The sequence below is a fragment of the Paludibacterium sp. genome, from assembly GCF_019232825.1.
Taxonomy (GTDB): Bacteria; Pseudomonadota; Gammaproteobacteria; order Burkholderiales; family Chromobacteriaceae; genus Paludibacterium.
In genome coordinates, this window is record NZ_JAFAND010000088.1 from 1 (window position 1) to 55,780 (window position 55,780).

Consider the following 55,780-nt stretch of genomic DNA (forward strand, 5'->3'; position numbering starts at 1 on the left):
CTTAGACGCGGGTGCATAACGCGCGTAGCTGATGCAGGCTTTCGTCCAAAATCAGTAATTGCAGCGCTTGCTCGGCCAGCGCCGATGCGCCCTGCTGGTAGGACGACGCAAAGGCATCCACCGCAGCGGCATCGAGCAAGCCATCCGTATTCAGCGACAAACGCTGCCCCAGTCCGGTAAAGCGTGTGGCCAAGCTCGTTTTTAGCCAGCCGTCGAGCGGCGGATTGAAGCCGCGCTTCTTGCGCTGAAAGAAATCCGCCGGCACGGCCGGATGCATCGCGCGCCGGAAAATCAATTTGGCCGGGCGGGTATAACGTTCGCTTGCCGCCACCGACAGCAGCTTCTGATACAAGCGATGATCCAATAGCGGTGGGCGCCCTTCCAACCCATGCGCCATGGTGCACAAATCGGACTTCTGCAGAATGTAATCGGGCAGATAATTGGCGAAATCGATCGCCAATAGCGCCTGTAATGCATCATTCTCGCCAACGCTGGAACGTGGCATCGGGTCCGGCGCGCGCCAGTAGCACAGGCGAGCCAGTGGACGCCCCCCCTGCAAAAAGCGGCGTTGGCCAGGCGTCAGCCCGGAAAACCGCAGCGAATAGGCCTCGCGCCAATCCATGGCAAGCTCTGTGGCGAGTTTTCCCGCGCCCTTGGACGCCAACTGTGACACGATCGGTAACGGCAAACGACAATGCCGCCGCCAACGGGTGCGCAAGTGTTTGTTCATCCGTTTATAGCCCGCCAGCAGCTCATCGCCGCCGTCACCGACCAGTACCACTTTCACATGCTTGGTGACTTCTCGCGCCAAATACCAGGTCGGAAAGCTCGACGGGTCAGCAAACGGCTGATCCAGATCGGCCACGATGCGCGCAAAATCGGCGGCCAGATCCGCAGGCATCGGCACAGCAACGTTCTCCAGCCCCAGCCGGTGCGCCGTATCGGCCGCATCGCGCGATTCATCCAGCCCGGATCCGGGAAACGCGGCGGTAAAGGTGGTAAAGCGCGTCAGCGATTGCGTAGCCAAACGGCTGGCGATCACGGTCGAATCAATCCCGCCCGACAGCAGCACGCCCAACGGCCGATCCGCCACGGTGCGCATGGCGACCGCCTGATCGAGCTCGGGCAGCCAATCACCCGCTTCCACCTCGGGCTGCCAATAGCGCCGCTTGCTAAGCGCGCGCGTTTTCAGGTCGTAGGTCAGGCAATGGCCGTTTTCCAGGCGCTGAATGTCGGTGAAGATCGTACGGGGAGAAGGGATGTAGCGATGCGCCAAATAGGCATCGATGGCTTCCGCCGAGAACGTCCGCCGGTCGGCCGGCAAAAACGGCAGCACGGCGCGCACCAAGGAGCCGAAAGCGAACTGGCCGTCGATGTGCGTATACACCAGCGGCTTCTCGCCCATGCGATCCCGCGCCAGATGCACCTGTCCATGGCGCAAATCGAGAATGGCAAAGGCGAACATGCCGCGCAGGCGCGCCAGCAGCTCATCCAGGCCCCAAGCCAGGTAGGCGTTGAGGATAAATTCGGTATCGGAATGCGTTCGAAAAACCGCGCCGTTCGCCTCCAACGCCACCTTGTCCGCCTCCCAGTCATAGACCTCGCCGTTGTAGCAGATCCAGACTTGGCGATCGCTGCTCGCCATCGGCTGATTGGCGATCGGGCGCGGATCGATGATTGACAGGCGCGCATGCAACAGCGCGTGACAGGCCGGTCCGGCAGGCACTTCGTTGAACGCGTTGTCGAGCAGCAACCGGCTAGCGGCATCCGGACCGCGGCGGGATAGCTCGGCCAGCATGGCGTCCGCCCCGGCCGGCGCAACGGGGACGTCGGAGAAGAAACCGGCAATTCCACACATAATCGATGACTCTCTCAATGCCCAGGCAAGCCGGGCGGGGGGTTAACCGAGACGGGCGCCCCAGTACTACCGCGGTAACGCCTGGTCTCGCTTCGTGGCGGCGTTGGCGCAATGCCGCGCATTGCGCGGTGATTGCGCCCTACGACCCCGGATGTGCGCTCGCGTAGGGCGCACTCGCCGAAGGCAGTGCGCCACAGACACTGCTGTCGTACTAGCTACTCTCACGGCCGCCGGTTAGGCGTTGGGTAAGAAAGCCAGGAGTTGCGCAGTGTTCCGCGCGACCGAGAACCGGCGGCGAACATCTTCGCTCCCTGCCTGTGCCATGCGTTGCATGCGAGAGGGATCGCTCAGCGCCTGATCGAGCGCGCGCACCCAAGCATTCACATCACCAGGCTCAACCAATACGCCCGTTTCTCCATCCGTGACCGTTTCCGGAATGCCGCCGGTACGACTGGCCACGACCGGCACCGCCAGCGCCAGCGCCTCGATTTGCGACATGCCCAATGGCTCGAACAGAGACGGCATCACCACCAGTGTCGCATGACGGTACAAACCATGAACCGGCATAACATTGCCGGCCATGAGCACACTCGACGCCAAGCCAAGCGCACGTATTGTCGCCTCGATCTCCGGGCGCGCAATGCCCTCGCCCGCCATCAAATAACGCAGCGTGGGATATTTCGTTCTGAGCTGAGCCAGCGCGCTCAACAGGGTCTGGTGGCCCTTCTCTCCCCGCAACATGGCCGCGTGCAGCAGGACCGGGCCGTCCGCTGCCGCAAGCCAAGCAGCCACCGATTCGGGCATGGCCGCCTCGGCCTGCGCGTCGATGAGGTCAAAATCGATGCCGGGATAGACGACGTGGATCCGCGCCGCCTGCACCGCCGGGTCGCGCAGCAGCTCGTCCTTGATGAACTGGCTCGGCACCATCGTGGCGTCGAACAGCCGGTTGTAACTGAACGCCTTCTGACTACCGGTCAAGTAGGTGCGCGAACGCAGAATGAACGGGCGCTGCGCCACCAAGCGCGCGGCGACGGCCGCGTTGTTGCTGTCGTGGCCGCTATGGCAGATCAGCAGACGTGCGCGCGTGCGAGCCAACAGGCCGCGCAAGCGCATAATCGACGGTGGGTGCAGGCTGTTGCGGAACGCCACGGGGAAAGTTTCCAGTCCCTGGCGTTTCGCCAACGCCTCGACCCGCCCCCCCGGCCGGCACGCCAACGTGCAATCGACGCCCGCCTCGCCCAATAGGCGCATCTGCTGCATCAACTGCAGTTCCTGCCCACCGACGTTGGGGGAGGATTCGGTAAACACCACATGCCTGGCCATTTTCGCCTCTCGTCATGCGGGCCGAACGTCACGCCCGGCTGCGATTTCCGCCAATAGCCCGGCGGAAATGAATAGGAACAGATACAGCATATGATCGCGCTGAATGCTTTCGATCATCATCCGGCCAATGAACCCGCAGCTCACCAGCACCAGGATCAAACCCAGCAGTTCGTCCCGCAAGGCAAAGGCTCGATAGCCAATCACGATCAATGCCCAGCAAAACGCAAACCAAAGCAAAATCGCCGGCACACCCAATCCCACACCCAGATCGATGAAACCGCTGTGGCTGTGCGATAGGATACGGATCACGTAGCCCTCATGCTGCAGAGCCCTGCCAAATGCGCCACGTCCATAACCAAAGCCTATAGGGCGCTCCGCCATCAGATTTAACCCACGATGAAACCAAGCTAAGCGTTTATAGGCGGAATCATCCGCCTGGCGGCCATCGGCCAACATCGGCAAAGTGCCATAATCGAACCAAGCGGTCGAGTTCTGGTAGTTCCAGCCGGCTTCCAGCGATCCGATCAGCACTTGGTTGCGCGTGTCCTTTTTCACCGCATAGGCACCCAGTCCGCCCAATGCTAGCGGCACCAACAAAGCCACGGCGACTATCCGCTTCACGCCGAGCCGTTTGCGCTCAAACAGCAAATAGACGAAGGTCAGGGACAGCGACAGGTAAATGAGACCGATCATGCCGTTGCGCGCGCCGGCACGCACACTGACGAACACGATCAGCACGGCAATAAGCGCGAGCAACCACGCCGGCAAGCGGCTGTGCGGCAAGTGCCGCGAACGGGAGAAGAACAGGGCAACAAAAACGAACGCCAGCACCAGATTCATGATGAAGGTGAATTCGAGGTGCGTAGCCGTGGAGAAGGTCACCATGAAGGGCCAAGCACCGGTCAAGTGCCACTGCCATGCCTCGAGCACCAGCTCAGTCAATGCAAGCAGCGTCCCGCCAACGATGACCCGATCAAGGATCGACAGCCCGCCACGCCGGCGGAACACGCCCCAGCCAATGACGAACCACAGCCCACCCGTCATCAATTGCGCTTTCCACTCACTCCATGCGTAATCCGGCCAGTAGGCCAGCAACCAGCAATGCACCGCGGCATAGCCGATAAAAACCGCCAACAACAGCGATGGCCAGCGCGATTCCCGCCACAACAGCGGCAGGCTATCGCGACGGCTGACGACCACAATCAACAGCAAGGCCAGCATCAACGCATAACGCAGCGCGATCGTGCCCGGAATGTTGGCCATCACCAAAAACACCACCGAAAGCACGACGCCAAGCCGCTCGTCCCAGCGGCCTCCCAGTACATCCGTCAACGACATCCGATCATCCTTGAAAAGTCATACTTTATCAGCCGACAAAGCTTGTAATACCGCCGACAGCACCGTCTCCACCGGCACATTCGCCATCGGTTCCGCCCGCAGCGCCGCGGAAGCGTTGGCCGGCAGCGGGCGCCGAATCACCGTATGAAGCGCAGGGTCTTGGTACGGTCCGGTTTCCGCCGGGTCGGCCGTCACAAATAAACTCACCGTTGGCACCTGCTGCGCAATCGCCAAATGCAGCGGGCCGGTATCGCCGGTCACCAGCAAATTCAAGCTGGCCACCAGCTCGAATGCCTGCTGCACCGACGTTTGCCCTACCATTGAAATCACCCGGGAATGCCAATGTGTCGGCAGCAAGGCAAAAAACTGCTCTGCCAGCGCCAGCTCGCTTGCCATACCCGTCAATACGATCTGACATGCCGGCCGGACCTGCAGAAGCGCTTCGGCCAAGGCAACGAAGTGGGACACCGGCCAACTTCGCTCCGGTTTGGACGCGCCGAGCTGAAAACCGATGCGCTCGACGCCCGCCACGCGGAAATGCTGTGGATCGATAGCGCAAGGGACGCGCATGGCCACTTGGCTATCATCACAGCCGAGCGCTTTGAGCAACGTCAGCTTGCGTTGTATGACATGGCCGCGAAAAGCGTTGTCGGACGCTGCCGCCAGCCACTGGCGCATCGGCGGCCCATCGGGCTGAGGAATATCATCCCGCACGATCCAACGGCATCCCGCCAGCACGGCGCACAAGATGTCGAACGGCACGCGCGAGTGCAAAATCACGGCCAAATCCGGCTTCATCGGCCGTAGATCGCGCAGGAAGCCGCGCATGCGCACAAAGCGGCCGTCCCAGCACAGCACCTGGTCGACATCGTCGTAACGCTGTACCAGATCGACATATTTCTGGTGCACGACCAAAATCAGCCGCGCCTGTGGGAAACGCAGGCGCAACTGGCGGATCGCTGGCGTATTGAACATCAAGTCGCCCAACGCCGTGGTGGAAAAAACGACGATCGTTTTAGGTGCCGGATCAGCGGGCAACAGGGTTTGCGGACGCCCTGTCAGCAGGCGATACATCCGGATCAGGCCATTGGCGATGGCCAGTTTGGTCTTTGTTTGCGCCATGACGGTTTTTTACGTTGAGAACTGTGCGTCGATGCCGAGCGAGCTAGGCATCGTCCCCTTCGGCGGCGGCGGTGTTTGCCGCTGCGGCGCCGGGCTCGTGGAATTGCATTTTATGCAGTTTTGCGTACAAGCCATCATTTTTAATTAATTCAGCATGTGTACCCACTTCCATGATGCACCCTTGGTGCATCACCACGATCCGGTCCGCGTTCTCGATCGTCGATAGGCGGTGGGCAATGACGATCGTGGTGCGATCGCGCATCAGCCGCTCCAGCGCGCTTTGCACCAAACGCTCCGACTGGTTGTCGAGCGCGGAAGTGGCCTCATCAAGAATCAGAATCGGCGCGTTTTTCAGCAACGCGCGCGCAATGGCCAGACGCTGGCGCTGTCCACCCGACAAGAGCGTGCCGTTCTCGCCGATCAGGCAATCGAAGCCGCCCGGCAATGCCTCGATGAACTCCAGCGCATTGGCCTGGCGCGCCGCTTCGACAACCTGCTCGCGCGTCGCCGCGCCAAAGCTGCCGTATGCAATGTTGGCCGCCACCGTATCGTTGAACAGCACCACATCCTGGCTCACCATGGCCAGATGCTGACGTAGATTGGCCAACTTCAGATCGTTCAAATCGACGCCATCGAGCGTGATGCGCCCCGCGGTCGGGACATAGAACCGTGGCAGCAAGCTGACCAGCGTGGTCTTGCCGCTGCCGGACGAACCGACGAGCGCCACGGTCTCGCCCGCGCGAATACGCAGGTCGAAATGTTGGATCGCTTCTCTGTCCGTGTTCATATAGCGGAAGCTGACCTGTTCGAACGCCAGCTCGCCACGCACCTGATCGAGTGTGCGCGTGCCGCCATCCGGCTCGGCCGGTTCATCCAGAAATTGAAACACGCTCTCCGCCGCGGCCAGACCGCGCTGCAACGATTGGGCGATATTGGTAATACGCTTGATCGGCGCGAACATCGCCGACATACCGGTGATCAGCGCCACGAAGGTACCGGCGGACAGCTGATTGTGCTGGCCCCGCAGCAGCGCGAAATGCACGATGCCGGCAAGCGCCACCGAAATGATCCATTGCGTGGTGCTGGTATTGAGCGCCGAAGCCGCGCTTTGCTTGACCGCGTTGCGGCGAATGTCCTGTGCCGCGTTCGAGAAGCGCGCCGATTCATACGCCTGACCGCCATAAACCTTCACCACGCGCTGGCAGTCCACACTTTCGCCCAGCACCTGGGTCAACTGCCCCATTTGATGTTGATTGAGACGCGTCAGCTTGCGCAGCCGCTTGCTGATCAAGCTGATGCAAATCCCTACCGCCGGGAACACCACGAAGCTCACCAGCGTCATGCGCCAATCGTAATAAAGCAGCATGCCCAGTAGGCCGAGCACGGTGCAGCCGTCCTTGACGCTGACCGTCAACACATTGAAGCCGGCGTCGGTAATTTGCGTGACGTCGTAAGTCACGCGCGACACCAGCCGGCCGGATTGATTGTTGTCGTAATAGGAGACCGGCATGGCCAAGAGCTTGTCGAACACCTCTTGGCGCATGCGCTGCACCAAGTGGCCGGTCAGCCAGCTGGTGGAGTACTCGTTGCCATAGCTGCAGATGCCGCGCAGCAGGAACAACAGCACAATCATCGGCGGAATCGAACGCAACGCGTCCGGGTTTTTGGAAATGAAGCCCTCGTCGATCAACGGCTTCATCAAGTGCACAAAGGCCGGCTCGGTCGCGGCGGACACGGCCATGAAGATCAACGAAAGCGAAAAGACTTTCCAATAGTGGCGCAAGTAGGTCAACAAGCGCCGATATAGAACCAGGGTATTGGTGGAAGGGGTTTGACTCATGCCATCTCGTTTCATCGTCATGCGTGCGGCCCACGTTGGGGCAGCGACTGCAGCAGGCGGTGGTAATTGGCCAGCAACGTGTCGGCCATGACCGACAACCGCATCGGCTCGGCGGTTCGCCGTGCCGACAGGGACAGCGCGTCCCAGCGCGCGCGCGCCGCGAGCCAAGCGCCCACGGCCTCCGACCACGCCGGCGGCGATAGCGCATCGGCCACCCAGCCGTTTTCGCCAGGAGTGATCAACTCCGCCGCGCCGCAGGTGGTGCTGGTCAATACCGGCAGACCACAGGCCAGCGCCTCAATGCAGACGTTGCCGAACGGCTCGTACAAGGTCGGTAGCAAAAAGCCGTCGGCCATGCCGTAAAACGGCTTCACGTCCTGCTGAGGACCGCAAAAACGCACGCGCCGGGCCAACCCGAGCGATTCGGCCAACCGCTGGTAGCGGGCCAAATGCTTGTCCGCGCCGACAACCACCAGATAGATTTGGGCGTGCGCCTCGATCGCTTTCAGCGCGCGCGCCACGCCCTTGCGCTCAAAGCCGGAACCGACAAACAGCAATAACGGCGCGTCGTCCGGAATATCCCATGCCGCGCGCATCGCGGCACGGTGCCGCTCCCGCAACGACGGGTGAAAGGCCTCGGTATCGACGCCGTTATAAATCACGGCCAATCGTTCATCCGGCAGACCGAACGTCTGCTGGATCTCCCGCTTGATCATTTGCGAGATGCAAATCACCAGTTTCAGGCGCGGGTCAAGGAACATCCGCCGCTCGGCACGGCAGACATAATGGTGATAAGGATTCAGCCACAACGACAGCCGGCGCCAGAAGCCCATTGTCTGTCGCCGCAACGCCAGCCAGCGCGCGTGCACGCCATCGCCGGCCCGATAGACGTCGCAGCCGGGAATGCGCTCGTGCGACTGCACCAAATCGAAGCCTTCCGCGAGCCAAACGCGCCGCGCCGCGCGGGCGAATCCCCAGTCGCGCCAGACATTGCCGAAATAGAACGGCGCCACGGTAACGGCACGGATGCCTTCAATCGGCTCCCACCGGCGCGCCAAAAGCGACACATCGAGGCTGCCGGCGTCGCGCAACACATCCAGCGCACGGCTGACGAAGCGCTCGGCGCCGCCGGCGGGATTGTAGCGCTGGCGCACGATAGCCAGGCGAATCCGTTCTCCCTTTGCCTCGGGAGCGGGAAAGGCATGCAATTCAGTATGATCGGACAATTGACGTTCAACCGACGGTGTCGGCATTCAGCTGCTGTAGAAGATCGGCAATTCTATCAGGGTCTTCAGTGCGAAGCATGCGGCTCGTTATCGACGCGATGCGATCGAGATGAGTATTGAGCACCTGCTGTTTGACCGCCAGCACGTTGGCCGGGTGCATCGAGAACTTGCGCAGCCCCATGCCGAGCAACAGCCGCGTCAAGCGGGGATCCCCCGCCATCTCGCCACACACCGACACCGGCACGCCGCCGCGCGTCCCCACCTTGATGGTATGCAGGATCAGTTGCAGAACCGCCGGGTGCACCGGATCGTACAGATGGCTGACGGCATCGTCGTTGCGGTCGATCGCCAGCGTGTACTGAATCAGGTCATTGGTGCCGACCGACAAAAAGTCGATATGCTTGAGGAAGCTGCCGACCACCAGCGCGGCGGAAGGAATTTCGATCATGGCGCCGAATTCGACCGCATCGGAATAAGGTTGACCTTCATCGCGCAATTCTTCGCGCGCATAGTCGACCAGCGCCAACGCCTGGCGCAACTCCTGCAGGGAGTTGAGCATCGGAAACATCACGCGCAGCTTGCCGTGCACGGACGCGCGCAGCAAGGCGCGCAACTGCACGCGGAACATCAACGGCTCGGCCAGGCATAGACGAATGCCCGTCAGTCCCAGCGCCGGGTTTTCCGCCACGCCATGGTTAAGCCAGCGCGGGCTCTTGTCGGCCCCCAGATCCATGGTGCGGATGGTCACCGGCAAATCTTTCATCTGCTCCAACACCGACCGGTAAGCTTCGTACTGCTCGTCTTCCGACGGCAGGCTATCGCGGCCGAGAAACAAAAACTCGCTACGGAACAATCCCACGCCGGCAGCGCCGCAGCTTCTGACATCCTCGATATCCTGCGGGCCTTCGATATTGGCCAGAATATCGATCGGCGTGCCGTCCTCGGTCTGAGCGGTGGCCTTGCGGATCGACGACAGCTTGCGCCGGGCGTCGCGCCAAGCGCGCAAACGCCGCCGATATTGCGCCAGCACGATATCGTCCGGGTTGATGATGACCACCCCCTGCTGGCCGTCGACGATGACCAACTCGTCTTCACGGATCAGCTCACGGGAATGATGCAAGGCGATGACCGACGGTAGATCCAGGCTGCGGCCGAGGATAGCGGTATGGGAGGTGGCGCCGCCGACATCGGTGATGAACGCGGCGAACTCGGATTCCTTGAAATAGACCATATCGGCCGGGGACAGGTCGTGCGCCACCAAAATGGCGTCCTCGACCAAATCATCCGCGTCCGGCAATTCGGCGTCGTGGCCGTCGAGGTTCTTGAAAATGCGTTCGATCACCTGCAGCACGTCGTGTTTGCGCTCGCGCAGGTAATCCTCTTCAATCGCCTCGAATTGCGCGATCAACATATCGCTTTGCAGCTTGAGCGCCCACTCCGCATTGCATTTCTGGGCCACGATGATTTCGCGCGGCTCACGCGAGATGGTGACATCCCCCAACAGCATGATATGCAGAGAAAGGAACGCACCCAGTTCGGCCGGCGCGTTCTCCGGGATCGTGCCCCAGAGCATTTCCAGCTCTTTGCGGGTCGTGCGGATCGCTTCGTCGAAACGGGCGATTTCCGCGGGAAGTTCGTCCTCTTCCAGAGAATAATGGGCAACATCGTCCATGCTGCGTGATATCAGGTGGGCCCGGCCTATCGCCACGCCGCCGCCAATCGCCACACCGTGCAGGATGATGCTCATTAACCCACCCCTCCCGTGAAACCCTGCTGTTGTTATTCCGACTCGTCGAACCGGTTGTTGATCAGCGCTACCAGAGCCGCGAGCGCGGTCTCCTCGTCGCTGCCGCTCACTTCGAGTTCTACCAGGCTGCCCTTGGCCGCCGCTAGCATCATCACCCCCATGATGCTTTTACCGTTCACGCGCCGGTTGTTGCGAGAAATGAAAATTTCGCTCTGAAAACGGCTCGCCAGCTGAGTGAACTTGCTGGACGCGCGCGCGTGCAGGCCGAGTTTATTGATGATTTCAACCTCGGATTTAACCATTCCCCTCCCCCGGGATAATGTAAACCACACCTTCCAAGCCACCGGTCACCGCTTTGCTCACGACCACGTCGAGCGGCTGCTGGCTGTAACTCAAGGCTCGGACCAGCATCGGTAGATTGACGCCGGCGACAGCCTCGACTTTGCCTGCGAGGATCAACCGGCTGGCGATATTCGACGGCGTGCCGCCCAACATATCCGATAGCACCAACACGCCGGCCCCTTCGTCCAGCTCGCGCACCAACGCCTGGGCGGCGGCCAGCTTGACGTCGGGGTCTTCCGACTTGTCGATGGACAGCGCCTTCAGATTGTCCCAGGCTCGACCTAGGATGTGATAAGCGTCTTCGGCCAGCACTTCGCCGAGATTGCCATGAGTGACCAGTAAAATACCAACCATAGTATGTTAATAACCGATAAATACGCTTAGCCCGCCAAACCGCGCTCAGCCGGGTTTTTGGACACTTTCGCCGATTGTAGCAGGCTCACCGGCCCCACGGGGGGCGAACCACCCCAGTTTTGCCGCCAATTGCACCACTTCTCCAACAATCATCAAGGAAGGCGAGCGAATTTCCAATTCGGCGATCCGCCCAGGCAAATCAGCCAGCGTCGACACCAGTACCCGCTGGTCGATTAGGGTCGCCCGCTCCACCATCGCCACAGGGCAGTCCGCCGACCGCCCGTGACGGATAAAGGCTTCGCACAGCGCGGGCGTCGTGGCCACCCCCATATACACCACCACCGTCTGCCCAGGACGGCACAGCATCGGCCAATCCAGATTGATACTGCCATCCTGGCGGTGCCCGGTGACGAACGTCACCGATTGCGCATAATCGCGGTGCGTCAAGGGAATGCCAGCATAGGCGGCGGCGCCGCTGGCGGCGGTGATGCCAGGCACCACTTCGAAGGGAATGCCGTGTTGCGCCAAGGTTTCGATCTCTTCGCCGCCGCGGCCGAAGATAAACGGATCGCCCCCCTTGAGCCGCAGCACCCGTTTGCCCTCCGAGGCCAGGCGCACCATCAATTGGTTGATCTCCTCCTGGCGCAACGTATGATTAGCCCGCGTCTTGCCGACGAAAATGCGCTCGGCATCGCGCCGTACCCAATCGAGCAGCGCCGGCGCGACCAATTTGTCGTAGAGCACCACGTCGGCTTGCTGCATCAAATGCAGTGCGCGGAAAGTCAGCAAATCGGGATTTCCCGGCCCGGCGCCCACCAAATAGACAGCGCCGCGAGGAATCCCGTCGGAGGCGGCCAGCCGATCCGACAATAGGGCCTCGGCACGGTCCAGATTACCGGCCACCAGATCCTGGACGATGGGCCCGGCCAACACGGACTCCCAAAACGCGCGCCGCGCATCGCTATTGGCGATCCGCGCGGCCACCCGCTCGCGCATGACCCGCGCGAAATCCGCCACGCGCCCCCAACCGGCGGGGATCAGACTTTCCAAGCGCTCGCGCAGCATACGCGCCAACACCGGCGCGCCGCCGCCAGTCGACAAGGCGATCACCAACGGTGAACGGTCGACGATCGATGGGGTGATATAGCTAGACGCCTGAGGATCGTCGACCACATTGACCCAAATGCCGGCGGCCTCGGCGGCATCCGCCACTTGCTGGTCGACATCCGCAAGCCCCGTCGCTGCGACCGCCAAGCGCATGCCAACCAGATGATGCGGGGCAAAACGCTCGGCGACGTGACGCAACGCGCCTTGCTCCGCCAACGCCGCCAGACCGGCTCCCAATGTCGGCGCCAGCACGGTCAACGTGGCGCCGGCCTGCAATAGCAGCCGCGCTTTGCGCAAAGCGATCTCGCCGCCGCCGACCAGTAGGCAGGGCCGCGTGCTGAGCTTCAAAAAAATCGGAAAATAGTCCATGGAGCCAAGACGGAGCGACAAAATAATGGCGTTACTTTAAATGTTGCACAAATACGACGCACGATCTTTTTTTCTGCGGAGAGTAATACATGCGCATTTCGTAAAGTGTCATGATATCCCGATAGCCATTTTTTGCCGGAGCCTGGCGTGAATCGACAGCGCAACGTCAACCACCAGGCTGACGCTCAGCATTTTCCCGCCCGCAATGCCTTTGCGGACGAGGCAGGCTTCCGCGCCATTATCGAAAATTCCTCCGACATCATCGCCCGCTTCGATCTGCAGTTACGCTGTCTTTATATCAATCGCAGCATCATGCGCTACCATCGCGTCCAGCGTAACCGGCTGCTCGGCAAAACCCCGGAGGATGGCGGCTTGCCGACTCCGCTGGCGCTGCCGCTGCAACAAGCGATGGAAAAGGTTCGCACGCTGCAATGCGAGCAGCAGGTCGAATTGACGCTCCAGTTGAACGGCCAACGCTATGTGTTCGAAACCCGCTTGTTTCCGGAGCGGGATAATGCCCGGCAATTCGGGTCCATCCTGTGCATCGCGCGCGAGATGACCGAGGCCAGCCTGGCCCGCCGACTCTTGACGGAAGAAAACGCCGTACTGGAAATGATCGCCGACAGCCGTCCGGTCAACCAGATTCTGCACAGCATTTGCCAGATGATCGAATCGCAGTTGCCCAACTGCATGAGCGCCATCATGACGCTGGACCGCAGCGGGCAAACGCTGTCGCTCGCGGCCGGGCCCTCGCTGCCGGTCTCCTATGCGGAGCAACTGGCCCAATTGCCTATCGGCCCGGAGGTCGCCGCTTGCGGTACCGCCGCCTTCTGGAAACGCAGCATCATCGTCAACGACCTGACGCAAAGCGCGTTGTGGGACTCGCTGGGCCAGCACGCCGCAGATGCCGGGCTGCGCGCCTGCTGGTCGACGCCGATTTTCACATCGGACCACCAGTTGCTCGGCACGCTGGCCATCTATTACGACATGCCGCGCAGCCCCTCACCTTCAGAACTGCGGTTGGTCTATCGCTGTTCACACATCGCCGCCATCACGCTGCAGCGCAATTTGCACGAGTCACAGCTCTACCAGTTGGCCACCCAAGACGGCCTCACCCATCTCTTCAATCGCCGTCATTTCATCGAGTCGGCCGAGCGCCATTTGAACCAAGCCAGACGTTATCAACGGCCATCGGCGGTCATGATGATGGACTTGGATCACTTCAAGGCCATCAACGATCGCTATGGCCATGCGGTAGGCGACCGCGTGCTGACGCTGTTCAGTCATCTATGTCGCCATTGTCTGCGTGGTTCCGACGTGGTTGGACGCTTGGGCGGCGAAGAGTTCGCGGCCCTGCTGCCGGATACGGAGTTAGAGGAAGCGCGGCAAGTGGCGGAACGGTTGCGCCAACAGGTGGCTCAGGCCGAGCTGACGCATGAAGGACACACCATCCGCTTCCAGGTCAGCATCGGCGTCGCCATCATGCAGTCGAACGAAAGCCTTGACGTCATGTTGGGCCATGCCGACCGGCTGCTATATCAGGCCAAATCACAGGGCCGCAATCGCGTTTGCGCGCCTGAGTTCGACGATAAGCCGGTGCATCAAGGCGAATTGCCGTTGGGGCTAGCTTAGGGCCTATCGTCGAGGCGTTCGGCAAATTGCGCCAGAGTCGTCTCGTTGAGCTGCCCCAGCAGAGGGTCCATCTGGCTGTCGAACAATTGCGCCAAATCGTCGTCCCGCCGCCGCCGGCCCTCCGGATAGACGAACAAGCGCACGAGATCCGCCAACGTCACCGCCGAGAGCGATTTCATCAACACCCAGCGACCCTCCCCGCCCTGCTGTACCCAGCCACGCACGGCCAATTGATCCAAAATCCAGCCCAGCTCGTCATAACCGATCGGCACCTGCCGGCGCAACTCGGCGGGTCCCAACGCTAAGCCCTGATCATGCGCGTGCTGCAATGCCAACAACAATTGCAACGCATCCAGTAAACGACGGCGCGGGTTAAGCCTGCGCCGCCAGGCCGCACCCTCCCAATAAGACAGCGCGCAAGTGAACACCGCGCCGAACAGCACGACCAGCCACATGCAATAGACCCATAGCAGCGCGATGGGAATGCTGGCGAAAGCGCCGTACACCAGTTTGTACGAGGCGACGCTTTCGATGTAGACACCGAAGCAGAGTTTGGCCACTTCCAGCAACAGCGCCGTCAAAAGCGCACCGGCATAAGCATGCCGTGGCGGCACGAAGCGGTGCGGCACCAGACGGAAGAGCAGCGACAGCGCCATGGTGGTCAGGCCAATGGCGCCGACCGATTGAATCAGATCCGCCAAAACCGGCGCAGTGTGTTTCAGATGCGAGGCGCGGAACAGGTTGTGCCATGCCAGGAGGCCGCCACCCAGCACCATCGGCCCGAGTGTCAGCATGCCCCAGTAAATCAGCGTCTGCTGCAGCCAGTGGCGCGCCCGCGCCACACCCCAGATGGCGTTGAACGTCCGTTCGATCGTGGCCATCAGCATCAGCGAGGTGGCCGCCAACATTAAAATGCCCACCGCCGTCAGCTTCTCGGCATTGTCGGCGAACTGGCGCATGTACACCGTCATGATCTTGCCGGCGAACTCCGGCACCAGCGTCGTCAGCAGCATGACTTTAAAGCGCGTGCTGTAATCGGCGAACATCGGCAGCGCGGAAATCACGATCAGCGCGATCGTAAGCAGCGGCACCAGGGCCAGCATGGTCGTGAAGGTGAGGCTGCCGGCCACCTGCAGCAGGCGGTTCTCAGCCATGCGGCGCAACAGAAAGCGGCCGAAACTGATCCAATGCGAGGCGTTGGCGGAAATGGTCTTCATGCGCGCACCTTACGATATTATCGACGCCGGCAACAAGTCGTCTCCGTGAATCTGTGCGAGAGCGCATAGTGGTGGGATAATAGAAAATTCGCGTTTACATGATTTAAAAACCCATGCAGGATATTCTGGTTTTGTATTACAGCCAGTATGGCGCCACGCGGGCTTTGGCGCAGCAGATCGCACGCGGCGTGGAAAGCGTGGAGGGTTGTCGGGCGCGCCTGCGCACCGTTCCCAAAGTCTCCACGGTCTGCGAGGCGGTGGCGCCGGATATACCCGATAGCGGCGCGCCCTACGTGGAACGGGCGGACCTGGAGGCCTGTATCGGTCTTGCATTGGGCAGTCCGACACGCTTTGGCAACATGGCCGCCTCATTAAAGTATTTTCTCGATGGCACCAGCGGCGAATGGTTGCGCGGCGCACTGGCCGGAAAGCCGGCATGCGTGTTCACCAGTTCGGCCTCCATGCATGGCGGGCAGGAAAGCACGCTGCTGTCGATGGTTTTACCGTTGATGCACCACGGCATGCTGTGGGTTGGTTTGCCCTACACGCATGCCGAACTGAATCAAACCCTGCGCGGGGGAACCCCCTATGGCGCAAGCCATGTAGCGGGCATAAAAAACGACGCGACATTGACAGAAGAAGAAAAGATCCTTGCTTTGGCGCAAGGAAAACGATTGGCGGGCATTGCACTGAAACTCGCCGACAGGTAACACTTTCGTACTTTCAGTATTGAACAGGCATCATGGCAACCCGCCTGGCACCAGCCGCATGGTGCAGGTGGGATTATTTGCATTTTCCGGAGACGATCTATGCGCACAATTACCGTTGCAGCCACTCAGATGGCCTGCACGCCCGACAGTTCCACCAACTTGGCCAATGCCGAAGCCATGGTTCGTCAGGCGGCGAGTCAAGGGGCTCAAATCATTTTGCTGCAAGAGCTGTTTGAGACCCTGTACTTCTGCATCGATCAGGAGGCGCGCTACAACAATCTGGCGCAACCGCTCACCGGCCATAGCTGGCTGCCGCGCTTCCAAGCGCTGGCCCGTGAACTCGACGTGGTTCTGCCGGTAAGTTTCTTCGAACGCGCGGGTCAGACCCAGTTCAACTCGGTGGCGGTTATCGACGCCGACGGCAGCATGCTTGGCGTTTATCGCAAAATGCACATCCCGGACGGCCCGGGTTACACCGAAAAATACTATTTCTCTCCGGGCGACTCCGGCTTCCCGGTTTGGCAGACCCGCTATGCGCGCATCGGCCTGGGCATCTGCTGGGATCAGTGGTTCCCCGAAGCCGCCCGTTCCTTCGCGCTCGGCGGCGCGGAAATCCTGCTCTACCCGAGCGCCATCGGCACCGAGCCGCATGACAACAGCCTGCAGTCGGCCGATCATTGGCAAATGGTGCAGCGCGGCCACGCCGCCGCCAACTTGCTGCCGGTGGTGTCGTCCAACCGCATCGGCATGGAGCACGGTAAGTATTGGGCCAATACGTTCCACGGCCGCTCCTTCATTGCCGGCCCGGAAGGCGAACTGGTCGCCGAGGCTTCGGCCGATCAACAGGAAATCCTGACCGCATCGTTCGACCTGGCGGCATTGGCCGCCAAGCGCCGCGCCTGGGGCGTCTTCCGCGACCGCCGTCCGGAATACTACGGCGCCCTGACCACGCTGGACGGCAAGGATCCGGTGACCGGCAAGATCGGCCAACGCTGACATCGCCGACGCAATAAATGACAACACCCCGGCAAATTTGCCGGGGTGTTTCGTTTTGCTCGGGCCTGAACCGTCAGGCGTCGCGCATCGCCTGCAAAATCGCGGCCACTTGCGCCGACGAGGTTTCTTCGCGCGCATACTCGTCGGCGCCGACCGCGCCCATCGACAGATCCTCGCGGCGATAAAGCATGGCGCTTGCCACCGGCAGACGCGCCGAGGCGTGAAATTCGCGACACCCCGTGAGCCGAAGCAACGCGCCGATATTGTCGGCGCGCACGCCACTGCCAGGCATGACCGCCAGACGGCCGGCGGCGGCGATATGCAGATCGCGCAATAGTTCGCCGCCCAAATACGCGCTGGCTGCCTGGCCCGAGCTCAATAGCCGGCGGCAACCGCTGGCGATGACCTGCTCAAGCGCCTGCAGCGGGTCGCGCGTCAGATCGAACGCGCGATGGAAAGTCACCGGCAACGGCGCAGCCAAAGCGACGAACTCCCGCATCTGCGCCACGTCGACCCCGCCGTCCTCGGTCAAAACGCCCAGCACGATGCCATTGGCGCCGACACGCTTACAGATGTCGATATCCCGCCGCATCTCCTCGAGTTCGATCTCATCATAGAGAAAATCGCCGCCGCGCGGCCGGATCATGACATTCAGATCGATGTGCAACCGGTCGCGCGCCACCGCCAGGGCCCCATAGGATGGCGTCGTGCCGCCCTCGTTCAAGTTGGCGCACAGCTCGACTCGATCCGCGCCGCCAAGTTGCGCAGCCAGGCAAGAAATCAGCGATCCGGCGCAAACTTCCAGCACCCTCTTTTCCGACGCCATGCAACAACTCCTAGCTTTCGTTTTCACCGCGCTCGCGCCAGGGCGCGACCCGAGGCAGCATGAGCAAACCCGGCACCGCCAGCACGAAGCACAACAGGAAGAACATCGTCCAGCCGGCCGATTCGACCATATAGCCGGTGGCGGCGTTGGCCAGCGTGCGCGGCACCGCCGACAAGCTGGAAAACAGGGCAAATTGGGTAGCGGTGTACGCTGGGTGGGTGCTACGCGCAATAAAGGCAACGAACGCCGCCGTGCCAAGCCCCACGCCGAGCGCTTCGAACCCGATCACGCCGGCAAGTTTGATCAACTCGGGCGCGCCCACATGATGAAACGGACCGGCGGACGCCAACAGCGCAAACCCCAGGATCGTCAGCCATTGCACTAGGCCGAACACCCACAACGCCCGGTTGATGCCCATCTTCAACATCCATACCCCGCCGGCCAGACCACCGATCACGCTCGGCCACAGCCCCGCATGTTTGGCCACCAGGCCGATCTGCGACTTGGTGAACCCCATATCGAGATAAAACGGCGTGGCCAACGAGGTGGCCATACTGTCGCCCAATTTGTACAGGAAGATAAACAGCAGGATGGTCAGGGCCGGTCGCCAGCCGCCGCGGTGCACGAACTCATGGAAGGGCTCCCAAACGGCTTCGCGCAACGTCTTGGGCATACCGTGCACCAAAGACGGCTCCTTGGCCCACAGCGACAAGCCGACGCCTGGCAGCATGAACAAGGCCGTGATCCAAAACACGCTGCCCCATGGCAGATGGTCGGCCAACACCAGCGCCAACGACCCCGGCACAAGGCTCGCGAGCCGATAGGCATTGATGTGCACGGTATTGCCAAGCCCCAGTTCACGGTCGCTGAGGATTTCACGCCGGAAAGCATCCAGCACGATATCCTGGCTCGCAGAAAAGAACGACACGCCCAGGGCGAGCCCCGCTATCGTCCACAGATCGGCCCGCGGGTCGAAAAAGCCAAACGCGCCGATGCCGCCGATCAACAGGAGCTGACTGACCAGCATCCAGCCACGCCGGCGGCCAAGAAACGGCGGCACGAACCGGTCAAGCAACGGCGACCAGAGAAACTTCCAGGTAAACGGCAATTGAATCAGGGCGAACAGGCCAATCGCCTTGAGGTCCACCCCCGCGCCGCGCAGCCAGGCCGGCAAAAGGCTAATCAATACATAAAGCGGCAATCCGGAGGCAAAGCCGGTGAGAATGCAAGTCAACATGGGGCGCGAGAAAATCTCGCGCCGCACGCTGACCGCTTCCATTTCTGGCGAACTCAATACAACTTCCTTGCAAACGGGCTAGAGGCCTACGCGATAGAAAGCCAGACTGCCCAACAAATTGGGGAGAAAACCGACGCGTCGACTGCCATCCATCACCACACGCTCCAGCAGCCGGATGCCGTTCTTGGCGCACAGTGCTTCGAAATCGCCCAGCATGCACCAATGGATATTGGGGGTATCGTACCACTGATAAGGGATGGTCTCCGACACCGGCATGCGTCCACGGAAAATCTGCCAGCGATTTTGCCAGTAACCGAAGTTAGGGAAAGTCACGATGGCCTCGCGCCCCACACGCAGCATTTCCAGCAGGATCTGCTCGGTATGGTGCATCGCCTGGATGGTCTGCGACAGAATGACCAGATCGAAGCTGCCATCGGTAAAGTCGGAGAGGCCAGTCTCCAAATCGCCCTGAATCGCCGACACGCCCGCGCCGACACAGCGCACCACGTTGTCGACATCGAGTTCCACGCCATAACCGCGGACTTGCTTGTGTTGTTGCAGCCAGGACAGCAAGGCGCCGTCACCGCACCCCAGATCCAGCACGCGCGCCCCGGGGCGCACCCAACCGGCGATCAGCTGCAGGTCGTTTCTCAACAGGGTTGTCATGCTTGCACCTCCTCGGCGACACGGGACAAATAGCGCTGCATCAAGCGCACATAGGGGGGATCAAGCATCAAAAACGCGTCATGCCCGTGCGTGGAGACAATCTCGCCATAGGCCACCGGCCGGTCCGCCGCCACCAGCGCGCGGACCAATTCGCGCGAGCGTAGCGGCGAGAAACGCCAGTCGGAAGTAAAGCTGGCGACCAGATAACGTGCTTGCGATCGGCCAAGCGCGGCCACCAGATTATCGCCGTTGGGTTTGGCCGGATCGAAATAATCCAGCGCCTTGGTCATCAGCAAATAGGTATTGGCGTCAAAGCGATCGGAAAACTTATCGCCCTGATAACGCAAATAGGACTCGATTTCGAACTCGACGTCGTAACCGAATTTGAATTCCCCGGAGCGCAGCATACGGCCGAATTTCTCGCCCATGCCGTCATCGGACAGGTACGTGATATGGCCGAGCATGCGCGCCAAGCGCAAGCCACGTCGCGGCACCACACCGTGAGCGTAGAAATCGCCGCCATGGAATTCGGGGTCGCTAAGGATCGCCTGGCGCGCCACGTCGTTGAAGGCGATATTCTGCGCGGATAACTTCGGTGCCGAGGCGATCACCAACGCATGCGCCACCCGCTCGGGGAAATCGATGCTCCATTGCAGCGCCTGCATGCCGCCCAAGCTGCCGCCGATCACCGCGGCCCATCGATCGATACCCAGCCGGTCGGCCAGCCGCGCCTGAGCGCGAACCCAGTCGGGCACGGTCATCAGCGGAAAGGTGGAACCCCAGGGCCGGCCTGTGTCGGGATTCACGCTCGCCGGCCCGGTGCTGCCGTGACAGCCGCCCAGATTGTTGACGCCGACGACGAAGAACCGCCGTGTATCGATGGGCTTGCCAGGCCCAACCATATTGTCCCACCAGCCGGTGGACTTATCGTCCCCGGCATAGTGGCCGGCGACGTGATGGTGGCCGGATAAGGCATGGCAAATCAGCACCGCGTTGCTCTTCGCGGCATTGAGTTCGCCATAGGTCTCGTAGCGCAGGCTGTAGGCGGGAAGCACCACACCGCAGGCCAGCTCGAGAGGGGTGGAAAAATCCGCTTGTTGGGCGGTAACGGTGCCGACTGATTGTTCAGTATTGGACATGAGACAGAGGCCCTCTGTTTGGTTTTTGTCGGCGTCAAGGCATATTCGAAATGAGTTTATAACGATACATGCGACTTGCGCGAGGGGTGGGTGGCACCGATAATCGCAACTTCACCACGGACTGCCCCATGCTCGGACGACTTTTCAAACTGCTGCTGTTGGCCGGTCTCGCGACGGTACTCGTGCGCGCGCTGCTGAGCCCGGAACAGCGCGCGGGTCTGCACCGGCTATTTCAGACGCTGGCCTGGGCCTTGCTGGTCAGCGCGGCGTTGATGGTTGCGCTCAGCCTCACACGCGTTGTTTCCCTCTGATTTCGCCGTTTTCCAACTATGGATATCTCCCATTTCGTACACACTTTCGGCCGCTACCTGAAAGATCGCTTCGGCGAGCGGGTGCACAAGCTGTCGCTGGCCGGCGATTTCACCTGTCCGAATCGCGACGGCACCTTGGGCCGGGGCGGCTGCACCTTTTGTAACGTCAGGAGCTTCGGCCGTGCCGCCGATCAGTTGTCGATCGGCGCGCAGATCGGCAAGGAAAAAGACAAGACAGACCGCGCACGACGTTACCTGGCCTATTTTCAGGCGTACACCAGCACCTATGCCGAGGTGGAGACCTTGCGGCGCGCGTATGAGGAAGCGCTGGCCCAGACCGATATCGTCGGTCTGTGTGTCGGAACCCGCCCCGATTGCGTACCCGATGCCGTGCTCGATTTGCTCGCCGGCTATCGTGCACGCGGATTGGAAGTCTGGTTGGAGCTTGGATTGCAAAGCGCCCACGCGCAAACGCTTGCGGCGATCAACCGCGGTCACGGCATGGCCGCCTACCGCGATGCCGTGACGCGATGCCGGGCGCGCGGGCTGAATCTGTGTACCCATCTGATTGTCGGCTTGCCGGGCGAGACCACCGCGATGATGCATGACACGCTGGCGCAGGTGCTGTCGCTGGGCGTGGAAGGCTTGAAGCTGCATCCGCTGATGATCGTGAAAGGCAGCCGCATGGCGGCACAGTTCCGCCGCGGGGAGGTGGCGCCGTTGACGCTTGCCGAGTATGCAGACCTTGCCGCCGACCTCATCCGTCATACACCGCCTGAAGTGGTGTTCCATCGCGTCTCCGCCACCGCGCAGGCACCGACACTGATCGCACCGGACTGGTGCGCACCACGCTGGTCAGGCATGCAAGCCATTGCCGACCGGCTCGCGCGGCTTGGCGCGCAAGGTAGCGCGCTTGGCCGCCCTTGGGTGGCATGAGAATCATTTCCCGTCTACTGTCAGAATGATGGACTTCGTCCGACTCATCGACAAGGAGCCCGGCATTCGCCCGGCTCTGCATTGGGAGATACGTCATGCTGATTCGCCATCCGGAGGACATCGCGCCCTCCGAGATCACACCGCTGCGCACCTATCTCAACCGGCGTCAATTCATGCTGGCTGGCGCCGCCGGATTGCTGATGGCCAGCGACGCCTTCGCCGCGTTGTCGTTCAAAAAAGGCATCAGCGCGCTTGCCGCCAACGACAAGCCCAACAGCCTGAACGACATTACCCACTACAACAACTACTACGAATTCGGCAGCGACAAGGCCGACCCGGCCCAGTACGCCGGGGTGTTGAAAACCCGCCCCTGGAACGTCGTCGTGGACGGTGCGGTGGAAAAACCGCGCGCCTTCGACATCGATACGCTGCTGCGCATGCCGTTGGAAGAGCGCATTTACCGCCACCGCTGCGTCGAAGGCTGGTCGATGGTGATTCCTTGGGTTGGTTTCCCGCTCGCCGCCTTGCTCAAGCAAATGAAACCGACATCCAAAGCGCGTTATGTCGCCTTTGAAACGCTCAGTCGTCCAAGCGAGATGCCCGGCATGGCCGAAGGGCTGCTGGCTTGGCCATACCGCGAGGGGCTGCGCATCGATGAAGCCATGCATCCGCTGACACTGTTGGCGGTCGGCCTGTACGGCAATGTGCTGCCCAACCAGAATGGCGCGCCGATCCGTCTGGTCGTGCCGTGGAAATACGGTTTCAAGAGCATCAAGTCCATCGTGCGCATCCATCTGACCGACACGCCGCCGCAAACCAGCTGGAACCTGGCGGCGCCCAACGAATACGGCTTCTACTCCAACGTCAATCCCGGCGTCGATCACCCGCGGTGGAGTCAGGCGACCGAACGGCGCATCGGCGAATTCCTGCGTCGTCCCACGCTGATGTTCAACGGCTATGGCGGCCAGGTCGCGTCGCTATACCAGGGCATGGATCTGCGTAAAAACTTTTAGGACCCTCATGGCACATCCCATTTCCAACCCGCCGCTTGCCGTGGTCAAAACCCTGCTGTTCGTGCTTGCCCTCATCCCTTGCGCGCGCACCCTATTGACGGTCATCCAGGGCCAGGCGATCGATCCGGTGGCGTTCATGACCCATGCCACCGGTGATTGGACGTTAATCTTTCTGATGCTGACGCTGGCCATCACGCCGCTGCGCCGCTTGGGCGCGCCCGGCTGGATCGTTCGCTTGCGCCGCATGCTGGGATTGTTCGCCTTCTTCTACGGATGCCTACATTTCGCCATTTATCTGGTGCTGGACCAATTTTTCAACCCGGCGGCCATCGCCCACGATGTGGTCAAGCGGCCATTCATCACCGCCGGCTTCACGGCGCTACTGCTGATGACGCCGTTGGCCATCACCTCGACCGACGGTTGGATACGGCGCCTGAAGCGCCATTGGGCGCGGCTGCACCGCCTGGTGTACGCCGTGGCACTTCTTGGCGTCGTGCATTACTGGTGGCTGGTCAAACGCGACCTGCGCCAGCCGATACTGTTTGCCGCCATCCTGGCCGTGCTGCTGGGGCTGCGTCTGATCTGGGCGGTTCACCGGCGCTGGCAAGCAAAAAAGCCGTGCCCATCGAGGCACGGCCTGGTTAACTGAAACACGTCTTACTTGACGGCAATGCGCCGTGTGCTCGCCTTTTCGCGTTTCGGCAAAATCAGTGTCAACACGCCATCCTTGAACTCGGCGTCGGCGCCGCTCTCGTCGACGTCTTGCGCCAGTTGGAAGGTACGCGAGATTTGGCCAAAATAGCGCTCGGCGCGCAGGACCTTTTCGCCCTCGCGCGTTTCGGACTCACGCTTGACTTCGGCGGTCAACGAAACGCGGTTGCCGTCCACTTGAACCTGGATATCCTCTTTCTTCACACCGGGCATCTCGGCGAGCACCGTGTAAGCCTTCTCGTCTTCCTTGACGTCCAGTTTGATGCTGGCGCCAAGCTCGGACTCAAAAGACAGCGGCCGCACGAAAAAGCCTTTCAGCATATCGTCGAACAGAGGCTCCAGACCGGAACGACGAATCAGTTGATTCATGGCTACGCTCCTTTCACTCAACGGTTGCAACGTGGCGGGATGTTCCCGCTACCGCACTTTTGTAGATATGTCCGGATGCCGCGGAGTCAAGCGGCTACTTTATGCCATTTGATTGACATCAATTGCTTCAGGTTGCCGTAAAATGGCGGCTTATTCAGTCCAACGAGCCCGTCATGAGCAAAGCCCCGGTTACCCAAGCGATCCGCGTATTGCGCGAACATCAGGTCGCCTTCAGCGAACATCTGTACAAGTATGAGGAACGCGGCGGCACCACCGTATCGGCGCGAGAATTAGGTGTCGACGAGCATTGCGTCATCAAGACATTGATCATGGAAGACGAGCAGCGTAAGCCGTTGATCGTCTTGATGCATGGCGACAAAGAGGTGTCGACGCGCAACCTGGCGCGCCAGATCGGCGTCAAGCACGTCGAGCCGTGCGACCCGAAAACCGCCGACAAGCACAGCGGCTATCAAGTCGGCGGCACGAGCCCGTTCGGCACCCGGCACGCTATGCCGGTCTATATGGAAGCCAGCATTGCCGCGCTGCCGCGGATTTACATCAACGGCGGCAAACGCGGTTTTCTGGTCGGCATCACTCCGGCGGACCTATGCCGCGTGCTGCAGCCGGTCAGCGTCGATGTTGCGGTTTAGAACCGCTAACAGAACACGTTTCGCGGTTGGGTAGCACGGCCCCAGTACCCGCACAAGCCGTGCATTGCCGATACAAGACCTGAGCAGATGCCTTGCCAGGGCTTTTGTTAGAGATTCAAGTCCACCATAGCAACCACCAGCTGGCATCGACCAAAGCCAAAGCCAGCGCCAGCGGCACAAGCGCCGGAATACGCCGCCCGCGCCAGCGGCCGACGATGCCCCAGCCAAGGCGCAGGCACCACAGGTTGGCGCCGGCCAACAGACCGACGCGCAGCGGCAGCACCCACCACAGCGGCACGCCCTCGGCCTTGAGCAAAGACACCGTCAACGCCGACAGTCCGAGAAACACGCCGCATGCGGCCAACGGAATCAAACTTTGCGTCAAATGGTGGAAGCGCTGCCGCCGCCAGGGCCCAGCCAGCCGCACCGATACGGCCAGCAGCAATGCCAGTACGGTTCCCATCAGCAGCGCGGCCGTCAGGATATAGGCGATCAAGACGGCGCCATCGAGCCAAGTCAGGCTATCGTTGACTTGGGGGTAGTGCGTCAACAGCCACCACGGCGCATCATCGGCCAACGGCCATAAGACGCCGCGGTTGGCCAGCCAGTCGGCCAGCCAAAGCTTGACGGCGACGAACACGTCGCTGTTGGTCCAGTGAAACGCGCCAAGCGCGATGCCAAGCAAACCATAAAGTATCAGCGCGCTTTGCCAGCCATTGCTGTCTTTCTCCGCGAGTTCGATCACCTCGTGCCCCCAAGGCCGCGCGGTGAGTGCGATCGCTCCACGGTGCCCGCTGCAACGCCCGCACATGTGGCAACCGCTATTGCCCTGCATATGGCGCAACGGCATCAGCGGCGCGCAATCGACCGAGCGGATCGGAATAATCCCCGCCCCCGCCGCCTTCCAGGCCGACTCGTCAACGCGGTAATGCAGCGGCGACAGCTTGGACAGCAAGGCAAACACCCCGTTGACCGGGCACAGATGGCGGCACCAGGCACGCTTGCCACGGGTATAAACAAGCCCCACGGCAATCGCGGCCACGGTCGAACCGCCCAGTACCAGCAAGGCGGGACGCGGATACTGATAGACGCTGACCATCTGACCGTAGAGCGTGGTCATGGCAAAAGCGACGAACGGCCAGCCGCCCCAGCGCATCCAGCGCGGGATGGCGCGGCCGAGGCCGCGCTTCGCCGCCCACTCCGACAAAGCGCCTTCAGGGCACAGCACGCCGCACCATAGCCGGCCGAACAGCACCATGCTGACCAGGACGAACGGCCACCAGATCCCCCAAAACACGAATTGGGCAAAAAGCGTCAGATTATTGAGAATGCGCGCGCTGTCGTCCGGCAACGCGAGGCAAGCGGGCGCGATCAGCAGAAAACCATAGACCAGCACCACCAGCCATTGCAGGCGGCGAATCAGCCGCGCATGATCGCGCAGCCAATCGCCGGATTGAATCAAAAATGCTTGCATGGTCATGCCCGGCTACGGCGCCCCGGGCGCAGCATGCCCCAGACGCCCGCCCAGAACAGGGCATAGGCGATCAGGCTGGTCAACGCGGGATGCGCGCGATAACCGGTCAATGCCGCCAGTACGCCGCCCAGCGCGCTGCCATCGTCGATCACGCGCGAACTATCCCACACAGGATCGAGCAACGGCGGCAGCCAATCCATGGAAATCATCTTCTCGACACCGCTGACGAACAACGATGCCGCCAGCAGCAGCAACATCATCTCGGTCACGCGGAAGAACACGCGCCAGGACAGCAGCTTGCTGCCCAACTGCAGCAAACCGTACATCGCCAGCGCCAACGCGAACCCGGCGAGCCCAGCCAAGGCCAGACCGGCGAATGTCGAGCGGTCGGCGGCCGCCAGCGTGCCATAGAGGAATACCACGGCTTCGCTGCCTTCGCGGCCAACCGCCAACGCAGCCAGGATCAGCACACCCCACCAGTTCTCGCGCTCGGCTTGTGCGGAAAGGCCGCTCTCGAGATCGCGTTTGAGCGAGCGGCCGTGGCGCCGCATCCACAGCACCATTTGCACGATCAGCGCGCAAGCCACCAGCACCATGCCGAGCTGGAAGTAATCCTGCTTTTCGGCGAAGACCTCGCTAGCGGCGAATAGACCGGCCGCCAACAGCACTGCCAACGCGAGTCCGGCCAGCACGCCCCCCCACAGGAACAGCCGGCCGCGCGCCGCGGCCGGATTCTGTCGCAGCCAGGCACTCAGAATACCGACCACCAGCATGGCCTCGATACTCTCGCGCCACACAATGAACAACGTCTGACCCATCGCCTTCTCCCGCTACTTCACCACGATCACGCCCTGTGCGCTGGGGTGGAAATCGTCATAAAACCGGTACTCGCCCGGCGACAACGACTGGAACACCACGAAGCTTTCCGCACCGGGGGCCAGCACCTTTTCCTTGCGCAGTTGCAAGCTTTCAAACTCCGCCGGCGTCTTGCCCTTGTTGACGACCTCGATCTTGAAACGGGTCCTGGCCGGCGCCTCAATGCGTGTCGTGGAGAACTTTCCGTCCCCCATCTCCAATCGGAACGTCGGCATATCCTCGGCCAAGGCTGCGAGAGGCGACGCCAACAGCAGCGCTGCCGCGACGAAAAATCTGATTCTCATATCCTCTCCTAGGGCCGGGCCAAGCCCGGCCGGCGCGATCAGTAACCGCCCTTTTTACCGTTGCCGGCGTAAGTGAAGGTGTAATTGAGTTCAAACGGCTTGAACCAAGGCGCGACACCGGTTTCCTTGTCGGTATGGCGGCCGAAATGGCTGTTCTCGCCGGCATTGGGCGGCAGAATGGTGTACTTGAGCTTATATTGACCCGGCCCCATCAATTTGACGTTATCCCCATAGTGCGGCCCATCGTTGGCCACCATCGGCATGAACTCGCCCTTGATGGTTTTACCGCCGACTTTGGTCAGCTCGTAACGCACGGTCAGATAGGGCATCCACTCACCTTCGCCAAAACCATTCGGGTTGCCTTTGCTGGCGTGAATATCGGCCTCGAGATGCACATCCGATTTTTCGGCGGCGGTCATCATGCCTTCCGGCTCCATCTTGATCGGCTGCAAATAGACGGCGCCGATTTCCATGTGATTGACGACCTGCGGTTTGCCAATCGGGTTTTCCTTGGCCAGCGCCGGCAGCGCGAGAGCGAGTGCGGCCACGGCGGCAACGGTACGTAGAGTGGATGGCATTGCGTTTCCTCAGTCATTACGAACAAATGATATTGAGAATTATTCTCACATTAATTTTATGACTCTGCAATCCATTTGTCGCCGCTTTGTGCAGCATTTGACAATTTCGATGCTAAGAGGGTAATGATATGTAGGTTTTGTAAGTCAATTGAATAGAGGCTCAGAGTACCCGCATGATTCGTTTTTATCACAACCCCCGCTGCAGCAAATCGCGTGAAGCCCTGCAGTTGCTGCGCGACCGCGGCATCAAGCCGGAAGTTATCGACTATCTGAAAAATCCACCCAGCGAAGCCGAGCTGGAACGAATTCTGACATTGCTGCAACTGGACGCACGCGACTTACTGCGCAGCAAGGAGCCGGAGTTTGAGGCATTGCACCTGGACGACGTCACGCTGGAGCCGAAGCATCTGATCCGCGCCATGGTGATGCATCCTCGTCTGATCGAACGTCCGATCGCCGTCGATGCCCAGCGCGCGGTCATCGGCCGGCCGCCGGAGAAGGTGCTCAGCCTGCTGTCCTAAGCCTGAAATGGCCGCATGAATATTCACGCCCATATAGTTACTTGACTTATAGTAACGTAGGTGACTATCATGTTGCGTATGAATAGTTCATTTCAGCAAGTCGAACAGGCCATCGACGCAGTCGGCCAGCGCATGCCAGGCACCTCCTCCCGGCAGGAGGTGCTGTTGAATCGGCTGATCTGCCACGTCACGACGCGGATGACCTGTCATCTGAATGAAACATTGCGGCCTTACGGTCTCAACGACACGCTGTGGATTGCGTTGATTACCTTGTATACCCGGCCGGATCAGACGATCAATCCGTCCGAGATCAGCGATGCGCTGGACTTTTCCCGCACCAACGCGACCCGCGTCGCGGACGAGCTGGTCAAGCACGGTTGGGTCGAACGCGCGCTGTGCGCCGAGGATCGGCGCAAGGTGCGGTTAAAGCTGACGGCCAAGGGCGAAACGTTTGTGGAAAGCCTGATTCCGGTAGCGCGCAGCCATATGCAAACTCAATGGCAGGACTTCAGCCCTGACGAGAAAAACCAGCTGGAAGCGTTGATGCGCAAGCTGTTGACCTCGTTGGGCGGCTGAACGTTTTACATTTACTCAAATAGTCACCTTCGTTACTATCGTGTGACTAATTATTAGAAAACCATGGAGATCCAACGGTGAATCGACAACCCTGGCAGCAGGGTATCAGCCTGCTGGTTCTGACGTCGTTGCTGAGCGCCTGTGCCAGCTTCGGGCCGGAACGCACCCCTTCCGCGCCGATCGAAGCGCAGCAACTCGCCCTTTCCGAGGGAACGAGCCAAGGCCCGCAAGCCGGGTGGTGGCGACAACTGCACGACGACCAACTCAACGCACTGATCGATCAGGCGCTCACGCATGCCCCCTCGATGAAACTGGCCGCCGACCGGCTGGCCGAGGCACGCGCGGTCGTCGGCCTGAGCGAAAGCGCGCTCGGCCCGCAAATCGATGCCAACGCCAGCCGCGACCGCCAGCTCTATTCGGCCAACGGCTTATTCAGCACCCCATACGGCGGGCAGTACGTCAACAACTACACGCTCTCGCTCAATGCGGCCTGGGAGTTGGACTTCTGGGGCAAAAACCGCGCGCAGGTCAACGCGGCCCTGGGGCAGACCCGCGCCGCGGCCTATGAAGTGGCGCAAGCGCAATTGACGCTGACGCAAGCGGTCATCGGCCAATACACGGCGCTTCAGCGCGAATTTGCGCAGATCCGCATCAACCAGGGGCGTATCCAGCTCGCGCAAACCCGCCTGCAATTGCTGCGCGCCCGCGTCAACGCCGGCATGCTGAGCGCCGATACGCTCAATGCCGTCGAACAAGGCATTGCCGGCTTGCAAGCGCAAAACGCCGGCATCCGCGGCGACATACAGCGCACCCGGCACGCATTGGCCGCATTGACCGGCCAAAGTCCCAGCGCGCTCGATAGCTTGACCCCCAGCCCGCTTGGCGATACGCCAGCCGTCAGCGACGCCCGGCTGACCACCGACTTGCTCGGCCGCCGGCCCGACATTGCCAGCCAGCGCGAGCTCGTGACCTCGATGGAAGAAAGCGTCAAAGTCGCGCGCGCCGAGTTCTATCCAAACATCAGTATCAGCGGTTTCATCGGACAGAATGCCCTAACGTACGGCTCGCTGTTCGAAAGCGGCTCCAAGGTCGTGGACTTTCAACCGGCCATCACGCTGCCGATCTTCCATTCGGGTCAATTGCGCGCCAATTTGCGCGTCGAACAATCGCGCTATGACCAAGCGGTCGACAACTACAACCAAACGGTGCTCAACGGCTTGAAGGACGCGGCGGATGCGCTGACCGGCCAGCAGCAGGCGCATGTCCAGCTGCTCGATGCCAGCCACGGCTTGGACGCCAGCCGCAAACAGGCCGACGCCATGCAACTGCGCTTGAAGGCAGGCATCGTCGGCAAACTTGAAGTGCTCGATAGCCAAGACAATCTGCTCGCAGAACAAAGCTCGCACTTCGACGCGCAAGCCTCGGCCCGTCTGGCCTGGGCAGCGCTGAACACCGCCATGGGCGGCGGCTTGACCGCCAACCCCGCCACCCGCTAAGGATTGAATCAAGATGGATGCACAACAAAAGAAAGCTCAAGATCGCAAGCGCAACCTGATCGCCGCCGGCAGCATTTTCGCCGCCGTTGCCATCGCCTACGGCATCTATTGGGGCACCGTGCTGCGTTTTGAAGAAAGTACCGACGACGCCTACGTCTCCGGGCACATGATGCAACTGACGCCGGAAGTCGGCGGAACCGTGGTCAAGATCAGCAGCGACGACACCGACCGCGTCGAAGCGGGCCAGACCGTGGTGCAGTTGGACGTCAACGACGCGCAGATCAACTTCGACAAAGCGCGCCAGAGCTTCATCCAAGCCGTTCGCGAAACGCGCCAATTGATGACCAATTCGCGCCAGTATGCCGCCCAAGTAGCGGCGCGCAAAACCGACCTGGCCCGTGCGCAGGACGACCTGAAACGGCGTGAAATGCTGGCCGGCACCGAGGCGATCTCGCCGGAAGAACTGGCCCATGCGCGTGAGGCTGTCGCCTCGGCTCAAGCCGCGTTGGACGCCGGCGTGCAACAGCAACAAGGTACCAACGACCTGTTGGGCGCCGACCGCATCGAACAGCAGCCGCGCGTTCAAGCCGCCGCTACCGCGCTACGCGAAGCTTGGCTCGCGCTGGAGCGCACGCAGGTCAAAGCGCCGATGGCCGGCTTCATTGCCCGCCGTAATATCCAACTCGGTCAGCGCGTCTCCGCCGGCTCGCCGCTGATGGCGATCGTGCCGTTGGAAAGCGTCTGGGTCGACGCCAACTTCAAGGAAGTGCAGTTGGAAAAGATCCGCATCGGCCAGCCGGTCGAGTTGACCTCCGACGTCTACGGCGGCACCTTCACCTACCACGGCAAGGTCGCCGGTTTGTCGGCCGGTACCGGTAGCGCCTTCTCTCTGCTGCCGGCGCAAAACGCCACCGGCAACTGGATCAAGGTGGTACAACGTGTACCGGTGCGCATCGCGCTCGACCCGAAGGAACTGCGCCAGCATCCGCTGCGCGTCGGCCTGTCGATGAACGTCGAAGTCTCGACGCGAGACGAGTCCGGCCCGATCCTGCCGGAAACCCCGGCGCCGACCTCGGCACAAGAAACGCACGTGCTGACGCCGGATCTGAAGCAAGCCGACGCACTGATCAAGCAGCTGCTCGCGGCCAACGCGCAGTAAGGACACGGCCATGCCGAATCCTCCTCTCTACGGCGCCCGGCTCTTCTGGATCACGTTGGCGATGTCGCTGGCGACCTTCATGCAGGTACTGGACACCACCATCGCCAACGTGGCGCTGCCGACCATTTCCGGCAACCTCGGCGCCGCCACCTCGCAAGGCACGTGGGTCATCACGTCCTTCGGCGTGGCCAACGCCATCTCGATCCCGCTGACCGGCTGGCTGGCCAAGCGCTTCGGCGAGGTCAAGCTGTTCTTGGCCTCGACGACGCTGTTCGTGATCACCTCGTGGCTGTGCGGCATCTCGGTCAGTCTGAACATGCTGATTTTCTTCCGCGTACTGCAAGGCGCGGTAGCCGGCCCGATGATTCCGCTATCGCAAAGCCTGCTGCTGGCCTGCTACCCCAACGAGAAAAAAGGCATGGCGCTGGCGCTGTGGTCGATGACCGTCATCATCGCGCCGATCTTCGGCCCGATTCTTGGCGGCGTCATCAGCGACAACTGGCATTGGGGCTGGATCTTCTTCATCAACATTCCGGTTGGCGCATTCGCCATCTGGGTATCGTGGCGGCAACTGCACGACCGCGAAACGCCAATCGTGCGGCTACCGATCGATCGCATGGGTCTGGTGTTCTTGGCCTTGGGTGTCGGCTCGCTGCAAGTCATGCTGGACCAAGGCAAGGATCTCGACTGGTTCAACTCCGGCGAAGTGGTGCTGCTGGGCGTGGTCGCCGTGGTCGCGCTCACCATGCTGGTCATTTGGGAGTTGACCGAGGAACATCCGGTCGTCGATCTGTCGCTGTTTAAATCACGCAACTTCCAGGTCGGCGTGACCGGCATCTCCATCGGCTATCTGATCTATTTCGGCACCATCGTGCTGTTGCCGTTGATGCTGCAGACCCAGATGGGCTACACCGCCACCTGGGCGGGCCTTGCCGCCGCGCCGATCGGCATCCTGCCGGTGATGCTTTCGCCCGTGATCGGCAAGTACGCCCACCGGGTCGACATGCGCTGGCTGGTAACGCTGAGCTTCGCCATTTATGCTGCCTGCTTCTTCTGGCGCAGCACGTTCGCACCGACGATGGATTTCCGCTACGTGGTGCTGCCGCAGTTCATCCAGGGCATCGGCGTCGCCTGCTTCTTCATGCCGCTGACCACGATCTCGCTGGCGGGACTCCGGCCGGATCAGATCGCCAGCGCATCGAGCCTGTCGAACTTCCTGCGCGTGCTCGGCGGCAGTATCGGCGCCTCGATCACCACCACGCTGTGGGACCGGCGCGAGGCGATGCATCATGAAATTCTGACTCAGCACATCAGCGTCTACAATCCCACGTCCAACCAGTGGTTTAGCTGGCTTGGCAACCTGGGACTATCCACGCAGCAGCAAGCGGCGCTGACCGCCCAGGAAATAACCCGGCAGGGCTACCTACTGGGCTCCAATGAAGTGTTCTGGTTTTCCGGCTGGCTGTTCATCGCGCTGATGGTGGTGGTGTGGTTCGCCAAACCGCCGTTCCGCCCAGGCAGCGCGGACAGCAGCGGCGCCCATTGATCGATCTTGTGAGAGAGAGTTTGATCCGCGGCGGGGGCTTTCCCCCGCCGTTTTTTTGCTCAGAGCGAACAGCGCTCTCGGCCGAATTTATCTTCAACGCAACAGCAGGTCACGATCAGCCCGTCTTGATCCATCCTCAAGAAATGCTTGCCCAGCCACAAGAACTTCGGCCGCGCCTCCAGGCGGTAGCGACCGGGGATATTCTCCTTCTTTTCCGCCGAGAACTTGATCGCATAGTAGCCCGTGCTCGTCACCGCCGGCGTTACCCAGCCATGACCCTGCCTTGGCGGTTTCGAATAGCCATCATTCTTGGCATGCAGCCGCTCCAGATGGCGCGCATTGTGCATCAGCGCAAGCCGCGCTTCTGCCTGGCGCACCCGCACCATGTAGGCATGCCATCCCGCACTGCCCGCTAACGCCAGGACCGACGCCAGCGACAACACCAGCATGAGCTCGATCAGTGTGGCGCCGCCGTGCCGCCTCACCACAGCATCCGCCAACTCAGCCTCCGCCCGGTGCCCTGCGCGTGGAAATAGCTTTGCAACGTGACGCTGCTACGCGCGGTATGTCCCCAAGCGCGCACCGTGATGCGATACAACCCGGCGCCTTGATAATGCGCATCCAGCAGTTCGACGATATAGCAAGGATCGGGATCGAACGGTCCGTTACGCGGATCGGCGCCACAAGACCCCAGCCCCTTCTTTGCCCTTAACGGGTCCGGCGGGAGCGGCACCTGCCGGCATGCTCGGCGGGAACAAGGCGATAAAACGCTGTCTCCCTCTCCGCGCCGCCAGGCAGGCAAATCGCCCGCCACGCCCAGGCGCGCCGGCAGGCAGAGCCCCCGTTGCCAATCGTGCGGCGCATCCGGCGCCTCACACGATGGTTGGAACCAGGCCGCGTGCCCGGGTCGCAGCGCCAGCGCGCGCACCTGACGCTCGGCATGACGCAAAGCGGACTCGGCCCGAAACAGCGCTTGCGTCCACTGCCGCTCGTGCCATACCTGCCGCCCCTCGTCCAGCAATAGCCGCTGCGCGCTTGCCAGCAGCAGCGACGCCGCCAGGATCAACACCATCACCACGATCATGGCCGTGCCGGCCTGACGCCGGGCGATATGCAGTTCCCAGACGCGCGCCCCCTTCCCTTGCGGCGTCAGCTTCAGCCGCCACAAGCGACCGCTTGGCGACGAAACACTCAGCGCGGTCAGCGGCACCAACGCGGTGTCATCGCGCATCAGCTGTCCGTGCGCCAGGCGATAGCGGCGCGCCACCAGCGGCCCCAATTCCAGCGACGGCAAATGATGGCCGTCGACCCCGTCCAGCAAGCACAGCTCGCTGGCTGTTTCGCGCTCAAGCAAGGTGAAGTCTTGGCCGGCCTGCAACACGTCAACGCGCGCGCAGCTCGACAAGACCAGCGCGGCGCGATCGCTTTCGCCCGCGCCGTACCGGCGGAAAGTCAGGCCTGTCAATCGGCCCTGCTCGTCTTGCGTCACCGTGAGAATTTGCCAATGGTGTTCGGCCCAAGACACGGACAGCGCCGCGTCCTCCTGCATCGTGCCCGCCGGCAAGGCGTGGCAACCGGCCTGTCCGTCCTGGCGCAGGTCGCGCGCCAACTGAAACAACGCCATGCGCATGGCGAGGTGGCCTGCCACCGCGCGCCGCAGCGCCATAAAACCGGTGTACTGCGACTCAAACCGCCCCAGGGCCATCAGCACGCATTGACAGCCGAGCAGCAGCGCCAGCATCAGTCCAGGCAAAGAAAAACCGCGGCTCATGATCACGGCAGCTCAAGTTCAAAATCATGGCGGCGATGGTGGCAGCCGGCAGCGTGCAAGCGCCACACGCTGCCGTAGCCGCTGGCCGTGAACCGCAATGGACTGCAATCGTCGGGCTGCGGCGCGTGTATTGTTTTTTCCGCCACCGCCTTGTACGTATCCGGCTTGGCCAACAACATCCTCTCGGCCAGATTGGCACTGTGCCACAACATCCAAGAAAGATAAGCGTTCTCCGCCTGAGCCTGGCGCGTCTGCCTGATCAGCACCACCGTCGGCGCCAGCGCGATGCCCAGCGCCAGCAACGCCAGGAGACTGTCGAGCAGTGCAAGACCTTGCTGGCCGCGCATGATCAGCGGCGCTCCCGACAAGCGGCGCCATACGACCAGCGCGGCAAAAAGCTCCTTGGATCGGGCGCCACCACCTGGCACGCCCCACTGCGCGGTTCGCGCAACTCGAACGTCGGGCGCCGCCCCGCGGCGTAACGCCCATCCGGCGTCACGGCGTGGCCCCCCTCCTCCACGCTCAATTCAATCCCCGGCAAGACGGCAAAATCGCGCAAATCCTCCCGGCGATCATAATGACCCGCCCGTGTTCCTCCCGTCGGGTCGGCACGGTCGGCGAACAACAACACGCCTTGCCGCCAGGCCTCCGACGCCTCATCGCCGCCCGAGGAGCGCCGGCACCCCTGCAGCCGTTGATTACGCCGCATCAGCAACGCGCACACCTGTACCGGCTGGCCGCTATACAGCGCCTCGCTGCGCGCCATTCCCAGCGCGCTCCACAGATGGCCGGCGCTGGCCGTGAGCCGGGCGCCGGCCAATAGGCGCGTCAACATCGCAACGGCCATGGCGGTGGATAGCGCCGTCAGCGACAGTACCCACAGCATTTCGATCAGGCTGAATCCACGTGTCCGCATTCCGGCCTCCCCCTACTGAACCGGGCCAGGCTACGGCAGGCCGCTGTCCTTCTGCCAGGGGAAGACGACGAACGGTCACTACGGTGTTTTCTCCAAAAAATTGGCCATGGCAGGAAATTTCACCACCCAGAGCAACCGATCAAGAAAAACCCCTGAATTGTCTCATCGGCGCAACGATCACTCTGGGGTATGCACAGTATTAACTATCCGTGAAATAGATATCCGTCTTGATTGCGTTACATCAAGGGTGGTAACACGCGGCTGTGGTGAGATCACGGCATACGTTAGTGCCGAGTACGGCCCAAGTCTGTATATAAAAGCAATCAAAATATTCCAATGTAATTACTCCGCGCCAAGCGCCACGGGCCTTGGACGCGTCCGCCAGAAATCCATCGGCAGTTCCCCGGAGCAAGCAGGTTTTTCTGTTGCCTTTTTATTACAAGGCAGCTAAAACCTTTACCCATGCCGTCACCGCAACGCAGATTGCGGACCGGCGATTTTTTTTCACCAATTCGCCAGCCGTCGCCTAGCCACGCTATGCCAGCTCTAGCGCATGACAATATTTGGCGCGCCGGGACAAGACACCGGACGCGCTAGATGGTTGGTTGACCAGGGACACCTAGACCTATGAGTTTGATGCGCAAAAAAAATGTGCAAGACATGCTGGAATTCAGTAAGACCACCCAGGCTCTGAAGAAGGAGCTGGGCGTATTTGACCTGACCATGCTGGGCATCGGCGCCATCATCGGCACCGGTATTTTCGTGCTGACGGGTACCGGCGCGCTGATCGCGGGGCCTGGGCTGATGTTGTCGTTTGTCATCGGCGCGCTGGCCTGCGGCTTCGCCGCGCTATGCTATGCCGAGTTCGCCTCGATGCTGCCGGTTTCCGGCTCCACCTACACGTATGCCTATGCCACCTTGGGCGAGTTGATCGCCTGGATCATCGGCTGGGATCTGCTACTGGAATACCTGTTGGCATCCGCCACGGTGACCGCCGGCTGGTCGGGCTATTTCCAGAACCTGATCGGCAGCTTCGGCATTCACCTGCCTGCGGCGCTGACCGGCGCCTACGGCGCCCACCCTGGCGTGGCCACGCTATTCAATCTGCCGGCATTCGCGATCGCCATGGCCGTCACCGCGCTGTTGGCGTTCGGCATCAAGGAATCCAAGCGAGTCAACAATATCATGGTGGTCATCAAGGTATCGGTGGTGCTGCTGTTCATCGCGCTCGGCGTGTGGCACGTCAAGCCGATCAACTGGCATCCGCTCTTGCCCTACGGCATGAATGGCGTGTTCCACGGCGCCGCCGTGGTGTTCTTCAGTTTCCTTGGCTTTGACGCCGTCACCTGTGCCGCCGAGGAAGTGAAGAAGCCGGAACGCGATCTGCCGCGCGCGGTGATCCTGTCGCTCGGCATCTGCTCGATTCTGTATGTGATCGTCGCTGCCATCATGACCGGCATCGTGCATTATCCGGACTTCGCCGGCATCGACCATCCGGTGTCCAAGGCGCTGGAAGTAGCCGGCCTCAACTGGGTAGCCGGCTTCGTCAACATCGGCGCCATCCTCGGCATGACGACTGTGATCTTGGTCATGACCTACGGCCAGACGCGCATCACCTTTGCCATGTCGCGCGACGGCCTGTTGCCCAAGGTGTTTTCCGAAGTGCATCCCAAGTATCGCACGCCGTATCGCGCCACCTGGATCATCGGCACCCTCATCGCCATCCTCGGCGCGCTGGTGCCGCTCGGCACGCTGGCGGAACTGGCCAATATCGGTACCTTGGCCGCGTTCTCGCTGATCTCGATCGCGGTCATCATCCTACGCAAGCGCGAGCCTGACCTGCCGCGTAAATTCCACTGCCCGGGTGTGCCCTACATCCCTGCACTGGCGATCTTGTTCTGCGTGTTCCTGATGGTGCAATTGGCGAGCCTGACCTGGACTTGCTTCGTCGTCTGGCTCCTGATCGGCTTGGTGGTGTACTTCGGCTACGCCCGCAGCCGCTCGCTCCTGGCGACGCAAGGCGCGGCCTCCTGACGCGCGGCGCGGCGCGAAAAGCCGGTGCTTACGCGCCGGCTTTTTTCTTGGCAGCGGAAAGCAGGCGCTAAAGGCGCAGTTCGTCAACCGCGCGCACCGAGAGCGCTGGATGCACATTCATTGGCGTCATCAGCGTCATCGCGGCGCAGCCGCGGGCGATGCGGGCGGCGTCAGCCAAAGGCAAACCCTTGAGCCAGCCGTAGGCGAAACCGGCCAGCAACGCATCGCCGGCGCCGGTCACATTCACCACCTTAACCGCCGGCGCGTTCATCCACCCAGCTTCCTCGCCATTGCTGTAATAAAAACCGAAACTGCCCAGACTTAACACCACCTGTGTCACACCGGCGCAATGGAACCATTGGGCGACCTCCGGCGCCTGCTCGCGCGATGCAAACGGCAGGCCGGACAGCAGGCTCGTCTCTTGCCGGTTCAGCTTCAGGGTATGGATGCGGCCGAGCCATGGCGTCAAATTGGGCACGAAGTAAGAGCCGACCGTGTCCATGAAAATTGGCTGATCGCTGTGATGGGTAAGCAACCACGCCAAGGTCTCTTTGCTGAGCACCAGGCTGGTCACGATGGCCGTAGCCCCCTTCAACAACTCGGCATGCGCCTCCAACCACTGTGGCGAGATCTGGGTCACAATCGACATATCGCCCACCACGCAATAATTCTCGCCATCACAATCGTTCACGATCACTGACCGGCTCGTCGCCTGCCCTTGGCAACACAGGGTGGCGGACAAGTCGACACCGGCTTTTTGCGTCGCCTGAGCGACGTCGCGTCCATACGCATCATCCCCCAGCACACTCAGCAAATAGGTCTTACATCCCAATAAGGCCAAATTCTCCGCCACATTCCGAGGCCCACCGCCTGGCTTGAAAATGACGCCGAGACTCGGATGCGGGCCATTGACTCGCATCGATATGGAGGAAGTGGTGGAAATATCTATATTTGCATCGCCAATAACAACCACATATTCGCTACAACTAACATCTTCCGGCATACCAACTCCAATTCAAAACAATTCCAAGACATGTTAAAAAACATCGAAAACGATAGTTTTGAATATTTATCTCGTCAAGCGCGCATGCTTTTTCCACACAACGATAGACAATAAATAAACGAGAAATATCAACATACTATCTTTGCATTATTTAACATATGGGAATATTTAAATGAAAAAGGCATTGATTTACGTATCAGCTTGCATAATATGCACCGCAGCACAAGGGACTTCTTCAAAAAGCTTTGTTCCCGCCATCGTCTATCAAGGCGATAGACACGATCAGGGTTTCAATGAGCAAGCATTCAGCGGCGCCGAGCAATTCAAGAAAGAATATGGCATTTCCTATATCGAGGCCCAGGCCAGCAATGATGCCCAGCAACTGCAGGCTTTGCGCTCCGCGGCGCGACGTGGCGCCACGTTCGTGGTGGCGGTGACAAATACTTTCGCGCCATGGATAGCGCAAGTTGCCAAGGAGTTTCCCAGGGTCAAATTCGTATTGACTGACGCTACAGCAAAAGGCCGTGCAGCCAATTTAAAGAGCATTATGTTCAGAGAGCAAGAAGTTGCTTTTCTGGCGGGAATGGCCGCCGCGTTTAAAAGCAAATCCAACACGATTGGATATATTGGAGGCAATGCTATTCCACCCATATTGGCATGGGGATGCGGCTATGCGCAGGGTGCACGATATGCAAAACCACAGATAAAAATTATTCAGAATATGGTTGCAAATACATCGGTAGGGTTTTCCGATCCAGCCAGAGGCGCGGAAATCGCACGGAGTCAATTCGATAGGGGTGTTGATGTGGTGTTTACCGCGGCAAACCTCACCAATTTCGGCGTGCTACGACAAGTAAAGGATTCTGGCAAATTGGGCATTGGCGTGGATAGTAACCAAAACGGTTTATTCCCTGGCGCGGTGCTGACTTCCGCCATCAAAAAGGTTGGCAATCTGGTCTATGACGAATGGAAAGCAGCCAAGAATGAAGCCCCCTGGCAATCGGGCGTCACCACGGCAGGCCTCAAGGAGAATGTCCTCGACCTGGCCATCGACCAACACAATCGCGCGGTCTTCGACCAGGATCTCGAGCGCCGGGTCATGCAAGCACGCGCGGATATCGTTGCCGGCAAGATCAAGGTGATCGACTATCGAACCGATAATCGCTGCCCGGTGAAATATTAGCCCGATGGCCAGATGCCAGCCGTGCGTTCGCGAAGCAACGCACGGCCTCAGGAATCGCACAAGACGTGCGCGGATGGTTAGGCGGAATTTCTGCGAGAGAGGCTTACTCTCGTAAAACGATCGACAATGACCGTTTACTGAGTCCTGGCGGCAGCACGTTCAGATAGCCCTGCGCGATGGCATTGTCGATCAACTCGCTTTTATTTGATGCGGAAAACTTCGCCTTCAGCGTTTCCTGATGCCATTCGACGGTGCGGGTAGCAATGCCAAGCGCTTGAGCAATTTGTCGGGCGGAACGGCCACGCAACAAAAGAAACAGCACCTCTTCTTGCCGTTGGCTTAGCTTTTTGCCCGCAGGGTGCTGGCCGATAATGTAGCTGGTCGGCATCGCAAGCAAACCGTGCTCGCCCACGCTGCAGGTTATTTTGCTCAGTAGCGCGCCAAGTTCCAGCAGCTCACGCGAATTCAATTCCATGCCATGGAAGATCGTGCCGATGGTGCGCTGCGCATGATCTCGCAATGGCGTCTTGGTAAAAATGAACGATCGCCACTGTTTATCGGAAAAACGGTGAATGTCCAAAATCCGCAGTCGTTCCCCACGCTGTATGACCTCACGATCTTGCGCCCGGAACAAATGCGCGCTCTCGGCAGTGCCGCATGGCACGTCGAGGTCGGTCATGCCGGCGATATCTTCTTTGCGGCATAAGCCGACGAGATTCGTATAGGTCTGGTTGGCATAAATGAAGTTCGACTGCTCGTCTTTGCAGCCCCAGCAGCCCGCTTGACTGTCGAACAACTGCTGCAGCTGCGGCGAGATCAACGTGGTCATGGCGCAACCTCGCGCAAATCCTGATGCAGGACCCGGTCGTCACTCAGGTGGCTCGCACGGCAAACAAACAACAGCCTTAGCGGCTGCTCGCCGAGATTGACCAATTGATGCACTTGCTCTGCCGGTACCCGCAACAAATCGCCAGCGGCCACGGATACGCTTTGGCGCTCCTCACCTGGCGCTTGGCGATACAAACATCCCTGCCCGCTCAGGATGAGATAGACCTCATCGCCTTGACTATGGGCATGGGCATGCACGGTTCCCTGGGGGGGAATGTCGCTCAAATAGAACGTCAGCGCGTCGCAGCTCGTCAGCGCGGCGATGGGAATACCCGCTTCCGGGTCGAATACCCCCCGCTGCGGGTGGAAAACATTGATAGGCGGCATGGCGGCGGCTCTTTCATAAGGCAAAAAATAGGCCTCATTAGAGCCGCCCGCGCCGAAAAGGTTTGTCGGTCAAAGGCGTAATGTGCGGCAGTGGCCGCTTAGCCGCAGAGCAAAAACGCATGGCGCGCCGGATGGGCGCCCGGCATGCTCAGTGAGCCGCCTCCCAGTTTGCGCCGGTGCCTACCTCGGCCAACAGCGGCACCGACAGCGTCGCCGCGCCGGCCATCAGCCGCGGCAACGTTTCTCGGACCGTTTCGAGTTCCTCCTGCGGCACCTCCAACACCAGCTCATCGTGCACCTGCATGATCAATTTGGTCTTCAGACCGCTATCGCGTAGCCACTGCTGGGTGCTGATCATTGCCAGCTTGATGAGATCCGCCGCGCTACCCTGCATCGGCGCGTTGATCGCCGCCCGCTCGGCGCCGCTTCTGCGGCCGGGGTTGGCGGAACGGATATCCGGCAGATACAACCGACGGCCGAACACGGTCTCGACATAGCCCTGGGTCTTGGCCTGTTCGCGCGTGCGCTGCATGTATTCCGCCACCTTCGGGTACTTGGTGAAGTAACGGTCGATGAACTGCTGTGCCGCGCTACGTTCGATCTCCAACTGGCTAGCCAAACCGAAGGCGCTCATGCCGTAAATCAGGCCAAAATTGATGCTTTTGGCGTAACGGCGCTGCTCGCTCGTCACTTGATCGAGCGCCACGCCGAACACTTGCGCGGCGGTGGCGCGGTGGATGTCCTCTCCATCGGCGAACGCCTTGAGCATGCCCTCGTCGCCGGACACGTGCGCCATGATGCGCAGTTCGATCTGCGAATAGTCGGCACTGACGATCACATGTCCCGGCGGCGCGATAAACGCCTCGCGCACGCGGCGGCCTTCGGCCGAGCGGATCGGAATGTTCTGCAGGTTCGGGTCCGAGCTCGCCAGCCGGCCGGTCACCGCCACCGCCTGGGCATAGTTGGTGTGCACGCGGCCGGTATCGGCGCGGATCAGCTGCGGCAGCTTATCGGTATAGGTGGACTTGAGCTTCGCCAAACCGCGGTATTCCAACAGGCATTTCGGCAACGGGTGGTCGAGCGCCAGCGTCTCCAGCACCGACTCGTCGGTGGAGTAGCCGCCGCTCGGCGTCTTGCGCACGCCCTTGGTACTGATGCCGAGCTTACCGAACAGGATCTCCTGCAATTGTTTGGGCGAGTTCAGATTGAACGGCTGGCCGGCCAGCTCATAGGCCTGGTGCTCCAGTTCCAGCATACGGCTGCCGAATTGGTGGCTCAGTTCGGCCAGCTTCTGACGGTCGAGCAACACGCCGGCACGCTCCATCTCGAACAGCACCTCGGCCACCGGCAATTCGATGTCGCGGTATATCGCCATCTGACGCGCGTCCATCAGCGGCTTGAGCGCCCGGTCGAGCCGCAGCGTGATATCGGCGTCCTCGGCGGCATAGCGCGTCGCGGTATCGAGGTCGACTTCGTCAAAGCCGATCTGCTTGGCGCCCTTGCCGCACACCTCCTCGTAATGGATGGTCTTCTCGCCCAAATGGCGTTCGGCCAGATCATCCATGTTGTGCGTCAAGTGGCTCTCGATCACATAGGAGGCCAGCATGGTATCGTCGATCACGCCGGCCAGCGCGATGCCATGATTGCGGAACACGTGGCGGTCGTACTTGAGGTTTTGGCCAAGCTTCTTCTTGCCGGCGTCTTCCAACCACGGCTTGAGCCGGGCGAGCGTCGCATCGCGGTCGAGCTGCTGCGCCACGCCGGCGGCGCGGTGCGCCAGCGGCAGATAGGCGGCCTCGCCCGGCACCACGGCGAAGCTGATGCCGACGATACGTGCCGACATTTGCTCAAGGCTCGTCGTTTCGGTGTCGAGCGATACCACGTCGGCGGCTTGCAGCTTGGCGAGCCAGGCATCGAGTTCGGGCTCGGTCAAAATGGTGTGGTAATCGCGCGCCATAGGCATGGCCGGCTGCGCGGCAACCACCAGCGACGCGCCGGCGAACAGGTCGTCGGTCTCGCCGCTCGTCGCGGCGACCGCCGCCGCGGCAACGGCGGCATCGGCGGCGCCGCCCTCCAATTCACGCAGCCAAGTGTTAAAGCCGAAACGGCGGAACAAAGCGCTCAGCGCCGTCGCGTCCGGCTGGCCGTGCAACAAGCCGTCAAGCCCGGCGGGCAGATCGGCCGTCAGGTCGACGTCGCATTTGATGGTGATGAGTTCGCGCGACAGCGGCAGATGCGGCAACGCCTGACGCAGCTTCTCGCCCACCGCGCCGCCGATCTCCGCCGCGTGCGCCATCACGCCTTCGAGCGAGCCATAGGCCTCGAGCCACTTGAGGGCCGTCTTCGGCCCGCATTTCTCCACGCCGGGGACGTTGTCGACCTTGTCGCCGATCAGCGTCAGGTAGTCGATGATGCGCTCCGGCAACACGCCAAACTTGCCTTGCACGCCGGCGATATCCAGTACCTCGTTGCTCATGGTGTTGACGAGCGTGACGTTCGACGTCACCAACTGAGCGATGTCCTTGTCGCCGGTGGAAATCACCACGCGCATGCCCGCGGCCTCCGCCAGGCATGCCAGTGTGCCGATCACATCGTCCGCCTCGACGCCGGGCACCATCAGCATCGGCCAGCCGGCGGCGCGCACCACCTCGTGCACCGACGCCACCTGCAAGGCAAGATCTTCGGGCATCGATGGCCGATTGGCCTTATAGTCGGGGAATAACTCGTCGCGAAAGGTCTTGCCTTTTGCGTCAAATATGCACGCGCTATAATCGAACTCAACTTCTTTTTGCAGGCGTCGCAGCATATTGACCATGCCGTAGATCGCCCCTGTCGGCAGACCCTCCTTCGAGCGCAAATCGGGCATCGCGTGAAAGGCGCGGTACAAATAAGAAGAGCCGTCAATCAATAACAGTGTTTTCATAAAAGGCAGCGGAAAATGAGTTTGTCCGACAAGTTACCCCAAACCAGCGATCGATACGCGATGATGCAGCGATTTCGCTCACGCGAAGCCTGGCATGTCCTGAAGATATTGTCGGAGTTTGTCGAGTCGGCGGAAGAACTGCAAGGGATTCTCCCCGCCGTCAGTATCTTTGGCAGTGCGCGCACCCCGCGCGACCATCCTTACTATCAAAAAACCGAAGAGGTGGCACGACTCTTGTCCGATGCTGGCTTTTCGGTCCTCTCCGGCGGCGGCCCCGGTATCATGGAAGCCGCCAACAAGGGGGCATTTTATGGCAAAAGCCCGTCGGTCGGTTTGAACATCGTCCTGCCGCACGAGCAAAGACCCAACGAATATCAGGACCTCGGCCTGCGCTTCAATCACTTCTTCTCGCGCAAAGTCATGTTCGTCAAGCACGCCATCGCTTACGTGGTCATGCCTGGCGGCTTCGGCACGCTGGACGAAACCTTCGAGGCGCTAACATTGGTGCAGACCGGCAAGAGCCGGCGCATCCCTATTATTTTATGCTGTAGCGACTTCTGGCGAGGCCTGATCGATTGGGTCAAAGACCGCATGGTGGCGGAAAAGATGATCAATCCCGAGGATCTGGATTTGATCCAGCTGATCGACGACCCGGAAACCATTGTCGAGACGATCTTCAAGCATTATGAAACCCGCGGGTTCGAAGCGCTGCCGGAAGAGCGCGAACAATTACTGAATTTGTAAAACCTTACTGGACGCTCCGACATGAAAAGAAAGCTGCTGCTATTGACCCTGCTGGCCTCGCCAATCTTTGTGCAGGCCGCCAGCACGCCCGCGCAGACAACGCCGCCGACGGTCACCGAGGATGCCGCCAAAGCCGCCGGCAAAACCGACGCTCCCCCGCCCCCCCAGGTCAGCGACGATCAGTCGGCGGGGCCGGAGCCCGAAGTAACCATCGTGCAGCGCGGGAAGGACAAGATCGAGGAATACCGCTTGAACGGCAAGCTCTACATGGTCAAGGTCACGCCTTCGATCGGCGTGCCTTATTACCTGATGGATGAAGACGGCAACGGCGCTTGGCGTCAGGTCGACCCCAACCGGCGCATCGTCATCCCGCACTGGGTTCTGTTCCGTTTCTGATGGGGGCTGCATGTCGGTTTTCACCGTCGTCACCGACGCCGCGCTGAGCGACTGGCTCAAGCAATACAACCTGCAGCTGGTTGCTTTCCAGGGCATCGCGGCCGGCGTCACCAACACCAACTATTTCGTCGACACCCAGCACGGCCGTTATGTCCTGACGCTGTTCGAGACGCTGCGGCTCGACGAGCTGCCGTTTTATCTCGAACTGATGAGCCACCTGGCGCGGCACGGCGTCGCCTGCCCGGCGCCGCTCCTTGATCAGCAGGACCGGCTCGCCTCTATGTTGGCCGGCCGCCCGGCCTGCCTGGTGTCCTGTCTCACCGGGCGCGACATCGAGACGCCGAACCCGGCGCAATGCCGCGCCGTTGGCGACATGCTGGCGACGCTGCATCGCGCCGCCGGCACCTTCAAGCTATCGACGGTCAACCCGCGCGGACCGGCATGGTGGAACCAGGCGGCGCCGACGCTCTATCCGTTGCTGACGAGTGCCGAAGCCGCCAGTCTGCGCGAGGAGATCGCTTTCCAGGCCAGCCATCGAACCAGCCACCTGCCCCGTGGCGTGATCCACGCCGATCTATTCAAGGACAATGTGCTCATGGCGGGTGATGCCATTGCCGGCTTCATCGATTTCTATTACGCCTGCAACGATGTGCTGTTGTACGACGTGGCCATCGCCGTCAACGATTGGGCGCGGCGGCCTGACGGCCAGATCGATCCGGCATTGGCACGCGCCTTCTTGGCCGGCTATCAGGCGGTGCGCCCGTTGGAAGCCGCGGAGCGCGAGCTGTGGCCGGTCATGCTGCGCGCCGCCGCCTTGCGCTTCTGGGTATCGCGTCTATTGGACCTGCATTTCCCCATGGAAGGCGCGTTGACCTACACCAAGGACCCCGGCGTGTTCCACACGCTATTGGCCGCCCACCGCGCGCGCCAAGACTTTTGGCTGTAACGTCACGGCGGGCCGAGCTGATCGAGAAAGCGCGCCATGCCGCGCGTCAGCGCCTTATCGCGGTGCATGACGAGGTAAAGCGTGCGCGTCATGGAGGGCTGCGCGAGCTCGATCAGCTCGCCACGCGCAAGCTCGCCGGCCACCACCCGTCTCGGCAGACAGCTCACGCCCAACCCCGCGGCCACCGCATGCTTGATGGCTTCCGAATCGCCCATCTCCATCGACACGGCAAACGCGCCCAATCGGGGCAATAACAGCCGCTCCACCTCTTGGCGCGTTCCCGAGCCCGTTTCGCGCAAAATCCATTCGGCTTGGGCCAGCGCCTTGAACGACGGCGCGCTACCGGCAAAGGGATGCTGCGCGCCGACCACCACCACCAGTTCATCGTCCCGCCATGCCTGCACTTTCAGCTCAGGATGGTGGCACGGCCCCTCGATAAAGCCGATGTCCACTCTGAAGGCCGCGACGGCCGCGACGATTTCGTCGGTGTTGCCGACGGTCAGCTCGAGCCGCACCTGCGGTTGGCTGGCACGAAACCGGGCGATCTGCAGCGGCAGCAGATAGTTGGCGATCGTGGTGCTGGCGCCTAGGCGCAAATGCGCCGCCGAGCCGGAGAACAGCGTTTGCGCCTCATAGCCCAGGTCCAGGATCGCGCGCGCCTTGGGCAACAGTAGCCGGCCATGCTCGTTGGCGGTCAAGCGTCGCCCGACCCGGTCGAACAGCACCGTATCCAATGCCGACTCGAGCGAGGCCAGCGATTGGCTGGCCGCCGACTGTGTCATGGCCAAACGCAGCGCGGCGCGCGTCACGGTCAGCTCCTCGCACACGGCCACGAAGACTTCCAGCTCACGCAAACTGACTCGCAGGCTCATAGTAATTTCTCTAATGCATTTCAGTAGTTTTATTCGTTTTACTGATTTATTGTCATCCCGTAAAGTGCCCGTCATAGAAGTAACAGGAATATCGATATGATCAACAGAAATATGATGACGGGCCTCGGACTGATTCTGCTGCTCGCAGCCGCCGCGCTCTACCTGGCCGGCCTACCCTTTTTCAGCCATTTGGGGCTATCGGCCCTGACGCTCGCCATCGTTGGCGGCATGGTGCTCGGCAACACCGTCTATCCGCATATCGCCGCCTATAGCCATGAGGGCGTCGGCTTCGGCAAACAGCAGCTGCTGCGGCTCGGCATCATCCTCTACGGCTGCCGCCTCACGTTGCAGGACATCGCCGCCGTTGGCGCCAGCGGACTCATCATCGACCTGCTGGTGCTGGCCAGCACCTTCGCCCTGGCCATCTGGCTCGGCACGCGACTCTTGGGGCTCGACCAGAAGAGCGCCATCCTGATTGGCGCCGGCAGCTCGATCTGCGGCGCGGCGGCAGTGCTCGCGACGGAACCGGTGGTGCGCGGCAGCGCCGAAAAGGTCGCCGTGGCGGTCGCCACTGTGGTGGTGTTCGGCACCGCCTCGATGTTCCTCTATCCGCTGTTCTATCCGCTGGCGATACAGTGGTTCGGCAGCAATGCCCACCATTTCGGCGTCTATACCGGCTCGACCGTGCACGAGGTCGCGCAAGTAGTCGCTGCGGCCCGCGCTGCCGCGCCGGATGCCGAGAGCTCGGCGGTGATCGTGAAGATGATCCGCGTCATGATGCTGGCGCCGTTCTTGATCGGTCTGTCGGCCTGGATGGCGAAGAGCGAAACGCGCCATGGCCACGCGCGCAAGATCACCATCCCCTGGTTTGCCGTGTTGTTCGTGGTGATGACCGCGGTCCATTCGCTGCCGGCCTTTCCGCGCCAGTTCGACCATGTGGTGCTATTTATCGACAATCTGCTGCTGGCCATGGCCATGGGCGCGCTCGGGTTGACCACCCACGTTTCGGCGATGCGCCGCGCAGGCGCCAAGCCGTTATTGCTGGCCGGCATCCTGTTCATCTATCTGATCGTCGGCGGCGCGTTGATCAACGTCGGCATCACCCACCTCATCGGCTGACAAAGCCATTCATTCAAAACAAAGGGCGCGCCGCAGCGCGCCCTTTGAGGGTGTTGACAAACTCTTGCTCGCGAAGCGAGCGCCCCCTCTCAGGGAGAGGGTGGGGGAGTGGGAATCGATGGACAGGCTGCGAAATCAGTCAGTTGCCACTGAGGCCCGGCTTTGCCGGGTCCTCCGGGACCGCTGCAAACCACTAAATCAACAGCCTGAAAGGGCGCGCCGCAGCGCGCCCTTTGCCTTTATCCAGCCTGTATCAGCAACATCCGCCCGAGCGCCGCCCGCCCAGGCGGCGCTCGGCGCAATAGCGCACGAATTCCCCGCGGCTCAGGACCGGCGCATCCGCGCGATAGCGCCGGCGCCGGGCCAGATAGGCCTCATAATCCGGCACGCCGACCAAGAGCCGCGCCGCGGCGGACCATTGCCGCCACCACCCAAGCCAATGTTCAGCCATTTGCCGTCTCCTCTCGATAAACCGCCGGCGTTTCCTTGGCGGTCGGCCAGCGCACCGCCAGCGCCTTGCGCGCCACGGCGATACCGAATAGCACCATCGCCACCACAACCACGACGAATATCGCCGTCAGCGTGGCATCCACATAATCGTTAAAGACGATTTGGCGCATTTCCGCCAGCGACTTGGCCGGCGCCAGCACTTGTCCTTGTTCCAACGCCGCCGAGAACTTGCCGGCATGGGCAAGGAAGCCCACTTTGGGGCTGCTGCTGAACAGCTTCTGCCAGCCGGCGGTCAGCGTCACCACCAATAGCACCACGGTCGGCAGCAGGGCGACCCAGGCATAGCGCGCGCGCCCCATCTTGATCAGCACCACGCTGGCCAACGTCAGCGCGATGCCCGCCAACATCTGGTTGGCAATGCCGAACAGCGGCCACAGCGTATTGATCCCGCCGAGCGGATCGATCACCCCTTGATAAAGGAAATACCCCCACAATCCCACCGCCAGCGCCGTGGCAACCAGGTTGGCCAGCCACGATTCCGTTCGCGCCATCGGCGCATACACGACGCCGGCCAGATCCTGGATCATGAAGCGCGTCACCCGCGTGCCGGCATCCACCGTGGTCAGGATGAATAGCGCCTCGAACAGAATGGCGAAGTGGTACCAGAAAGCCGTCATCTCCTGCCCGCCGAGCACGCGCGACAGAATGTGCGCCATGCCGACCGCCAGCGTAGGCGCGCCGCCGGCGCGCGACAGAATGGTGGTCTCGCCCACATCCCGCGCCACCTGGGTCAGCGCCTCCGGGGTAACGACGAACCCCCAGGCGGAAATGGCCTGCGCCGCTTCGGCCGCGCTGTGGCCAATCAACCCCGCCGGGCTATTCATGGCGAAATACACCGCCGGGTCGAGCACGCAAGCGGCGATCAGCGCCATGATGGCGACGAAGCTCTCCATCAGCATCGCGCCGTAGCCGATGAGACGCGCCTGGGCCTCGTTCTCGATCAGCTTGGGCGTGGTACCGGAAGCGATCAGCGAGTGAAAGCCGGACACCGCGCCGCAGGCGATGGTAATGAACAGGAAGGGGAACAGGCCGCCGGAGAATACCGGCCCGGAGCCATCGACGAAACGGGTGACCGCCGGCATTTGCAATGGCGGCGCCACCAACAAGATACCGATGGCCAGGCCGACGATGGTGCCGATTTTCAAAAAGGTCGACAGGTAATCGCGCGGCGCGAGCAATAGCCATACCGGCAGCACCGAGGCAATGAAACCATAGCCGATCATCCACCAGGCGAGCGTGGTGCCCTTGAGCGTAAACAGCGCGGCGAGCGCCGGCGTATGCGCCACCTGTCCGCCGCCCCAGATGGCCAACAGCAACAGCGCGAAACCGACGAGCGAAACCTCGCCGATACCGCCGGGACGGACGTAGCGGGCATACAACCCCATCAACAGCGCGATCGGTATCGTGGCGGCGATGGTAAAGGTGCCCCATGGGCTGTTGGTCAACGCTTTGACCACCACGAGCGCCAACACCGCCAACAGGATGATCATGATCATCAGGATACCGAACGAGGCCACGATGCCGGGAATCGGTCCCATCTCCTGGCGGATCATGTCGCCGAGCGATTTGCCGTCGCGCCGGATCGACAGGAACAGAATCAGGAAATCCTGCACCGCGCCGGCCAGCATCACCCCGACCAGAATCCACAGCGTTCCTGGCAAAAAGCCCATCTGCGCCGCCAGCACGGGCCCGACCAGCGGTCCGGCGCCGGCGATGGCGGCGAAGTGATGGCCGAATACCACCCAGCGATTGGTCGGTACGTAATCCAGGCCATCATGATGGCGCTCGGCGGGCGTCAGCCGCCGCGGCTCCAATTGCAGCACTGTCGTGGCGATATATCGGCTATAGAATCGGTAGGCGATGGCATAGACCGACAAAGCGGCCACCAGCAGCCAAACGGCGTTGACCGTCTCCCCGCGCGTTAATGCGAGGGTCGCAAAGGCCAGCGCGCCGACAAAGGCGACGACAAGCCAGAGCACTTTCTCTTTATATCGTGGCATCATAGTGGTTTCCCGGTGTAATTATTGTGATAGGTACAGTTCACGCCGAACGGCAAAGTGCCGTCATCGTTTCATTGTTCAAAGCGAAATCAATAATGACAAGTGCAACTTTTGGCAATGGTACGCGGCGAGGATAGAAAACAGAGCACAAGCATGAGCGAACATGTTTTTCTGGTGGAGGACGATGCCAGGCTGTCCGATCTGATTGCCGCGTTTCTGGGCAAGAACGGCTACGAGGTCAGCACCTGCGGCAAGGGCGACGAAGCCGAAGCCAAGATTATGGCGGCACGGCCCGATTTGGTGATTCTCGACCTGATGCTGCCCGGCAAGGCGGGATTCGAGATTTGCCGCGACCTGCGCCCCTATTACAGCGGACGTATTTTGATGATGACCGCGCGCAATGACGAGATCGACGAGATTCTGGGTTTGGAGCTGGGTGCGGACGACTATCTGGCAAAGCCGGTCGAGCCGCGCAAATTGCTGGCCCGGGTGCGCGCTTTACTGCGCCGCGGCACGGCGAGGGCCGGCGGCGGCGGCGCCGACCAATTGACGTTCGGCCAATTCACCATCAATCAAGGCACACGCACCGCCATGCTCGGTTCGCAATCGCTGGAATTGACCACCGCCGAGTTCGATCTGCTGTGGATGTTGGCCAGCCACGCCGGCAGCATCCTGTCGCGCGACGACATTCTGGGCAAATTGCGCGGCATCGGCTTCGACGGCAACGACCGCTCGATCGACGCCCGCATCTCCCGCCTACGCAAAAAACTGCTCGACGACCCGATGTCCCCCTCGCGCATCAAGACGGTGCGCGGTAAAGGCTACTTGTTCTCCAAGAGCGATTGGGAGCTTGCATGAGGCAACGGTTCCTCGGTTTGCTGCGGCCGACGCTCGCCACGTTGTTCTTTCGCTACTATCTGAGCGCGCTGTTGGCGCTGGTGCTGATCATCAGCGCGGTCGGCGTGGTCATCGATCAGATCTACACCGGGGTGGACGAGGACAACGCGCGCAGCTTCATGCGCGGCGCCGTGCTGACGTTCGAACAGACGCTGCAGAACGAACCAGAACAACGTTGGGCCGCCGCGCTGCCGAAGCTGGCCGCCGGCTACAGCTACCATATCGCGCTGACCGACCTCAAACACCTGCAGGCGCTGGACGACGGCCAGCGGCAAGACATTCAGCGCGGCGTCATGCGCTTTGACGAGGACAGCAACCTGCTTTACGCCCGCGTCGGCGACAGCCAGCAGGTACTGGTGTTCGGTCCGCTCAATTTCGCCGTGCCGGACAGCGATTCCCTGCTGACGGACGGCACCCACGCCAAGGCGCTGTGGTGGACGCTGACGGGGTTGGGCTTCGGCCTGTTGGTATTCCTGTTTATCCGGCCGTTGTGGAACGACCTGGTCGCCATCCGCGAAACCGCCGAAAAATTGGCGGCGGGCGAGCTGTCCGCGCGCGCGCCGCGCGCCAAAAGCTGGATCCTGACCCCGCTGTCCGCCGGGCTCAATACCATGGCGGAACGGCTCGAGGGCCAGATGAACGCGCATCAGACGCTTAGCCACGCGGTATCGCACGAGCTGCGCACGCCGATTGCGCGCCTGCGCTTCGGCTTGACCATGCTGGAAGAAGCCGAGAACGAACAGGAACGAGAGAAGTACCGGGTCGGCATGGAACACGACATGCAGGAACTGGACGATCTGGTCAACGCCAGCATGAGCTACGCTCAGCTCGACCAGGGTCAGATCATCTTGCAGCGCGAACATACGGAGCTGGCCGAGTGGTTTGCCGACTTGCTCGGACTGATCCGCCCGCTGGCGCCAGCTGGCGTCAAGCTGGCGTTGGACTGTCCGCAGAGCGATGCCGAATTCGACCGCAAGCTGATGTACATTGCCACACGCAACCTGCTGGTCAACGCGGTGCGCTTCGCCGCCACACTGGTACGGCTGCAGGTCGGCAAACAGGACGGCTGGCTGTCGGTGGTGGTCGACGACGATGGTCCAGGCGTGCCGCTCGAGGAGCGTGAGCGCATCTTCGAGCCGTTTCACCGGCTGGACAACGGCCGCGAACGCAACAGCAGCAGCTACGGCCTCGGCTTGTCCTTCGTGCGGCTGATCGCCGAGCAGCACGGCGGCAGCGTGTTCGTCACCGACAGTCCGGAAGGCGGCGCGCGATTCGTACTGAACATCCCGGAGCAAGGCAGCGGCGACGAAGCGTCTTAGGGACTACCCACGCCATGCCCATGGCATTAGAATGACGGCCCGATTCTTCGCCGCCAAGGAATAACATGCCAACACCCGCCTCTGCCGACGTGCACTCTTTTCTGCTGACGCTGCAAGCACGCATCTGCCAGGCGCTGGAGCAGGCGGACGGCAGCGGACGCTTCGTCAGCGACAGCTGGCAGCGCCCCGAGGGCGGCGGCGGGCAAAGCCGCGTACTGACCAACGGCAAGGTCTTCGAACAGGCCGGCGTCAATTTCTCCCATGTCAGCGGGGAGCAACTGCCACCATCGGCTAGCGCCCACCGCCCAGAGCTCGCCGGTTGCCGCTTTCAAGCGATGGGCGTGTCGCTGGTCATTCACCCGCACAACCCCTATGTGCCGACAAGCCATGCCAATGTGCGCTTCTTCATCGCCGAACGCGACGATGCCGAGCCGGTATGGTGGTTTGGCGGCGGCTTCGACCTGACGCCCTACTACGGCTTCGAGGAAGACGCCGTGCACTGGCACACGGTCGCGCGCGATTTGTGTCGTCCGTTTGGCGAACAGGTCTATCCGGACTACAAAGCCTGGTGCGACGAATATTTTTTCCTCAAACACCGGCAAGAAGCGCGCGGTATCGGCGGGCTATTCTTCGACGATCTGAACGAAGGGGGCTTCGATCGCTGCTTCGCCTTCACCCAGGCGATCGGCAACGGTTTTATCGACGCCTATCTGCCGATCGTCGAACGACGCAAAACCCAGACCTGGGGTGAACGCGAACGGCAATTCCAGCTCTACCGCCGCGGCCGCTACGTCGAATTCAACCTGGTCTGGGACCGCGGCACGCTGTTTGGGCTGCAAAGCGGCGGCCGCACCGAATCGATCCTGATGTCGATGCCGCCGCTGGCCCGCTGGGAATATGGCTACCAACCCGAATCCGGCTCGGCCGAGGCGGCGCTCTATGAACAATTTCTGCCGGTACGCGACTGGGTCGCGCCCTAGCGCCTGTCGTTGGACATTTGGCGCAATGCCGCGCGTTGCGCGTCGATTGCGTATATGGACTCGCCAAAGGCAGTGCGCCACAGACAAGCGCGGCATCGGCCGTTCGGCCAGGTCCGCTGAACACGCCACGGCACAGCCTGTCGGACTCGCACCCAATCCCACGATGGAGTGTCCGACATGCCGCGAATTCAAGCCATTCTCTTGGCGGCCCTCGGGGTGATCCTGTCCACCGCCCTGGTGGCCTCGCCCCGCTCGCTCGACGCGCTCAACAGCGCGTTTGCCACGTTCGATCAGCAGATTGTGTCGGAGCGCCCCGGCTGGATGCCGGGTTACCAACAGGCCGTGGCGCTGGCCCGCTCGGCCACGCCGGAACAAGCGTTGCCCGCCTTCGAGACGCTGCTCACCGCGCTGGCCGAGCAGGAGCCGGCGTTCGCGCGCGTCTACACGCGCTATTTCGCCCTGTCGCAACATCTGGGCGAATGGTCCGCGAGCGCGCGGTTTCTGCGCGATCTCGCCCGCTGCCACGCCACGCCGTGGGTGCTCGGCGCACTGCATGAAGCCACCGCGCTCGCTAGCGGCTGGCACAACACACACCTGCTGGTGGGGCGCCTGCAAGCGCAGCAGGAACATTCGGAACTGGCACAGTATCTGTTGCTGCTCTACATGCTGGCCTGGCCCTACGGCTTCGATGGCGAAGCCGCGTATAAGCGGGAGGTGGCGAACCAACTGGCCGGCTCGCTCGGCGCCGGCTTCGATCGCGGCGGCGTCGATCAGCTGGCGCAGTGGCGTTATCAGCACGCCTTCGATACGGCCTTGCCCGATCCAACCCGCTGGGAAGGGCCGCTGGCGCAAGCACTGCCCACCGGCAGCAATGCGGCCATCGTCGCCGCCTTCAGTCATTACCTGGCGACACTGATCGCCAGCAACCGGTTGTCGGATGGCTCGCGCTGGGCACGGGCGCGGCTGGCGGCGGGAGAGGCGAGCCCGGCGCTGCTGTTGATCGCCGATGTGCTCGACACCGCCTACGATAATCAGCGCCGTTTCGAACACGCGCTCACCACCCTGCCGGCTTTGCGCCAAAACGCGCCGGATAGCCTGCTGCTGGTACTGATCGACAGCAACCTGCGCTACTTCACGCCTAGTCAAGGTTATCGCCCAGCCGATCGGGTTTTGGCCGAATTCAGCCAGCGCCGCGCGTTGGACGGGCACGTCCAGCGCGCCATCCGCTTCCAACGCGACCGGCTCGCGGCTTGGGTGGCCCTGCCAGGCAGGGTCAAGCGCCAAGCGCTGTTCAACCCCAGACTGGTCGCCGAATCGTGCAAGAACCGGCAAACACGCACCCCGGGCATCTGCATCGTGCGCTGGCCGCAACCCACGCTGCCCCGCACCCTGCGGCTGCCCTT

54 protein-coding genes (1 of these 54 cut by a window edge) are annotated in these 55,780 nt (G+C 61.4%); 23 read left to right on the top strand and 31 right to left on the bottom strand.

Annotated features, from left to right (window positions below):
• Window position 1: 1 nt before the first annotated feature.
• From asnB to cysG, 10 genes are all read right to left on the bottom strand, one after another.
• On the bottom strand, window positions 2-1,858 hold the full coding sequence (asnB, locus tag JOZ06_RS10925) for an asparagine synthase (glutamine-hydrolyzing) (protein WP_293232290.1): 1,857 nt from the start codon (window positions 1,856-1,858) through the stop codon (window positions 2-4).
• Between the two features lie 234 nt (window positions 1,859-2,092).
• Window positions 2,093-3,181 (bottom strand): glycosyltransferase family 4 protein, encoded by a 1,089-nt coding sequence (locus JOZ06_RS10930; RefSeq protein WP_293232292.1) that lies wholly within the window; start codon window positions 3,179-3,181, stop codon window positions 2,093-2,095.
• Window positions 3,182-3,193: 12 nt separating this feature from the next.
• Window positions 3,194-4,519 (bottom strand): O-antigen ligase family protein, encoded by a 1,326-nt coding sequence (locus JOZ06_RS10935; protein WP_293232294.1) that lies wholly within the window; start codon window positions 4,517-4,519, stop codon window positions 3,194-3,196.
• Window positions 4,520-4,537: 18 nt separating this feature from the next.
• Window positions 4,538-5,641, bottom strand: coding sequence for a glycosyltransferase family 9 protein (locus JOZ06_RS10940; protein ID WP_293232296.1), 1,104 nt, complete (start codon window positions 5,639-5,641; stop codon window positions 4,538-4,540).
• 43 nt (window positions 5,642-5,684) lie between these two features.
• Window positions 5,685-7,481, bottom strand: a complete 1,797-nt coding sequence (gene msbA / locus JOZ06_RS10945) for a lipid A export permease/ATP-binding protein MsbA (protein WP_293232298.1) — start codon at window positions 7,479-7,481, stop codon at window positions 5,685-5,687.
• Between the two features lie 17 nt (window positions 7,482-7,498).
• The gene (locus JOZ06_RS10950; protein WP_293232300.1) at window positions 7,499-8,707 is read right to left on the bottom strand and encodes a glycosyltransferase family 4 protein; all 1,209 of its coding nucleotides are present in this window, start codon (window positions 8,705-8,707) and stop codon (window positions 7,499-7,501) included.
• Window positions 8,708-8,714: 7 nt separating this feature from the next.
• Entirely contained in the window at window positions 8,715-10,454 is a 1,740-nt protein-coding gene (gene ptsP / locus JOZ06_RS10955) for a phosphoenolpyruvate--protein phosphotransferase (protein ID WP_293232302.1), read from the bottom strand.
• Window positions 10,455-10,486: 32 nt separating this feature from the next.
• On the bottom strand, window positions 10,487-10,756 hold the full coding sequence (locus JOZ06_RS10960; protein WP_293232304.1) for an HPr family phosphocarrier protein: 270 nt from the start codon (window positions 10,754-10,756) through the stop codon (window positions 10,487-10,489).
• Window positions 10,749-11,150, bottom strand: a complete 402-nt coding sequence (locus JOZ06_RS10965; RefSeq protein WP_293232306.1) for a PTS fructose transporter subunit IIA — start codon at window positions 11,148-11,150, stop codon at window positions 10,749-10,751. The genes JOZ06_RS10960 and JOZ06_RS10965 overlap by 8 nt, the downstream gene beginning before the upstream one ends.
• Window positions 11,151-11,195: 45 nt before the next feature.
• Window positions 11,196-12,626, bottom strand: coding sequence for a siroheme synthase CysG (cysG, locus tag JOZ06_RS10970; RefSeq protein ID WP_293232308.1), 1,431 nt, complete (start codon window positions 12,624-12,626; stop codon window positions 11,196-11,198).
• A 147-nt stretch (window positions 12,627-12,773) separates the two neighbouring features.
• Between cysG and JOZ06_RS10975 the strand changes: the two genes are divergently transcribed.
• Entirely contained in the window at window positions 12,774-14,258 is a 1,485-nt protein-coding gene (locus JOZ06_RS10975; RefSeq protein WP_293232310.1) for a diguanylate cyclase, read from the top strand.
• Here the strand turns inward: JOZ06_RS10975 and JOZ06_RS10980 are convergent.
• Entirely contained in the window at window positions 14,255-15,475 is a 1,221-nt protein-coding gene (locus tag JOZ06_RS10980) for a YihY family inner membrane protein (RefSeq protein WP_293232312.1), read from the bottom strand. The genes JOZ06_RS10975 and JOZ06_RS10980 overlap by 4 nt on opposite strands.
• Window positions 15,476-15,588: 113 nt before the next feature.
• Between JOZ06_RS10980 and wrbA the strand changes: the two genes are divergently transcribed.
• Together wrbA and aguB are read left to right on the top strand one after the other, a co-directional pair.
• Window positions 15,589-16,185 carry an NAD(P)H:quinone oxidoreductase gene (gene wrbA, locus JOZ06_RS10985; RefSeq protein ID WP_293232313.1) on the top strand — a complete coding sequence of 199 codons (597 nt, stop codon included), beginning with the start codon at window positions 15,589-15,591 and terminating at the stop codon, window positions 16,183-16,185.
• Window positions 16,186-16,284: 99 nt separating this feature from the next.
• Window positions 16,285-17,181 (top strand): N-carbamoylputrescine amidase, encoded by an 897-nt coding sequence (gene aguB / locus JOZ06_RS10990; protein WP_293232314.1) that lies wholly within the window; start codon window positions 16,285-16,287, stop codon window positions 17,179-17,181.
• 73 nt (window positions 17,182-17,254) lie between these two features.
• Here the strand turns inward: aguB and JOZ06_RS10995 are convergent, their stop codons facing one another.
• The 4 genes from JOZ06_RS10995 to JOZ06_RS11010 are packed head-to-tail and all read right to left on the bottom strand — an operon-like array spanning window position 17,255 to window position 21,049.
• Entirely contained in the window at window positions 17,255-18,007 is a 753-nt protein-coding gene (locus JOZ06_RS10995; RefSeq protein WP_293232315.1) for a copper homeostasis protein CutC, read from the bottom strand.
• Window positions 18,008-18,017: 10 nt separating this feature from the next.
• On the bottom strand, window positions 18,018-19,286 hold the full coding sequence (locus JOZ06_RS11000; protein WP_293232403.1) for an AmpG family muropeptide MFS transporter: 1,269 nt from the start codon (window positions 19,284-19,286) through the stop codon (window positions 18,018-18,020).
• Between the two features lie 36 nt (window positions 19,287-19,322).
• The gene (metW, locus tag JOZ06_RS11005; protein WP_293232317.1) at window positions 19,323-19,910 is read right to left on the bottom strand and encodes a methionine biosynthesis protein MetW; all 588 of its coding nucleotides are present in this window, start codon (window positions 19,908-19,910) and stop codon (window positions 19,323-19,325) included.
• Window positions 19,907-21,049, bottom strand: coding sequence for a homoserine O-acetyltransferase (locus JOZ06_RS11010; RefSeq protein ID WP_293232319.1), 1,143 nt, complete (start codon window positions 21,047-21,049; stop codon window positions 19,907-19,909). The genes metW and JOZ06_RS11010 overlap by 4 nt, the downstream gene beginning before the upstream one ends.
• 128 nt (window positions 21,050-21,177) lie before the next feature.
• Here JOZ06_RS11010 and JOZ06_RS11015 point away from each other — a divergent pair, with 128 nt between their 5' ends.
• The 4 genes from JOZ06_RS11015 (at window position 21,178) to JOZ06_RS11030 (ending at window position 23,958) form a co-directional block, all read left to right on the top strand.
• Window positions 21,178-21,360 (top strand): hypothetical protein, encoded by a 183-nt coding sequence (locus JOZ06_RS11015; protein ID WP_293232320.1) that lies wholly within the window; start codon window positions 21,178-21,180, stop codon window positions 21,358-21,360.
• An 18-nt stretch (window positions 21,361-21,378) separates the two neighbouring features.
• Window positions 21,379-22,296 (top strand): TIGR01212 family radical SAM protein, encoded by a 918-nt coding sequence (locus JOZ06_RS11020; RefSeq protein ID WP_293232322.1) that lies wholly within the window; start codon window positions 21,379-21,381, stop codon window positions 22,294-22,296.
• A 95-nt stretch (window positions 22,297-22,391) separates the two neighbouring features.
• Window positions 22,392-23,309, top strand: a complete 918-nt coding sequence (msrP, locus tag JOZ06_RS11025; RefSeq protein WP_293232324.1) for a protein-methionine-sulfoxide reductase catalytic subunit MsrP — start codon at window positions 22,392-22,394, stop codon at window positions 23,307-23,309.
• Window positions 23,310-23,316: 7 nt separating this feature from the next.
• Entirely contained in the window at window positions 23,317-23,958 is a 642-nt protein-coding gene (locus tag JOZ06_RS11030) for a protein-methionine-sulfoxide reductase heme-binding subunit MsrQ (protein ID WP_293232326.1), read from the top strand.
• An 8-nt stretch (window positions 23,959-23,966) separates the two neighbouring features.
• Here the strand turns inward: JOZ06_RS11030 and JOZ06_RS11035 are convergent, their stop codons facing one another.
• Window positions 23,967-24,389 (bottom strand): Hsp20/alpha crystallin family protein, encoded by a 423-nt coding sequence (locus tag JOZ06_RS11035; RefSeq protein ID WP_293232328.1) that lies wholly within the window; start codon window positions 24,387-24,389, stop codon window positions 23,967-23,969.
• Between the two features lie 173 nt (window positions 24,390-24,562).
• Between JOZ06_RS11035 and ybaK the strand changes: the two genes are divergently transcribed.
• Window positions 24,563-25,039 (top strand): Cys-tRNA(Pro) deacylase, encoded by a 477-nt coding sequence (gene ybaK / locus JOZ06_RS11040; protein ID WP_293232330.1) that lies wholly within the window; start codon window positions 24,563-24,565, stop codon window positions 25,037-25,039.
• 115 nt (window positions 25,040-25,154) lie between these two features.
• Here ybaK and JOZ06_RS11045 read toward each other — a convergent pair whose 3' ends face one another.
• The 4 genes from JOZ06_RS11045 to JOZ06_RS11060 are packed head-to-tail and all read right to left on the bottom strand — an operon-like array spanning window position 25,155 to window position 28,251.
• Window positions 25,155-26,513, bottom strand: a complete 1,359-nt coding sequence (locus tag JOZ06_RS11045; protein WP_293232332.1) for a 4Fe-4S binding protein — start codon at window positions 26,511-26,513, stop codon at window positions 25,155-25,157.
• A gap of 2 nt (window positions 26,514-26,515) precedes the next feature.
• The gene (locus JOZ06_RS11050) at window positions 26,516-27,331 is read right to left on the bottom strand and encodes an FTR1 family protein (protein WP_293232334.1); all 816 of its coding nucleotides are present in this window, start codon (window positions 27,329-27,331) and stop codon (window positions 26,516-26,518) included.
• Window positions 27,332-27,343: 12 nt separating this feature from the next.
• Complete coding sequence (locus JOZ06_RS11055; protein WP_293232335.1) at window positions 27,344-27,673, bottom strand: cupredoxin domain-containing protein; 330 nt, start codon at window positions 27,671-27,673, stop codon at window positions 27,344-27,346.
• A gap of 38 nt (window positions 27,674-27,711) precedes the next feature.
• The gene (locus JOZ06_RS11060; RefSeq protein ID WP_293232337.1) at window positions 27,712-28,251 is read right to left on the bottom strand and encodes an iron transporter; all 540 of its coding nucleotides are present in this window, start codon (window positions 28,249-28,251) and stop codon (window positions 27,712-27,714) included.
• A 173-nt stretch (window positions 28,252-28,424) separates the two neighbouring features.
• Here JOZ06_RS11060 and arsC point away from each other — a divergent pair, with 173 nt between their 5' ends.
• The 5 genes from arsC (at window position 28,425) to JOZ06_RS11085 (ending at window position 33,549) form a co-directional block, all read left to right on the top strand.
• Window positions 28,425-28,772, top strand: a complete 348-nt coding sequence (arsC, locus tag JOZ06_RS11065) for an arsenate reductase (glutaredoxin) (RefSeq protein ID WP_293232339.1) — start codon at window positions 28,425-28,427, stop codon at window positions 28,770-28,772.
• Window positions 28,773-28,841: 69 nt separating this feature from the next.
• Complete coding sequence (locus tag JOZ06_RS11070) at window positions 28,842-29,348, top strand: MarR family transcriptional regulator (protein WP_293232341.1); 507 nt, start codon at window positions 28,842-28,844, stop codon at window positions 29,346-29,348.
• Window positions 29,349-29,425: 77 nt separating this feature from the next.
• On the top strand, window positions 29,426-30,844 hold the full coding sequence (locus JOZ06_RS11075) for an efflux transporter outer membrane subunit (protein WP_293232343.1): 1,419 nt from the start codon (window positions 29,426-29,428) through the stop codon (window positions 30,842-30,844).
• A gap of 13 nt (window positions 30,845-30,857) precedes the next feature.
• The gene (locus JOZ06_RS11080) at window positions 30,858-32,003 is read left to right on the top strand and encodes an efflux RND transporter periplasmic adaptor subunit (RefSeq protein WP_293232345.1); all 1,146 of its coding nucleotides are present in this window, start codon (window positions 30,858-30,860) and stop codon (window positions 32,001-32,003) included.
• 10 nt (window positions 32,004-32,013) lie between these two features.
• Window positions 32,014-33,549, top strand: a complete 1,536-nt coding sequence (locus tag JOZ06_RS11085) for a DHA2 family efflux MFS transporter permease subunit (protein WP_293232347.1) — start codon at window positions 32,014-32,016, stop codon at window positions 33,547-33,549.
• Window positions 33,550-33,608: 59 nt separating this feature from the next.
• On the opposite strand, the gene JOZ06_RS11090 is transcribed toward JOZ06_RS11085, so the two are convergent.
• Genes JOZ06_RS11090 through JOZ06_RS11105 form a run of 4 tightly spaced genes read right to left on the bottom strand, consistent with a single transcriptional unit; the run spans window position 33,609 to window position 36,236 of the window.
• Complete coding sequence (locus JOZ06_RS11090) at window positions 33,609-34,049, bottom strand: type IV pilin protein (RefSeq protein ID WP_293232349.1); 441 nt, start codon at window positions 34,047-34,049, stop codon at window positions 33,609-33,611.
• Window positions 34,031-35,320, bottom strand: a complete 1,290-nt coding sequence (locus JOZ06_RS11095) for a hypothetical protein (RefSeq protein ID WP_293232351.1) — start codon at window positions 35,318-35,320, stop codon at window positions 34,031-34,033. Before JOZ06_RS11095 ends, JOZ06_RS11090 begins: the two co-directional genes overlap by 19 nt.
• A 2-nt stretch (window positions 35,321-35,322) precedes the next feature.
• The gene (locus JOZ06_RS11100) at window positions 35,323-35,667 is read right to left on the bottom strand and encodes a hypothetical protein (protein ID WP_293232353.1); all 345 of its coding nucleotides are present in this window, start codon (window positions 35,665-35,667) and stop codon (window positions 35,323-35,325) included.
• Between the two features lie 2 nt (window positions 35,668-35,669).
• Window positions 35,670-36,236 (bottom strand): GspH/FimT family pseudopilin, encoded by a 567-nt coding sequence (locus JOZ06_RS11105; RefSeq protein ID WP_293232355.1) that lies wholly within the window; start codon window positions 36,234-36,236, stop codon window positions 35,670-35,672.
• Window positions 36,237-36,872: 636 nt separating this feature from the next.
• Between JOZ06_RS11105 and JOZ06_RS11110 the strand changes: the two genes are divergently transcribed.
• Window positions 36,873-38,270, top strand: coding sequence for an amino acid permease (locus JOZ06_RS11110; RefSeq protein WP_293232357.1), 1,398 nt, complete (start codon window positions 36,873-36,875; stop codon window positions 38,268-38,270).
• Between the two features lie 67 nt (window positions 38,271-38,337).
• On the opposite strand, the gene JOZ06_RS11115 is transcribed toward JOZ06_RS11110, so the two are convergent.
• The gene (locus JOZ06_RS11115) at window positions 38,338-39,273 is read right to left on the bottom strand and encodes a PfkB family carbohydrate kinase (RefSeq protein WP_293232359.1); all 936 of its coding nucleotides are present in this window, start codon (window positions 39,271-39,273) and stop codon (window positions 38,338-38,340) included.
• Window positions 39,274-39,445: 172 nt separating this feature from the next.
• Between JOZ06_RS11115 and JOZ06_RS11120 the strand changes: the two genes are divergently transcribed.
• Window positions 39,446-40,456, top strand: a complete 1,011-nt coding sequence (locus JOZ06_RS11120) for a BMP family ABC transporter substrate-binding protein (protein ID WP_293232361.1) — start codon at window positions 39,446-39,448, stop codon at window positions 40,454-40,456.
• A 103-nt stretch (window positions 40,457-40,559) separates the two neighbouring features.
• Here the strand turns inward: JOZ06_RS11120 and JOZ06_RS11125 are convergent, their stop codons facing one another.
• The 3 genes from JOZ06_RS11125 to polA form a co-directional block, all read right to left on the bottom strand.
• Complete coding sequence (locus JOZ06_RS11125) at window positions 40,560-41,285, bottom strand: helix-turn-helix transcriptional regulator (RefSeq protein WP_293232362.1); 726 nt, start codon at window positions 41,283-41,285, stop codon at window positions 40,560-40,562.
• On the bottom strand, window positions 41,282-41,671 hold the full coding sequence (locus JOZ06_RS11130) for a cupin domain-containing protein (protein WP_293232364.1): 390 nt from the start codon (window positions 41,669-41,671) through the stop codon (window positions 41,282-41,284). Before JOZ06_RS11130 ends, JOZ06_RS11125 begins: the two co-directional genes overlap by 4 nt.
• Window positions 41,672-41,819: 148 nt before the next feature.
• On the bottom strand, window positions 41,820-44,594 hold the full coding sequence (gene polA / locus JOZ06_RS11135; RefSeq protein ID WP_293232366.1) for a DNA polymerase I: 2,775 nt from the start codon (window positions 44,592-44,594) through the stop codon (window positions 41,820-41,822).
• Window positions 44,595-44,609: 15 nt separating this feature from the next.
• Here polA and JOZ06_RS11140 point away from each other — a divergent pair, with 15 nt between their 5' ends.
• From JOZ06_RS11140 to JOZ06_RS11150, 3 genes are read left to right on the top strand one after another with little or no spacing between them, the layout of a single operon-like run.
• Window positions 44,610-45,338, top strand: a complete 729-nt coding sequence (locus JOZ06_RS11140) for a TIGR00730 family Rossman fold protein (RefSeq protein ID WP_293232368.1) — start codon at window positions 44,610-44,612, stop codon at window positions 45,336-45,338.
• A gap of 21 nt (window positions 45,339-45,359) precedes the next feature.
• Window positions 45,360-45,734, top strand: a complete 375-nt coding sequence (locus tag JOZ06_RS11145) for a DUF2782 domain-containing protein (protein ID WP_293232370.1) — start codon at window positions 45,360-45,362, stop codon at window positions 45,732-45,734.
• 10 nt (window positions 45,735-45,744) lie between these two features.
• Window positions 45,745-46,680, top strand: coding sequence for a homoserine kinase (locus JOZ06_RS11150; RefSeq protein ID WP_293232372.1), 936 nt, complete (start codon window positions 45,745-45,747; stop codon window positions 46,678-46,680).
• Between the two features lie 2 nt (window positions 46,681-46,682).
• Here JOZ06_RS11150 and JOZ06_RS11155 read toward each other — a convergent pair whose 3' ends face one another.
• Complete coding sequence (locus tag JOZ06_RS11155; protein ID WP_293232374.1) at window positions 46,683-47,552, bottom strand: LysR family transcriptional regulator; 870 nt, start codon at window positions 47,550-47,552, stop codon at window positions 46,683-46,685.
• 96 nt (window positions 47,553-47,648) lie between these two features.
• Here JOZ06_RS11155 and JOZ06_RS11160 point away from each other — a divergent pair, with 96 nt between their 5' ends.
• Complete coding sequence (locus tag JOZ06_RS11160; protein ID WP_293232376.1) at window positions 47,649-48,671, top strand: YeiH family putative sulfate export transporter; 1,023 nt, start codon at window positions 47,649-47,651, stop codon at window positions 48,669-48,671.
• Window positions 48,672-48,924: 253 nt separating this feature from the next.
• On the opposite strand, the gene JOZ06_RS11165 is transcribed toward JOZ06_RS11160, so the two are convergent.
• Together JOZ06_RS11165 and JOZ06_RS11170 are read right to left on the bottom strand one after the other, a co-directional pair.
• Complete coding sequence (locus tag JOZ06_RS11165; protein WP_293232378.1) at window positions 48,925-49,122, bottom strand: CstA-like transporter-associated (seleno)protein; 198 nt, start codon at window positions 49,120-49,122, stop codon at window positions 48,925-48,927.
• The gene (locus tag JOZ06_RS11170) at window positions 49,115-51,181 is read right to left on the bottom strand and encodes a carbon starvation CstA family protein (protein ID WP_293232405.1); all 2,067 of its coding nucleotides are present in this window, start codon (window positions 51,179-51,181) and stop codon (window positions 49,115-49,117) included. Before JOZ06_RS11170 ends, JOZ06_RS11165 begins: the two co-directional genes overlap by 8 nt.
• 153 nt (window positions 51,182-51,334) lie before the next feature.
• On the opposite strand from JOZ06_RS11170, the gene JOZ06_RS11175 reads away from it, so the two are divergent.
• From JOZ06_RS11175 to JOZ06_RS11190, 4 genes are all read left to right on the top strand, one after another.
• Window positions 51,335-52,039: a response regulator gene (locus JOZ06_RS11175; RefSeq protein ID WP_293232380.1), complete on the top strand. Its 705-nt coding sequence runs from the start codon at window positions 51,335-51,337 to the stop codon at window positions 52,037-52,039.
• Entirely contained in the window at window positions 52,036-53,397 is a 1,362-nt protein-coding gene (locus tag JOZ06_RS11180) for an ATP-binding protein (RefSeq protein WP_293232382.1), read from the top strand. The genes JOZ06_RS11175 and JOZ06_RS11180 overlap by 4 nt, the downstream gene beginning before the upstream one ends.
• A 65-nt stretch (window positions 53,398-53,462) precedes the next feature.
• Window positions 53,463-54,377 (top strand): oxygen-dependent coproporphyrinogen oxidase, encoded by a 915-nt coding sequence (hemF, locus tag JOZ06_RS11185; protein ID WP_293232384.1) that lies wholly within the window; start codon window positions 53,463-53,465, stop codon window positions 54,375-54,377.
• 177 nt (window positions 54,378-54,554) lie between these two features.
• Window positions 54,555-55,780, top strand: partial view of a hypothetical protein gene (locus JOZ06_RS11190; protein WP_293232386.1) — the 5' portion only. 55 nt of this gene lie beyond the right edge of the window; only the first 1,226 of its 1,281 coding nucleotides appear in the window; it begins with the start codon at window positions 54,555-54,557; its stop codon lies beyond the right edge, outside the window.

What these genes read in the sequence shown, in the direction of transcription:
- asnB (WP_293232290.1), bottom strand. Translation starts at nt 1,858, where the DNA reads ATGTGTGGAATTGCCGGTTTCTTCTCCGACGTCCCCGTTGCGCCGGCC.
- JOZ06_RS10930 (WP_293232292.1), bottom strand. Translation starts at nt 3,181, where the DNA reads ATGGCCAGGCATGTGGTGTTTACCGAATCCTCCCCCAACGTCGGTGGG.
- JOZ06_RS10935 (WP_293232294.1), bottom strand. Translation starts at nt 4,519, where the DNA reads ATGTCGTTGACGGATGTACTGGGAGGCCGCTGGGACGAGCGGCTTGGC.
- JOZ06_RS10940 (WP_293232296.1), bottom strand. Translation starts at nt 5,641, where the DNA reads ATGGCGCAAACAAAGACCAAACTGGCCATCGCCAATGGCCTGATCCGG.
- msbA (WP_293232298.1), bottom strand. Translation starts at nt 7,481, where the DNA reads ATGAGTCAAACCCCTTCCACCAATACCCTGGTTCTATATCGGCGCTTG.
- ptsP (WP_293232302.1), bottom strand. Translation starts at nt 10,454, where the DNA reads ATGAGCATCATCCTGCACGGTGTGGCGATTGGCGGCGGCGTGGCGATA.
- JOZ06_RS10960 (WP_293232304.1), bottom strand. Translation starts at nt 10,756, where the DNA reads ATGGTTAAATCCGAGGTTGAAATCATCAATAAACTCGGCCTGCACGCG.
- JOZ06_RS10965 (WP_293232306.1), bottom strand. Translation starts at nt 11,150, where the DNA reads ATGGTTGGTATTTTACTGGTCACTCATGGCAATCTCGGCGAAGTGCTG.
- cysG (WP_293232308.1), bottom strand. Translation starts at nt 12,626, where the DNA reads ATGGACTATTTTCCGATTTTTTTGAAGCTCAGCACGCGGCCCTGCCTA.
- JOZ06_RS10980 (WP_293232312.1), bottom strand. Translation starts at nt 15,475, where the DNA reads ATGAAGACCATTTCCGCCAACGCCTCGCATTGGATCAGTTTCGGCCGC.
- wrbA (WP_293232313.1), top strand. Translation starts at nt 15,589, where the DNA reads ATGCAGGATATTCTGGTTTTGTATTACAGCCAGTATGGCGCCACGCGG.
- aguB (WP_293232314.1), top strand. Translation starts at nt 16,285, where the DNA reads ATGCGCACAATTACCGTTGCAGCCACTCAGATGGCCTGCACGCCCGAC.
- JOZ06_RS10995 (WP_293232315.1), bottom strand. Translation starts at nt 18,007, where the DNA reads ATGGCGTCGGAAAAGAGGGTGCTGGAAGTTTGCGCCGGATCGCTGATT.
- JOZ06_RS11000 (WP_293232403.1), bottom strand. Translation starts at nt 19,286, where the DNA reads ATGGAAGCGGTCAGCGTGCGGCGCGAGATTTTCTCGCGCCCCATGTTG.
- metW (WP_293232317.1), bottom strand. Translation starts at nt 19,910, where the DNA reads ATGACAACCCTGTTGAGAAACGACCTGCAGCTGATCGCCGGTTGGGTG.
- JOZ06_RS11010 (WP_293232319.1), bottom strand. Translation starts at nt 21,049, where the DNA reads ATGTCCAATACTGAACAATCAGTCGGCACCGTTACCGCCCAACAAGCG.
- JOZ06_RS11015 (WP_293232320.1), top strand. Translation starts at nt 21,178, where the DNA reads ATGCTCGGACGACTTTTCAAACTGCTGCTGTTGGCCGGTCTCGCGACG.
- JOZ06_RS11020 (WP_293232322.1), top strand. Translation starts at nt 21,379, where the DNA reads ATGGATATCTCCCATTTCGTACACACTTTCGGCCGCTACCTGAAAGAT.
- msrP (WP_293232324.1), top strand. Translation starts at nt 22,392, where the DNA reads ATGCTGATTCGCCATCCGGAGGACATCGCGCCCTCCGAGATCACACCG.
- JOZ06_RS11030 (WP_293232326.1), top strand. Translation starts at nt 23,317, where the DNA reads ATGGCACATCCCATTTCCAACCCGCCGCTTGCCGTGGTCAAAACCCTG.
- JOZ06_RS11035 (WP_293232328.1), bottom strand. Translation starts at nt 24,389, where the DNA reads ATGAATCAACTGATTCGTCGTTCCGGTCTGGAGCCTCTGTTCGACGAT.
- ybaK (WP_293232330.1), top strand. Translation starts at nt 24,563, where the DNA reads ATGAGCAAAGCCCCGGTTACCCAAGCGATCCGCGTATTGCGCGAACAT.
- JOZ06_RS11045 (WP_293232332.1), bottom strand. Translation starts at nt 26,513, where the DNA reads ATGCAAGCATTTTTGATTCAATCCGGCGATTGGCTGCGCGATCATGCG.
- JOZ06_RS11050 (WP_293232334.1), bottom strand. Translation starts at nt 27,331, where the DNA reads ATGGGTCAGACGTTGTTCATTGTGTGGCGCGAGAGTATCGAGGCCATG.
- JOZ06_RS11055 (WP_293232335.1), bottom strand. Translation starts at nt 27,673, where the DNA reads ATGAGAATCAGATTTTTCGTCGCGGCAGCGCTGCTGTTGGCGTCGCCT.
- JOZ06_RS11060 (WP_293232337.1), bottom strand. Translation starts at nt 28,251, where the DNA reads ATGCCATCCACTCTACGTACCGTTGCCGCCGTGGCCGCACTCGCTCTC.
- arsC (WP_293232339.1), top strand. Translation starts at nt 28,425, where the DNA reads ATGATTCGTTTTTATCACAACCCCCGCTGCAGCAAATCGCGTGAAGCC.
- JOZ06_RS11070 (WP_293232341.1), top strand. Translation starts at nt 28,842, where the DNA reads ATGTTGCGTATGAATAGTTCATTTCAGCAAGTCGAACAGGCCATCGAC.
- JOZ06_RS11080 (WP_293232345.1), top strand. Translation starts at nt 30,858, where the DNA reads ATGGATGCACAACAAAAGAAAGCTCAAGATCGCAAGCGCAACCTGATC.
- JOZ06_RS11085 (WP_293232347.1), top strand. Translation starts at nt 32,014, where the DNA reads ATGCCGAATCCTCCTCTCTACGGCGCCCGGCTCTTCTGGATCACGTTG.
- JOZ06_RS11095 (WP_293232351.1), bottom strand. Translation starts at nt 35,320, where the DNA reads ATGAGCCGCGGTTTTTCTTTGCCTGGACTGATGCTGGCGCTGCTGCTC.
- JOZ06_RS11100 (WP_293232353.1), bottom strand. Translation starts at nt 35,667, where the DNA reads ATGCGCGGCCAGCAAGGTCTTGCACTGCTCGACAGTCTCCTGGCGTTG.
- JOZ06_RS11105 (WP_293232355.1), bottom strand. Translation starts at nt 36,236, where the DNA reads ATGCGGACACGTGGATTCAGCCTGATCGAAATGCTGTGGGTACTGTCG.
- JOZ06_RS11110 (WP_293232357.1), top strand. Translation starts at nt 36,873, where the DNA reads ATGCGCAAAAAAAATGTGCAAGACATGCTGGAATTCAGTAAGACCACC.
- JOZ06_RS11115 (WP_293232359.1), bottom strand. Translation starts at nt 39,273, where the DNA reads ATGCCGGAAGATGTTAGTTGTAGCGAATATGTGGTTGTTATTGGCGAT.
- JOZ06_RS11120 (WP_293232361.1), top strand. Translation starts at nt 39,446, where the DNA reads ATGAAAAAGGCATTGATTTACGTATCAGCTTGCATAATATGCACCGCA.
- JOZ06_RS11125 (WP_293232362.1), bottom strand. Translation starts at nt 41,285, where the DNA reads ATGACCACGTTGATCTCGCCGCAGCTGCAGCAGTTGTTCGACAGTCAA.
- JOZ06_RS11130 (WP_293232364.1), bottom strand. Translation starts at nt 41,671, where the DNA reads ATGCCGCCTATCAATGTTTTCCACCCGCAGCGGGGGGTATTCGACCCG.
- polA (WP_293232366.1), bottom strand. Translation starts at nt 44,594, where the DNA reads ATGAAAACACTGTTATTGATTGACGGCTCTTCTTATTTGTACCGCGCC.
- JOZ06_RS11140 (WP_293232368.1), top strand. Translation starts at nt 44,610, where the DNA reads ATGAGTTTGTCCGACAAGTTACCCCAAACCAGCGATCGATACGCGATG.
- JOZ06_RS11145 (WP_293232370.1), top strand. Translation starts at nt 45,360, where the DNA reads ATGAAAAGAAAGCTGCTGCTATTGACCCTGCTGGCCTCGCCAATCTTT.
- JOZ06_RS11150 (WP_293232372.1), top strand. Translation starts at nt 45,745, where the DNA reads ATGTCGGTTTTCACCGTCGTCACCGACGCCGCGCTGAGCGACTGGCTC.
- JOZ06_RS11155 (WP_293232374.1), bottom strand. Translation starts at nt 47,552, where the DNA reads ATGAGCCTGCGAGTCAGTTTGCGTGAGCTGGAAGTCTTCGTGGCCGTG.
- JOZ06_RS11160 (WP_293232376.1), top strand. Translation starts at nt 47,649, where the DNA reads ATGATCAACAGAAATATGATGACGGGCCTCGGACTGATTCTGCTGCTC.
- JOZ06_RS11165 (WP_293232378.1), bottom strand. Translation starts at nt 49,122, where the DNA reads ATGGCTGAACATTGGCTTGGGTGGTGGCGGCAATGGTCCGCCGCGGCG.
- JOZ06_RS11170 (WP_293232405.1), bottom strand. Translation starts at nt 51,181, where the DNA reads ATGCCACGATATAAAGAGAAAGTGCTCTGGCTTGTCGTCGCCTTTGTC.
- JOZ06_RS11175 (WP_293232380.1), top strand. Translation starts at nt 51,335, where the DNA reads ATGAGCGAACATGTTTTTCTGGTGGAGGACGATGCCAGGCTGTCCGAT.
- JOZ06_RS11180 (WP_293232382.1), top strand. Translation starts at nt 52,036, where the DNA reads ATGAGGCAACGGTTCCTCGGTTTGCTGCGGCCGACGCTCGCCACGTTG.
- hemF (WP_293232384.1), top strand. Translation starts at nt 53,463, where the DNA reads ATGCCAACACCCGCCTCTGCCGACGTGCACTCTTTTCTGCTGACGCTG.